The following is a 56,313-nucleotide window of genomic DNA, read 5'->3' on the forward strand; positions in this document are numbered from 1 at the left end:
GGCTGGGCTTCGATCCAAGGCGGCGATTTCAACTATCTCCCATTCATACAGAATGAGCGCATATAAGCCACCTCTCCGTAATCATAGCTTTGTCCTCCATTAGCTCTTTGATGTGCAAGGGCACGCTGCAGGACTTGCCGTCCTATACGCAATGCGATCCCGAAACGTTGAATCATGCAATCGACGCGGCAGGCCGCTTTGCCAGTGTAGTGCTCGCGTCACTGAATGCGATTGGCGATGCCCAAGGCTGCCGCCTGAGTGACAGCAACGTGCAGACACCCAAGGGATTTGCGCAGGCGTACCGTCAGTTGGTCGACGCGGGCAGGCCCTCTATGGCCGCGGATCCACGCTATGGTGAGATCGTTAGCGCGTGGATCAATGGCACGCTCGATTCGCGCTCTGGCTTCGATAGGCAAGTTCCGGCTGACCGAGCGGCAGGGCGAGGTAATCGACAAGTGCGTGCGGATTTTTGGCGGATACAGTTACTTGCTGGAATACCCATTGCGACCATGTACGCCGGCGCGCGCGTGCAACGCATCTACGGTGGCGTCAATGAAATCCGGCGGGAGCTGATGGCGCGCTGATTGTGAGGAGGCGGAAGAACGGGCGCCGGCTGGCCCGTCGGTCCGGAACAACAGGAAATGGAGGCTGAAATCATCATGCTGTCAGGTATCAGGGTTGTGGAAATCTGTGGGATCGGACCTGGTCCGTTCTGCGCAATGCATCTGGCCGATCTCGGCGCCGATGTGATCGCCGTCGAGCGGGGCGATGCCGCCAGCGGCGGTAAGCCCGCCGAAGGCTTCGTACTGAACCGCGGCAAGCGCTCAGTGGTAGCGGATCTTAAGACCGACGGGGGCCGGGAGCTGGTCTTGAAACTGGTGGAGGATGCCGATGTGCTGATCGAAGGCATGCGGCCCGGCGTGATGGAGCGCCTGCGGCTGGGTCCGGACGAACTGCTGGCACGCAACCCCCGCCTGGTCTATGGACGCATGACCGGGTGGGGCCAGTCTGGACCGATGGCCCAGTCCGCAGGCCATGACAACAACTACATTTCGCTGTCCGGCGCGCTCTACTACAATGGCTCCCCCGCCGAACCGCCGTCCTCGGCCATCACCGCGATTGGCGATATAGGTGGCGGGGCGCTTTACCTGGCGGTGGGGATCCTGGCCGGCATCCTTAAGGCCCGCGAAACCGGGCGGGGCACGGTGGTGGACGCGGCGATCGTGGACGGCTCCGCGCACCTGATGTCGCTGCTCCTGTCTACCCGCAAGGCGGGCCTGGTGGTTGGCGCGCGCGGCGAGAACGTGCACGACAGTTCGCATTTCTACGCGACTTATCGCTGCGCGGATGGCCAGTTCATCACGGTGGGCGCCATCGAACCGCAGTTTTATGCGTTGCTGCTCGAAAAGCTCGGCCTGGAAGACGTACCGCAGTTTGCTCGCCAGTGGGACCGGGAGCGCTGGCCGGAGATGCGCCGCCATTTTGCCGATATCTTCGCTGGCCGTTCGCGTGCCGAATGGTGCGGGTTGCTTGAAGGGACTGACGCCTGCTTCGGTCCGGTGCTGAGTCCCCAAGAGGCGGCTAGGCATCCGCATAACCTCGCGCGCGGCGTTTACTTCGAGCGTGACGGCGAGCTGCAGGCGTCGCCAGCGCCGCGCTTCGACGGGCAATTGTGCGAGCCAGGGCCGGTGCCCCTGAGGGGCGAGCATACCGGTTCGGTACTGGCCGCACTGCAGGCCGGACGGGTCTGGAAGCAAGCCTGAGCGGCCTGCCGGGCTGGACCGGCCCTCCGTTATTGAGCTTGGTCCGGGAATCGTCGGCGACAGTGGTGAGCGCAGCGATGCGCATCCCGTTTGAGCGATCGAGTCGAAATTGACGCTTCTCATGGCGCTGCCGTTCACTGACGCTCTTGGAGCGAGCCATGGCCATGCGCAAGCGAGAAGACGAGGTATCTCCCAACGCGGCGGGGATCGATGTCGGAGCATCAAGCCACTGGGCTCAGCGATGTGATGGGCATGACCGGGCAGGCCATCATCCGCGCCATCGTGGCCGGCGAGCGCGATCCAAAGCTACTTGCACGCCACCGTCACAGCGGGGTCATGGCCAGCACCAAGGAAATCACCCCTGGGGCGCTGACGGGTAACTGGTGCGAAGAGCAGGCGCCGGACAGACGCTTTAGCCGCGAGGGGAAAGTCGCTACGGAAGTCGCTGGCGCGAAAAAATTCGATTATCACAACCGCGGGACTGACACCGACATGATGACGAGATTGCGTACCGAACGATTTAAGGGGGCCGCCGACGTCGGCCTGTTCGCCGATGTCGGCGGTGAGGTCGGCCAGCCGCCGGTAATCCTGCTGCATGGAGGCGGCCAGACCCGCTATTCGTGGGGCAAGGCAATGCTCGACTTGGTGGAATCAGGTCACCATGTTATCTCGCTGGATTTGCGCGGGCACGGCGAAAGCGACTGGGCCGGCAACAGTGATTATTCCTTGAATGCGTTCGTGGCCGATCTCGAGGCAGTGATCGCCACGTTGGATCGTCCGCCGATGCTCGTAGGTGCATCGCTGGGCGGAGCTACCGCCTTGGTGGCTGTCGGCGAGCACCGAGGAAGGTTGGCCGAGGCCATGGTCCTGGTCGACCAACACCGCGACCCTGACCTGGACCATGCGGTGCGCCCCTTCGTCAGTCGAGCGCATCTGCCCCTTCTTGGCCACCTTCGGGTAAGCAATGGGATGGACGCCTCCACCCGACAACGGCATCAACGTGGGGCAGCGTCACCTACCACTCGAATCGGAAGGGCGGTCTATAGGTCCATGTGGCTTCTGGCGTCTAGTCCCGTGAAGTTGCTCCGACTATATTCAACGGGGAATGCTCATTGCCGCATCGAGGGCGCTATCCAAGCGCTCCCGGCCCGCGGCTCCCTCAACGGCCTCATTGACGTCGCCGGGACGGATTGATGTACCTGTCTATGCGGCAGGTGCCGCGAGCAAGACCTGAACATTGAAGCATTGAAAGGACCTGTCCATGGAACTCAAACGCGCTGGATCTCAGCCTTCCGTCAGAGGCCCTGCCGAGTGGTTCACCGGCACTGTGCGTATCGACCCGCTGAACAACCCGCCGGCACCGGCGCGCGTATCGTGCGCCAGCGTCACCTTCGAGCCGGGCGCGCGCACGGCCTGGCACACCCATCCGCTGGGCCAGACGCTGATCGTCACCGCCGGTTGCGGCTGGACGCAGTGCGAGGGCGAGCCCATCGTCGAGATCCGCGCGGGAGATGTCATCTGGTGCCCGCCCGGGCATCGGCATTGGCACGGCGCGACGTCGACGACGGCCATGACTCACATCGCGATACAGGAAGCCCTCGATGGAAAGAACGTCGAGTGGATGGAGCATGTCACCGACGCGCAGTATCTCGCAGGCCCGTCGCGCGGCGCCGACGCAAGCGGCTGAGCCCTTTCGTGTCGCGCTTCACTTCGATGAAGGGACTCTCGATGAATATTCTTTTGAGAATCGCCCTGTGCACCATTGCCATGCAAGCCGCAGTGGCCGGCGCGGCCGAGCCGCAGGCTAACACGACGACGGCTGCTGCCGCCCAGCAGATCAGACGCGCCGGCAGCCAGCCCTCGGCGACAGGCCCTGCGGACTACTTCACCGGCCGGGCGCGGTTCGATCCGGTCTGGCCCGCTGACAAGTACATCAATGCCTCCGGCGGCCTGGTGACCTTTGAGCCCGGCGCGCGCTCGGCCTGGCACACCCATCCGGCGGGGCAGCGCCTGGTAGTGGTATCGGGCGTGGGCCTCACACAGGAATGGGGCAAGCCCACCCAGGAAATCCGCCCTGGCGACGTGGTCTGGTGGCCGCCTGGCGTCAAGCACTGGCACGGCGCCGCGCCCACCACCGCGAGGACCCACCTGGCCGTCACCGGTACATTGGACGGCAAGAGCGTTACGTGGATGGAGACAGTCACCGATGAGCAATACAACGCCCATTAGACCGCACCTGAAACGCCGTCGGGCCGGTGGGCCCGCGACCACAGGTCCGCTGTTGAGTCCGATGCGCATCTGCAGGTCATAGCCGCTGCGCTGGTTGAATAGCTTGAGCGCGTCGATCATATCTAGCGCCATATGCGCAGCGCGGACTGCGTGATCGTCTGCTGGCTCAGGTAGCCCAGCGGCGGCCATGTAAGCATCACCGATGGTCTTGATCTTCTCGAGACCGCGGTCGTCTGCAATCGTATCGAATTCGGTAAAAATTTCGTTTAGGATTGCCACCAACTGCTCTGGGCTCATGCCGGCCGAAAATCGGCTGAACGCGACAATGTCCGCAAACAGAACTGTGACTTCAGGAAAGCTGTCGGCGATAATTTCCGGAATGCTGTTTGCGATCAAGTCTGGACGAATCTTCAGTCGCTCGGCGATGGGGCAGGGTAGAAGATTTAGCAGTAGCCGTTCAGACAATTTCTGCTCCGACACGATTCTGTCGTAAAGATACTGGAGCTCGTCTCGCTGGCGACGTATCAGCTCCCAGCTTGCCTGCAGTTCTTCATTCTTCCGAGCTATCGCTTCCTCGGCCCGCTTCTTTTCAGTGATATTACGGCCTTCCGGAAGCAAAAATACGACGTTGCCAGCCGAATCTTTAATGGGCAATAGTGAAAAATCAACAATGATTGTTTCCTCGCCCATTGCTTGACCGTAAACTCAAAATCGCACCGAACGAACTCCCCTTGGCTGGCACGTAGTATCAACTCACGCAGCAATCCCTGTGTCTCGGCCGATATGACCCACCACCGGGCTTCCCAGAAGGGTTTTCCGCAAATGTCATCCATTCGTATACCCACCGCATCGAGGGCAGCACGGTTGATTTCAAGCATATTGCCGTGCACATCCAGCAGGCCTACGAACTGGTACATCGCATCCACTATGATGCGCGCGAGCTTATCCCGGTTGGTCCCGAAGGCATCGCTCGCAGAAAGTGTTACATCACGCTCGCGAGGCGCTTCACCGTCGGAGGACACTCGGCGGCTGATGATAGCCATGCTTCACCTGTCAACCCGTCTGCAGAATGCGCGGGGGCGCGCGTGCGTTGCACCGCGACAGGCGCATCAATGCAGTTCAGTACTGTTATAGCCGCCGGATCCGCGCGCTGATGAAGTCGATGAAGACTCTTGCGCGTTGCGACAGGAAACGAGTTTGCGGATACACGACGTTGACTGGCTGGGGCAGAGGAAAAAATTCGCCCAAGAGCGTCACGAGTCGGCCAGACTGGATATCGTCCGAGGCCCGCCATTCAGGCACAATCGAGATCCCCATGTGGGACAGCGTAGCGTCGTAGATGGCATCAAGGTCATTCACCCGAACCGGACCAGCGACATCAACGGCGTGTCTGCCATGCTCAGACTCAAATTCCCAACGAGCGGATCGCTGGGTACCCACCAGCGTAATGCATCGGTGATTGGTCAAGTCCGTAGGTACTTCCGGTCTGCCTTGTCTCATCAGGTAATCTGGCGTTGCGACGAGCTTCTGCTGGGCCAGGCCAAGCGAACGAGTAACGAGCGTGCTTGAAGGCAGCATGCCGATGCGAATGCCCAGCTCCATTCCCTCTTCTACAAGATCGAGCACACCGTCTGCAAACACCAATTCGAGAACGAGGCGAGGGTGGAGCTGCTGAAATTCAGGCAGCAGCGGCATGATGATCTTGCGCCCGAATGAGCTCGGCATGGTGATGCGCAAGGTCCCACCGATGCCATCCGCGGGCAAGCCATGCACTTCTGATTTCATCACATCAATGGCGTCAAGCAGTTGCTGCACATACGGGTAGAGGTGCAGTGCCTCGCTCGTAGGGCTGAGCTTGCGCGTGGTACGCCTGAATAACTGCATCCCTAGCGTGGCCTCAAGACCCGCGATCTGCTTGCTTACGGCGGACTGGGAGATTCCTTGATCCCGACCGACTGCCGAAAAGCTCCCCATGTCGATGGTCCGAAGAAAGGCCTGGAGACTCTGGAGGTTGTTGTCCATGTGACGCTCTCGATTCAATCCAAACTGGAATATATCTTATACCACTTGGCGGGCTTTTCGAGTGAATCGCCTAGGCATATATTTGCTCGCAATGCAGTGCGACAAACCAAAGGAGACACAAGTGGCTGAGAAGAAGATTGGGATCATCGGCGCCGGCACGGCGGGCCTTCACCTCGGACTTTACCTTCTGCAGCACGGGGTGGAGGCCACCATCTACACGGATCGCAAACCGGAAGAATACGCAGAGATGCGGTTGCTCAATACGGTGGCGCATCATTCGGTGACCATCACGCGCGAGCAGGCCCTGAACGTGGATCACTGGCCGCAACAGGGATACTTCGGGCATTACTACTACATTGGAGGCCCTCAGCCGCTGCGCTTCTATGGCGATCTGAAGGCGCCGAGTCGTGCTGTCGACTATCGCATTTATCAACCGGCACTGATGCAGGATTTCCTGGAGCGGGGTGGCAAGATCGAATACCGCACGCTGGAAGCCGAGGATGTTCCGCGTCTTTCCGCGGAATTCGACCTGCTCGTCGTATGCACGGGCAAAGGGCCACTCGGCCAGATGTATCAGCATCAAGCAGAACACTCACCTTTTGATCGCCCGCAGCGCTTGCTCTGTGCAGGCTTGTTCAAGGGCATCGCCCCGGACGCTGTTCGGGCGGTCACGATGTCATTTGCCCCGGGTCACGGCGAAATGATCGAGATTCCAACGGTGTCTTTCGGTGGCATGGTAAGCGCGCTGGTTATCGAGAACATCCCAGGCGGAGACATGGAAATCGTCGCCAGGCAAAAGTACGACGAGGACCCCCGCGCGTTCCTCGACATGCTTCTCGGAAAGCTGCGCAAACACCATCCCAGTGTGGCGGAGCGTATTGATGAGCGCGAGTTCGATCTCGCCAACAGCCCGCTCGACATTCTGCAAGGTGGCGTTACACCCACCGTGCGGACGACGCACATGCGTCTTGATGACGGCAAGATGGCGATTGCGCTGGGTGATGTGCACGCCACAGTCGATCCTGTGCTCGGGCAGGGCGCGAACATGGCGTCGTATGCAGCGTGGATCCTGGGCGAGGAGATCGTCCGTCAGGAGGTATTCGACGAGCGGTTCTGTGAGCACGTCAATATGCGCCGGCAGGATCGCGTCCTTAGCGCAACGCGCTGGACGAATTACATGCTGACGAACCTGAGAACACTTCCGGAAGAGCTGCGAGCGTTCATTCTGCACTGCTATCAGAACCGCGCGCTGGCCGATGAATTCACCAACAACTTCAACTATCCGGAGCGCCAATGGGACTGCTTCTCGAGTCCCCAGCGAATGGCCGCATGGCGCGAGCGCATTCAGGCATCAAGCGCCACGACGGAGCTCACACCGATGGCCGCCTAGTCGGTAAGCCAGGGCAGTTCTTGTTCGAGGAAGCCTTCTTCGTCGTGAAGAAGGCGGAATATGGGGCAGCAAATGCAAACACTGGATGAGCTTGCAGTCGCAAGTACACAGGAACATCGCACCCGGTTTCGCAAAGCGGTCTCGCTTTTCGCGACGGGCATAGCCGTAGTGACGGTGCGCGGTGAAACGATCGGCAGCGTGCATGGCATGACGATCAATAGTTTCTCGTCAGTCAGCCTTGATCCACCCACCATCCTGATCTCTCTTCGGCCAGGCAGGACGCACCGCTTGATCTCCGAGCATGGGCGATTTGGCGTGAGCATACTTCACGATCAGCAAAAATCCTGTTCGGTCCAGTTCAGCGGGCGCTCTTCAGACGAGTTCGTGCCCGACTTCGCGATGTGCGGCGAGGTGCCAGTCCTGAGCTCTCACCTTGCATGCTTTGAGTGTGAAGTTGTCGAGCGTGTGGAGATTCATGATCACACGTTGTTTATTGCACGCGTCGTAAATTGTGACGCGACCAACGGAGCGCCTCTCTTGTTCTTTGCCAGTCAATACCACACCCCCCAGCACTGGAGTCAGCCTCGGCAAGGATGAGTCGGCACGCAGCCATACATAAATAGCCAAATGAAGGAGACAAACATGGATAAGTCACTGCAGCAGCGAATGGCAGGACACGGCGTGTTGATGATTTTCTGCACGCTGTTGTTCGGTCTTGGTCTGTGGATGAAATTGCTCGGAGGCTTCGAGTTGTTCCCAGGATACATGGTGAACTTCAATGTTCCTGGTACTGCCGAGGGCTGGGCACGCGCTCACATCGGCCCCGCTCTTAACGGCATGATGGTGATCGCGGTTGCATTCGTTATGCCGGGCCTACGGGTGGCGGAAAAAACCAAGGCGCTGCTTGGCTGGATCGTCGTCTGCGACGGATGGTCCAACGTTGTTTTCTATTTTTTCGCCAATCTCGCCGGCAATCGCGGTCTCTCCTTTGGCGACAACCATTTCGGGCCGACGGATATCTTTGGCGTGATCGCACTTGCGCCAGCATACCTCTTTGGCGTTCTCGCGATGGGTGCACTGCTGGTTATCGGATTGAGCGCGTTGCGTTCGACAGCTAATTGGAAGCACCTCAATGAAGCTCAGCAGATCTGAGCGGAACCCTGCTCGCGTAGCGCGTAAGCCTTAACCCGCGCGATACGGGGCCACGTGGCCCCCTTCGCGTATCCCACATATCTTGATCAGATCGCGCGCCTTCTGCGCGAGGGCGGTGCTCGTCGGTCGCACGGTCAGTGAAGAACGAATGGAGAAATGGAAATGAATGATATGGCGCACGGTAGGGTGGAAGCGGCATCGGATGTGGTGATCTACCCGATGCTCATTGATGGTGTCAAAGTCCAAGCAGAGTCGGGCCGCACGATCCCGGTTTTCGATCCGGCTACCGGGCAGCAGATCGCCGCGGTTCCCGATGCAGGCGACGGGGATGTGGATCGTGCGGTAGCGGCGGCCAGTGCGACCTTCCGTTCGAAGCCTTGGAGGAATATGAGCCCGGCAGCGCGGGAGCGAGTGCTTTTGCGCCTGGCGGACCTGATCGAGGAAAACGGAGAGGAACTTGCGCGTCTCGAGACGCTTAACAATGGGAAGCTGCTTCAGTACTCACGCATGTTCGAGGTAGGTGCGAGCGCCCAGTGGTTGCGATATATGGCGGGCTGGGCGACCAAGATCCAAGGCGCGACGCTCGACCTTTCTCTGCCATTGCCTCCAGAGCTTCGCACATCCGCATACACTCGCCGCATTCCGGTGGGCGTGGTCGGTGCCATCGTCCCTTGGAACTTCCCGCTGCTGATGGCCGTCTGGAAGATTGCGCCCGCCCTGGCGTGCGGCAACACCGTTGTCTTGAAGCCGGCGGAAGAGACGCCGCTGACTGCCATACGTCTAGGCGAGCTGGCCATTGAGGCTGGCTTGCCGGCCGGCGCGCTCAACGTCGTTACCGGACGGGGTGAAACCGCGGGGTCCGCGCTGGTATCGCATCCGTGGGTCAACAAAATTACCTTCACGGGATCAACGGAGGTTGGTCGCCTTATCGGCGAAACATGCGGTCGAAACCTCAAGCCAGCGTCGCTTGAACTGGGCGGAAAGAGCCCGGTTGTCGTCCTCAAGGATTGCGACCCGGCTGTCGCCGCGCAGGGTGCGGCGAGCGCAATCTTCTTCAATCACGGACAGGTCTGCACCGCAGGCTCTCGACTGTACGTGCACCGAAGCATTTTCGATGACGTGGTGGGACGCGTGGCGTCAATTGCCGACAACATGGTGCTTGGGTCGGGTCTCGACGAGTCGGCACAAATGGGGCCGCTGGTGTCTGCGCACCATCGCGATCGCGTGAATCGACTGATCAGTTCCGCAATCGAAGATGGCGCCGAGATTTTGTGCGGCAAAGGGGGAGTTCCTGGTGGTGGCTACTTCGTGAAGCCAACGGTCTTTGCAACCGAACAGGGTCAGTCCGTCCGAATCCTGAAGGAAGAGATCTTTGGCCCCGTGCTTGTTGCTATGCCGTTCGACGACATCAGCGACGTCGTCGGACTCGCGAACGATTCTATTTTTGGACTTGGGGCCAGTGTCTGGACTAACGATCTCGCCAGCGCCATGTCTTTGGCCGACTCCATCGAAGCTGGGACCGTCTGGGTGAACACCCACAACATGGTCGACCCGAATCTTCCTTTCGGCGGGTTCAAGCAATCGGGTTCTGGCCGTGAGCATGGTGCCGCTGCCATCGAGACGTACACCACGACGAAATCCTTCTGCATTGCGTACCCAACCTTGTGATCTCTGGGACGCTAAATCGCGTATGAAGATAAACGGAAAATTAAAATTGGAGACATTAGTGAGAATCGGCTGTTTTCAGCTTGCTCGCTGTAGCTTGCGGCATGCTTCGGTACTCGCATTGGCCGCGCTGTGTGGAGTCGCGTATGGGCAATCGTCGCAGGAGACACCTGACGATGGAAAATGGTGGATCAGGGCCGGTCCGGCATGGATTGCCTTCAACGCGAGCGCAGATCTCACGGCTGGAGGGCAGCCGGTTCCTGGCGGTAGCGCAGATGTGAAGAACAATGCCGCATTTCTCGCTGAGTTCGGCTATCGCCTGAGTCCGCATTTCTCGCTAGGGCTGACTGTGGGCGTACCACCGACGACCTCGCTATATGGGGCAGGTACGGTCGAAAGCGTCGGAAAAATCGGCGAGGTTAAGTATGCGCCTGCGGCTCTTACTTTGCAGTATCGGCTAGCGAGCTTCTCAAGCGATCGAGTGGTCCCGTATCTTGGGGCCGGGGTCACATACTTGAAGATTTTCGACACGACCGACGGTGCGGTGACGAATCTGCAAGCGCGGAACGCATGGGGAGGCGTGTTTCAGGGCGGACTTGAGTACCGCATCACCAGGCACATCGGCGTGTTTGTTGATGTAAAGAAATTTATTGTCCGAACCCGCGCTACGGGGGATCTCGGTCCGGCACCTGTGCATGCAACCGTGCGTCTGGATCCATTGGTCACCCAGGCAGGTATCTCAATCAACTTTTAGCCGTGCGTTGGCCGGCCGCTGGTTGTGCCGGCCCGTTCATTTTGACGGCAATAACGATCCGTCCGCCACTGGGCCATGTTGGAACCTACCGTCCAGCAGAGCCTACGATCATACGCGAGTCGCTTAGCTGACGAGACAATTGCTTATCAGCTTTGCTTATCAGCTCGGTGTTAGCAGTAGCCTCTCCATGACGGCCCGACGTTCCGCTTTCTGCTCGTCGTTGCCCTGGTGCGAAAGCAATGACTCGGACAATTCATAGCTGTACAGTGCAAACGCCCGCGCCCGCGCTTCGGCAATGCTGAAGCCGAGTGCGCTGAAGCACTGCGAAATATAAGACAGTCGCTTGGCGTCGACCTCATCCAGCACCTGGCGCACGCGCTCTTCGCGGCGCGCCCAAGCGCGAATAGCCAATTCCGTAGATGCCGCTTCCTGGGCCGAGATTCCTCGGAAAGGCAATGACAGCAGGTCGCGGATCAGATCGCGCGGGGTCAGGTTACGCCGCTCGAAGCGGTAAATGATCTGTTCCGTGGCCTCGTCGCGCCATGATTCGAGCATACGGCGTAGCAGATCGTCGCGATCCTTGAAATGCCAGTAGAAGCTGCCGCGCGTGACGGCAAGTTCCTTTGACAGCACTTCCACCCGGACCGCGTCCACGCTCCGGCTCACCAGCAGGTTGCGGGCAGCCTTGATCCAGTCCTCAGGCGTCAGTTGGTTGCGCGCAGGGGCTGCGGCACCTGGCGTGGCTTTCGTCATCGAGTTCTCCATATGCAATGTGCACGATTCTACTACTGCGTGAAAATGCACTAGTGTATGGTCGGCCAGCCGGTGTATTGCGCGTAAACCCTCATGCTTTTTGCCAGAATTCGTTCTTGACCTGGATCATCTCACTACATACCATACACATACGTATGTGTATGGAGAAACGCGATGGGCAAATTTGAAGGTGTGGGTTCGACCCTGGTCGCCGCTGGCCACCAGACCAATTACTTCGACCAGGGCTCGGGCAAGCCTTTGTTCTTGCTGCACGGCTCGGGTCCGGGGGTGTCCGGCTGGGGCAACTGGAAGGGCGTGATGAACGAGCTGGCGCAGTCGTTCCGCGTGATCGTGCCGGACATCGCTGGCTTCGGCTTCACCGAGTTCAAGGACGGCACCAAGTACGACATCAAGCTGTGGGTCCGCCACCTGGTCGGGATCATGGACGCGCTGGATATCGAGCGCGCCTCGTTCGTGGGCAACTCGTTCGGCGGCGCGCTGTCGCTGGGTCTGGCCGTGTTCGATCCCAAGCGCGTCGAGAAGCTCGTGCTGCTGGGCACGCCGGCCGGAGAGTTCGAACAGACCCCGGGGCTGCGCTCGGCCTGGGAATACGAGCCGTCGCTGGAGAACATGGAGAAGACCATGCGCCTGTTCCCGTATGACCAGTCGATCATCACGCCGGAGATGGTGCAGTCGCGTTATGAAGCCAGCGCCCGTCCCGGCGCCCAGGAGGCGCTGCGCAAGCTGATTCCGCAGCCGAACGCCGAGGGGCCGACCGTCGTCAAGGGCTTTCCGGAGCATGTGGTGGCCAAGATCGAGGCGCCCACGCTGGTGCTGCATGGCCGCGAAGACCGCGTGGTGCCGTCGGCCTGCGGCCAGTTGCTGGCGCGCGCGATTCCGAACGCCGACCTGCACCTGTTCGGCCGCTGCGGCCACTGGGTGCAGACCGAGCGCCGGGCCGATTTCCTGAAGCTGGTTACCGACTTCATCGCCTGACGCCATGAGCCGCAACGTACTCGAGCGGGTGCTGCACCAGTTGACCGTCGACCGGTCCGCCAAGCAGCGCTTCCGCGATGACCCGGAAGCCTTCCTGCAGCGCTTTGCGCTGACGGAAGCTGAGCGCGCGATGTTGATCGGATTTGACGTGCTCGGGCTCCAGCAGGCCGGCGTGAACCCCATGCTGACCATGGGGTTCTGGCAGGAGCTCTCGCCCGAGCGCGACATGCGCGCCTACATGAAGAAGCTGCGCCCCGTGGGCGCGTCCGAGGCGCTTCACAGCGCTGCCCTGAAGCAATAGGTAGGCAGAGATGGGACAAATCGTAGGCGGCTTCCTGGTGCCGCACGACCCGGTGATGTTCGTAGCCCCGCGGGCCCCGGCACCGGCCGTACAGGATCGTATGTGGGGGGCATTTGCCACCTGCGCACAGCGCCTGGCTGAACTGGAGCCGACCAGCGTCATCGTGGTGGGCGCTGACCATTACATGCTGTTCGGCACGGCCTGCCTGCCGAGCTACCTCATCAGCACCGGCGACGTTGACGGCCCGCTGGACGCGATGCCGGGCCTGAAGCGCGGGCACATCCCCAACAGCGAAGACCTGGCTGCCCATATCGCGGCCGATGGTCATGCGCGTGGCTTCGACTGGGCGGTTGCCCGTGCCCTGACAGTAGACCACGCCATCGCAATCCCGAACCAACTGATGATCCAGCCGATGCGCGAAGCCGGCCGCACTGTCGGCACCGTGCCGGTGTACCTGGCTGCCGGCGTGGACCCGTACATCCGGATCGCACGAGCCATCGAAGTCGGACGCCAGATCCGCGAAGCCGTGGAGTCATTCGACGCCAGTGAGCGCGTAGCCGTGATTGGCAGCGGGGGCATCAGCCACTGGGTAGGCACGGCGGAAATGGGCCGCGTCAACGCGGAATTCGACCACCAGATCCTGGATTACGCCCAGCGTGGCGACCTGGCCGCATTGGCCGCACTCAGCGACGAATACATCCTCGCGAATGGCGGCAACGGCGGCATGGAGATCCGCAACTGGGCCTGCGCCATGGGCGCCCTCGAGGGCGCGCGCGGCGAGGTCATTGCCTACGAAGCGGTCCCGGAATGGGTGACCGGCCTTGGTTTCGTGCAACTGCATCGGCAGTAAGGCACGCAGACGGATAGCAGACATGAGCAAGAAAGTATTCCTCCTGAAGCGCGAAGCGCTCGAGCCCGGCCAGGTGTGCAAGATCGAGACCGATGGCTGCCCGCTGGCGGTCTATAACGTCGACGGTGCCTTCTATGCCACCAGCGATGTGTGCACCCACGCGACCGCATCCTTGTCAGACGGCGAGATCGTCGATGGCGACCTGATCGCCTGCCCGCTGCATGACGGGCAGTTCCATATTCCCACCGGCCAGGCCATGGCATTTCCCTGCACGGTGGACCTGCGCACCTACAAGGTGATCGAGGAAGGCGACGAGATCTATGCCGACCTGGAGCAGGAGTCCGAAGCCGCTACGTCGGCAATCTGAGGAAAGTGACATGACACACGACTGCACGGGTAACTGTGAACGCCTGCGAAAGGATCCCGTCAGCGAACCGCTGAGTGGGCTCGACCGCCTGATCGACCTCGACGTCGGCCGCCTGTCGCGCCGGGTCTACTGGGACCATCGCATCTACGAGCAGGAGCTGGAGAAGATCTTCGCGCGTAGCTGGCTGTTTCTGGCGCATGAGTCCCAGATCCCCAAGTCCGGAGATTACGTAACCACCTACATGGCGGAAGACAATGTCATCGTCGTGCGCCAGAAGGACGGATCGATCAAGGCGTTCCTGAACACTTGCCCGCATCGCGGCAACAAGCTGAACTTTACCGACGCCGGCAACGCCCGGACCTTCGTCTGCAACTACCATGGCTGGGCCTTCGGTATCGATGGTGCGCTGCGCGGCATGGCGGGGCAGGAACTGTTCGAGGACAGCGGCATGGACCGGGCCGAGCACGGCCTGCACCCGGTGGCGCAGGTGGCGACCTACAAGGGCCTGGTGTTCGGCAACATGGACCCGGATGCGCCGTCGCTCGAGTCTTACCTGGGCGACTTCCGCTACTACCTCGATGTGATGCTCGATATGGACGGGCAGGGCACGGAGTTTGTCGGCGGTTGCGTGAAGTCGGTGATCAACTGCAACTGGAAGGTCCCAGTCGAGAACTTCATCGGCGACATCTACCACGCACTGTGGACGCACGACTCGGCCGCGCGCGCCATGTTAGGCGGGCCGGTTGCCGAGGTCTACAAGGATCCCGATTCCTATCACGTCAACTTCAACGGCCATGGCTGGGAGTTCAACCTGGACGTGGTGGGGAACGCCGCGACGCTGGGCGACAAGGAAATCCGCAAATACCTGTACAGCATCCAGCCGAAGGTTGCGGAACGCCTGGGCGAGTTCCGCTCCAAGATGATCGGCTCGATCTCGTCGGTCAGCGTGTTCCCGAACCTGTCGTTCCTGCCGGGGCAGAACACGTTCCGGGTCTGGCATCCGCGCGGCCCGGGACAGATCGAGCTGCATACCTGGACCATTGTTAACAAGAGTGCGCCGCAGGACATCAAGGACCGCTGGCTGAAGGGAACGATGATGACCTTCTCGCCGTCGGGCGTGTTCGAGATGGATGACGGCGAGAACTTCGAGTTCTCGACACGCACCAACGCGGGATTCGTCACACGCCAGCAGGATCTGTACATGGGCCTGGGCCGCGGCTCGCGCGTAGAGGATAGCGAACTGCCGGGCAACGTCTACCGCAACCAGGTGAACGAGGCCAACCACCGCGCGTTCTACCAGCGCTGGCTCGACCTGATGCGCTCGCGCAGTTGGTCCGAAGTGCCGGTACGCGACCAGGCTAGCCTGGAAGACAGCGCCTATACCTACCAGAGCAACGCCAAGGAGGTCGCATGAGCGCGCTGCCGAAATCCCTGCCCGAGGCGACAGGCGAGCAGCCGGTGGACCGTGAGACCGCGCACAGCATCGAGCAGTTCCTGTTCCGCGAGGCGCGCTTGCTGGATGGCGAAGCCTGGGAGGAATGGCTCGCCCTGGTGACCCCCGATATCCACTACTGGATGCCGGCGATCGAGAACCGCCGCCGCGCCGACAAGCTGGGCGCTTATGCGGCGGGCCGCGGCGCCTTCTTCGACGACAACCACCTTGACCTGGAACGGCGGGTGGCGCGCTTCAAGCAGCCTTCGGCCTGGGCCGAGGATCCGCCGACGCGTCACGTGCACGTGATCAGCAACATCGAAGCGCTGCACGGTGGGGCAGAGGACGAGTTCGTCGTGCATTCGGTCTTCGTCAACTACCGCAGCCGCGGCGAGGCCGATAACGACCTGCTGCTGGGCCGGCGCGAAGATCTGCTGCGCCTGGTGGACGGTGCCTTTCGAATCGCGCGTCGCAAGATCGTGATTACGCAGTCCCTGTTCATGTCCAAGAATCTCAACACCTTCCTGTGACCATGGGCTGGCTAAATGACGATGTGGCGCTGGTCACCGGGGCTAACTCCGGCATCGGACTGGCAGTGGTGCGGCGCTTCCTGGCCGAAGGGGCCAGGGGGATCGGCGTGCTGGTGCGCAGCGCCAGCGGTGCCGACAGCCTGCGCAAAGAGTTTCGCGAAGGTGTGGCCATCACTGTCGGCGACGTGCGCTCGCCGGAGGCCAACGCCGAAGCCGTGGCCAATACGCTTAAGGCCTTTGGCAAGCTCGATACGCTGGTCGGCAACGCGGGTGTGTGGGACTACTTTGCGCCGCTGCGCAAGTTCGTTGACGGGCAGCAGGCCGCGGAAACCTACCGGGAAGTCTTCGATATCAATGTGCTGGGCTACCTGCTGGCGGCCTATGCAGCGGCGCCTGCGCTGCGCGAAAGCCGCGGCAGCATGATCTTCACGCTTTCCAATGCGGCGTTCTATGCCGGTGGCGGCGGCCCCGCATACGTGGCGTCAAAGCACGCTTGCGTCGGGCTGATCAAGCAGCTCGCGTATGAACTGGCACCGGATGTGCGCGTCAATGGCGTTGCGCCAGGCGGCACGGTGACGCCGCTGAAGGGACCGGAGTCGCTGGGCAAGCAGGACGCAAAGCTGTCGGAGATTCCAGGCTTCAGCGATGCCGTGGCTGACGCGGTGCCGCTCGGCTTCATTGCGCAGCCGGAGGACCACACCGGGCACTACGTGCTGCTCGCCTCCCGTACCAATTCGCCGGCCACCACGGCAGCCATCCTGCAAAGCGATGGCGGCTGGGAAGTGCGTGGGCGGCCCGCGCGACGACCGCGCGACTGAAAGAAATAACGAAGATATGAACGCCCCCATTCCAAATTCCGCCTCGGCGCACGCAGCGTTGCGCGCGACCTTCTCCGCTGCGCGCCTGCCGGTGATGGCCGCACCGATGTTCCTGGTTTCTGGCCCTGAACTGGTGTGCGCCAGCCTCAGCGCGGGCATCATCGGCACCTATGCCGCGCCCAACGCTCGAAATATCGAGGCGCTAGACCAGGCGCTTGCGCAGATCTCCGCGCATGCCAAGGATAGCCCGACGGTGCCGTGGGCACTGAACATGATCGTGCACAGCAGCTACGACCGCTTCGACGCCGAGATGGCGTTGGTCGAGCGCTACCGGCCCGGCATTGTCACCACTGCGCTGGGCAGCCCACGCCGGGTGCTGGATCGGGTGCACACCTATGGCGGGCTGGTGATGGCCGATGTCATTTCGCCGGCACTGGCGCGCAAGGCCATCGAGGCTGGCGTGGATGGCCTGGTGCTGGTGAGCAGCGGTGCCGGCGGTCATACCGGCCAATACCACCCGTTCTCGTTCCTGGCCGAGGTGCGCGAGTTCTGGGACGGCCCCATCGGCCTGGCCGGTGCCATCTCCAGCGGCGCACATATCCGTGCGGCACAGTTACTCGGTGCCGATTTCGTGGTGGTCGGCACCCGGCTGATTGCAACGCCGGAAAGCATGGTGCCCCAGCAATACCGCGACCTGCTGGTGGCGAGCCGCATGGAGGATCTCGCGCTGTCCAGCGCCGTCTCCGGCGTGCCGGCCAACTGGCTCAAGCCGACGCTCGAGGCCGCCGGCTTCACGCCCGAGCAACTCAAGGTGGAAGGCAGGATCGATTTCTCTGGCGATATCGTGGCGGCACCAAAGGCCTGGAAGGACGTCTGGTCTGCCGGGCATGGCGTCGGCGCGGTGCGCACGGTGGCCACTGTCGCACAGGTGGTGGCGGAGCTGGAGACGGACTATATCGCCTGCCTGCGTGGCGAGCAGGCTGCCACGGCTGCGCTGATGCACCGTTACACCGGCAGCCCCGCGTCGGCCTGAACCGGCCTGACGTGTCCTGAAGTGCAGTAACGGGACGGACAGACGCACACGCGCGACGTCCCCAGAATCAAACGACAAGGTAGACACAGGATGACAGCCCCTCGTATCCAACAGGCAGCCGACGCGCTGCACCAGGCCCGGCAAGACCGCGCGCCGATCCCGCGTATCTCCGAGTCCTACGGCATTGCCAGCCTTGACGACGCCTATGCCGTTGCCGAGGTCAACACCCGGCGTGGCGTTGAGGCAGGCAGAGTCATCAGCGGCAAGAAGATTGGCCTGACGTCGGTTGCTGTGCAGAAGCAGCTCGGCGTCGACCAGCCCGACTTCGGCGTGCTCTTCGCCGACATGGAGTACGTCAGCGGCATGGCCGTGCCCGTCTCCACGCTGATCCAGCCCAAGGCGGAAGGGGAGGTGGCCTTCGTGATGGGCAAAGACCTCGAAGGCGACCTGACCTGGGGCCGTTTCCTGAGCGCAATCGAGTATGCGCTGCCGGCGATCGAGATCGTTGACAGCGCGATTCAGGACTGGCGCATCACGCTGGTCGACACCGTTGCGGACAATGCCTCTTGTGGTCTCTACGTGCTGGGGGCAGACCCGAAGCGCCTGACCGACGTGATCCTGCCGGAATGCGGCATGCGCTTCCTGCGCAATGGCGAGGTGAGTTCGGAGGGCAGCGGCGCTGCCTGCCTGGGTCACCCCCTGAACGCCGCTTGGTGGCTGGCTCAGACCATGCTCAAGGTGGGAGCGCCCCTGCGCGCCGGCGACGTCGTGCTTTCTGGTGCATTGGGACCCATGTTTCCGATCCGGGCGGGGGAAGACTTACTGCTTGAAGCAGGGGGGCTCGGGCGGGTGAATTGCCGCACTGAGTAAATCAATCGTCGTTCCCGCCTCCGAGAGCGGGACGCTGGAGACAATATGAAACAAGCAATCTTCAAGGCGGCAGCCATCGTGCTGGCCACCTCGGCAGCGCTTACCGTTTTTTCGGGCAAGGCGCAGGCACAGTCCGGCGAGATCACCATCGGGGTGACGCTATCCGCAACCGGCCCGGGTGCGTCCTTGGGCATTCCCGAGAAGCAGACAATTGGCATGTTGCCGAAGACGCTGGGCGGCAAGCCCGTGCGCTATGTGGTGCTCGATGACGGCACCGATCCTACCGCAGCATCGAAGAATGCCCGCCGTCTGATTGAGGAAGACAAGGTTGACGTGATCATCGGCTCGTCAACCTTGCCGGCCTCCATCGCGGTGGCCACGGTGGCGGCCGAAGGCAAAACTCCCGCGATCGCGCTGAGCCCGTTCGTGCCGAAGCCGGGCTGGCTGGCCTGGTCGTTTTCATTGCCCCAGCCGGTAGGCGTAATGTCCGCCGCGCTGCTGGATGACATGGCTGCAAGGAAGGTGCGTACGCTGGCGTTCATCGGCTACAACGACTCCTACGGCGAGGCCTGGCTGAAGGATATCCAGCCGCGAGTCGAGGCGGCCGGCATCAAACTGGTGGCAACCGAGCGCTTTGCCCGCACCGACCAGTCCGTGGCCGGACAGACGGTCAAGGTCATGGCGTCCCGGCCCGACGCCGTGCTGATCGTCGCCAGCGGCACGCCGGCGGCGTTGCCGATGTCGGCACTACGGGACCGCGGCTTCAAGGGTGCTATCTACCAGACGCACGGTGTCGCCAACAATGACTTCCTGCGCGTGGGCGGCAAGGCTGCCGACGGCGTGGTGCTGCCCGCGGGTGCCCTGCTGGTGGTCGAGCAGTTGCCGCTATCGCACCCGAGCAAAGCGGTGGCCGCTGACTTCATCACCCGTTATGAAGCCAAGTACGGCGCCGGCTCGCGTGACTTATTCGCCGGCTATGCATATGACGCGTACCTGCTGCTGGACAAGGCAGCGGGCTCGGCGGCCAGGACGGCGCAGCCAGGTACGCCGGCATTCCGGCAAGCACTGCGCGACGCCATCGAGGGCACCACCGACCTGCCGGCAACGCATGGCGTCATCAGCGTCAGCAAGACCGAGCATTCGGTCTATGACAGCGCAAGTCGGGTGTTGGTCAAGATTCAGGATGGCCGCTGGAGGATCGCGAAATGAATGCCGTCGCTTCCCGCCAGCTCGGCGACTGCCCGGCCGACGCCACCCGCCAGGCCCGCCCGGTTCCGCTGTCTGCTCCCGATATCGCTATCGACCGGCGCGAGGATGGCAGCTTCGTCCTGCGCTCCACCCAGGTGCTGCAGCCCTATGTGCGCTGCATCGGCGACTGGCTGCAGTACTGGGCGCAAGAGGATGGCAGCCGCACGTTCCTGGCAGAGCGGTGTGGGGAGGGCTGGCGCCGCGTAAGCTACAGTGAGGCACTGGCCGCCGTCCGCCGCATTGGGCAGGCCCTCCTGGACTTGCGGGTTGTCGAGGACGCCCCGGTCGTGGCGCTGTCCGAAAACAGCGTTAACCTGGCCTTGCTTTCGCTCGGCGCCATGCATGTCGGCCGGCGTATTGCGGTGGTGTCATCTGCCTACACCGTGGTTGCCAAGGACCATGGGAAGCTGCATGCCATTCTCGATCGGCTGCAGCCAGGTCTGCTCTATGCGGAAAATGCCACGCAATATGGCGCGGCGATCTTCGCGTGGAAGCCGGCGTGCCCGGTGGTCTTCACGGAAGCAGCAGAGGGCGATGCACTGCCTTTCAGCACGCTGCTAGACACCGCGCCTCGGGTTGAGGTCGATGCTGCGTTCGCCGCAGTCGGCAGCGACACGGTCGCCCGCATCCTGCTGACTTCCGGGTCGACCGGCGTGCCCAAGCTGGTGCCGAATACCCATCGCATGCTGTGCGCCAATCAGCAGATGATCGCGCAGTGCTGGCCCTTCGTCGACAAGGCGCACCCCGTTGTGCTCGACTGGCTGCCATGGAGCCATACGTTCGGCGCCAATCACAACTTCAACTTGGTGCTGCGCAATGGCGGCACACTGTACATCGATAGCGGTCGTCCGGCACCGGGGGCAATCGAGGCCACGCTGAAAGGGATTCGCGAAGTCAGGCCTACGCTGTTCTGCAATGTCCCACGCGGCTACGACGTGCTGTTGCCCTACCTGGAGGCCGACGAATCGCTGGCCCGGGCGCTGTTCGGACGCCTCGACATGCTCTTCTTCGCCGCTGCGGCACTGCCTCAGCAATGCGCGGAACGACTGCGCGCGGTTGCAGCGCGGGTTCGAGACGTGCCGCTGTTCTTTACAACCGAGTGGGGTTCGACGGAAACCTCGCCGGTCGTCACCAGCGCACACTTCCGGACCACGGAGACCCGCAATATCGGTGTGCCGGTGCCCGGCGTGGAACTGAAGTTCGCCCCCTGCCAGGACAAGTACGAACTGCGCGTGCGAGGCCCCTCGATCTTCCCCGGTTATATCGGCGACGAAGCGAAGACACGCGAGGCCTTCGACGAAGAGGGGTTCTATTGCATGGGAGACGCCGGCAAGCTTGCCGATATGGCGGACCCGAACGCCGGCGTCATCTTTGACGGACGCGTATCCGAGGACTTCAAGCTCACCACTGGCACGTGGGTGTCGGTCGGTACGTTGCGTATCGCGGCGGTGTCAGCCATGACGCCCTATGCCCAGGACGCAGTCGTTTCAGGCCATGACAGGGCGGAGGTGGGCTTGCTGATTTTCCCTACGGCGGCGCTTCGAGCGCTGGCCGGCGACGGCGGAGGCAGCCTGTGCGGCAAGTCGCTGGGACAGCATCCGGCCGTGCGGCAGGTGCTCAGCGAGATCCTGGCCGCCCTGTGCAAGGGCGCCGGCAGTTCGCAACGGCCAGCCCGCGCGGTGCTGCTCTCCACGCCGCCCTCGATTGAGCAAGGCGAGATCACCGATAAGGGCTATATCAACCAGCGCGCCGTGCTGACGCTGCGCGCCGATGACGTCGAGCGGCTTTACTCCGACTGCACGTCGGTCATCTATCCCCTCTGAAACCGGTCTGGAACAGACAGGAACAAATAAGGAAGCAGTCATGACTCGAAAACTGAAGGCCGCCATCATTGGCTCCGGCAACATCGGCACTGACCTGATGATCAAGATTCTCCGCCATGGGCGCCATATCGAGATGGGAGTCATGGTCGGTATCGACCCCGCATCGGATGGCCTCGGGCGAGCGTCGCGCATGGGCGTGGCGACGTGTGCCACTGGCGCGGCAGGCCTGAAGGAAATGCCGGAGTTCGCCGATATCGACATCGTGTTCGACGCCACTTCTGCAGGTGCGCACGTGCAGAACGACAAGCTGCTGCGCGAAGCCAAGCCCGGAATCCGCATGGTCGACCTGACGCCGGCCGCGATCGGCCCTTACTGCGTGCCAGTCGTCAACCTTGAAGCACATCTCGACGCGAATAACGTCAATATGGTGACGTGTGGCGGCCAGGCCACCATTCCCATGGTGGCTGCGATCGCTGCGGTAACCAAGGTGCACTACGCCGAGATCGTAGCCTCGATCTCCAGCAAATCGGCCGGCCCGGGTACGCGCGCCAATATCGATGAGTTCACGGAAACCACCTCGCGCGCGCTCGAAGTGGTGGGTGGCGCAACCAAGGGCAAGGCCATCATCGTCCTCAATCCCGCCGAGCCGCCACTGCTGATGCGCGACACCGTCTATACACTCTCAGAACCGACTGATACCGACAAGGTGGAGCGCGCGGTGGAGGCGATGGTGGCGGCCGTCAACCGCTATGTACCGGGCTATCGTCTGAAGCAGCGCGTGCAGTTCGAAACCTACGGTGCGGACCGGCCGCTGAACATCCCCGGCGTGGGCAAGCTGCCGGGTCTCAAGACGACGGTGTTCCTGGAGGTGGAGGGTGCCGCGCACTACCTGCCGTCCTATGCGGGGAACCTCGACATCATGACTTCCGCCGCGCTCGCCACCGCCGAAAAGCTGGCGGAGCGCCAGATCGCTGCCGCCGGCGCTGCGGCTTGAATTCCAGACAGGACACCAAGATGACTACCAAGCTCTATATCTCCGACGTGACGCTGCGCGACGGCTCGCACGCCATCCGTCACCAGTACAGTGTTCCGCAAGTTCGTGCGATCGCCAAGGCGCTGGACGATGCTCGCGTCGATTCGATCGAAGTGGCGCATGGCGATGGACTGCAGGGATCATCGTTCAACTATGGATTTGGCGCGCATACCGACCTGGAGTGGATCGCAGCCGTGGCGGAAACCGTCACGCACGCGAAAGTGGCCACGCTGCTTCTGCCGGGCATCGGCACCATCCACGACCTGCGCGCCGCCTATGACGCGGGTGCCCGCGTTGTACGCGTCGCGACCCATTGCACCGAGGCCGACATCTCGCGCCAGCATATCGAGTACGCCCGCGAGCTCGGCATGGACACGGTCGGCTTCCTGATGATGAGCCACATGACCACGCCGCAGGTGCTGGCGCAGCAGGCGAAGCTGATGGAAAGCTACGGCGCCACCTGCATCTACGTCGTTGACTCCGGCGGGGCCCTCACCATGGACGGCGTGCGCGACCGCTTCCGTGCGTTCAAGGACGTGCTCGATCCCGCCACGCACACCGGCATGCACGCCCACCACAACCTGAGCCTCGGCGTGGCCAACTCCATGGTCGCCGTGGAAGAGGGCTGCAACCGCATCGATGCCAGCCTGGCTGGCATGGGCGCGGGGGCCGGCAACGCGCCGCTTGAAGTCTTTATCGCCGCGGCGGAACGCATGGGCTGGAACCACGGAACCGACCTGTACAAGCTGATGGACGCCGCCGACGATCTGGTGCGCCCGCTCCAGGACCGGCCGGTGCGCGTGGACCGCGAGACCTTGGCGCTGGGTTACGCCGGGGTCTATTCGAGCTTCCTGCGCCATTCGGAGGTAGCCGCGGAGCGCTATGGGCTGAAGACCGTCGATATCCTGGTCGAACTTGGCCGGCGTCGCATGGTCGGTGGCCAGGAGGACATGATCGTGGACGTGGCCCTCGACCTGAAGTCGCAACAGAACACAGCCGGATAATCCCATGTCGCAGGAACAGACCCTCGAGCGGCCGGGCGTGGCGGCAGAAGCCAGGTCCCACGCGGAACACCGTATCACCTTTGCACCGGCCGGGGTCACGCTCGACTGCGCACCGGGCCAGTCCGTGCTCGAAACGGCCCTGGGCGCCGGCTTTTTCCCGAAGCACAGTTGCCGGCGCGGCGAATGCCACGCCTGCTGCGCGCCGATTAAGAGCGGGTCCGTGTCCTACCCGGAGGGTTTCGAGCCGGAAGGCGTCCCGGTAGGACACTGCCTTACCTGCATGGCAAGGCCGGAGGGGGATGTGGTCATCGAGGCGCCCGAGGTGTCGGCGGTGCCCGGACGGCGCGTCGTGCAGGCTGGCGCCCGGGTGTTGTCGGCCGACCGCGTCAGCCATGACGTGACGGTGGTGCGGCTGCAGGTGCCGCCCAACGCTGGCTTCGATTTTAAGGCGGGGCAGTACTGCGACGTGCTGCTGCGCGACGGCACCCGCCGCAGCTACTCCATGGCCAACGCGCCGGACGGCAGCGGGACGATGGAGTGGCATGTCAGGGCGCTGCCCAAAGGGCGGTTCTCGACCCATGTCTACCAGGCGCTGAAGCCCCGCGACATGCTGCGGGTGGAGGGGCCTTTCGGCGCCTTCGTCCTGTCTGAAGCCGACAAGCCCGTCATCCTGCTGGCGTCCGGCACCGGCTACGCGCCGATCGCTTCCCTGATGAAGACCCACGGCCAGGCGCTGCAGGCACGCGGCGCGGTGTTGTACTGGGGCGGCCGCAGACGCGAGGACTTGTATGCAATCGACGAGGCGCAGAAGTGGGACGCGCTCGCGGCACGCCTGCGGTTTGTTCCGGTATTGTCCGAGCCGGATGCCGACTGGCAGGGGCGCAGCGGCTTCGTGCATGAAGCGGTCGCGCATGACTTCCCGGACATGAGCGGGATGGAGGTCTATGCCTGCGGAAACCCGCTGATGGTGGACGCCGCCCGCGCAACCTTCACGCGCGAGCATGCCTTGCCGGACGGATCCTTCTTCAGCGATGCCTTCATTACCGCGGTGACCGACCCCAGGCCCGCCATATAACCCGCCGCGCGGGCACCAAGAAGTACCACCAGAAGTCCAGGCGCCCGGATGGCGCCGAAGGACTCAGCTTTCGATAGCAGCGCGCCCATGCCGGGCGCCTGACCGAGGTACGAGGAGACAACATGGATATCACAACCGCCGCCCTGCTGGCGCAGGACGGCATCACTTCAGGCGCGGTGTATGGCCTGCTCGCGCTGGCCCTGGTGCTGGTGTTTTCCGTCACGCGGGTCATCTTCCTGCCACAGGGCGAGTTCGTTGCCTATGGCGGTCTCACGCTGGCCGCGATGCAGGCGGGGCATGCACCGCAGACCAGCCTGCTGCTGGTCGGCATGGGTGTGCTGACTTTCATCTTCGATCTCGTGGCCGTGATGCGCAGCCGCGATTTGCGCCGGGCCGCGCCGCGCCGCATCGGCGTGCTGGCGGTGAAGTACCTGCTGTTCCCTGTCGCGGTTCACCTGTCGGCGCAGACCTGGGGCGGCCAGCAGGTACCGATGGCGGTGCAGGTCGCGCTGACGCTGCTGATCATCATCCCGCTCGGGCCGATGCTGTACCGGGTCGCCTACCAGCCGCTGGCCGAAGCCAGCACCCTGGTGCTGCTGATCGTCTCGGTCGGCGTCCACTTTGCGCTGGTGGGGCTGGGCCTGGTGATGTTCGGCGCGGAGGGCTCGCGCACCGCGTCATTCTCTGAGGCGTTCTTCGAACTTGGCACCATCAACGTCTCCGGCCAGAGCCTGTGGGTGGTGGGCGTGGCGGGCTTGCTGATCGCGGCGCTTTACTTCTATTTCGAACGGACCCTTCCCGGCAAGGCACTGCGTGCCACGGCGGTCAACCGGCTGGGTGCCCGGCTGGTCGGCATCGGCACCACGCAGGCCGGGCGGCTGTCGTTCACGCTCGCCGCGGCGATCGGCGCACTGTGCGGAGTCCTGATTTCACCGCTGACGACGGTGTACTACGAGTCCGGCTTCCTGATCGGCCTGAAAGGCTTTGTCGGCGCTATCGTCGGCGGACTGGTCAGCTATCCGCTGGCGGCCGCCGGCGCGCTGCTGGTCGGCCTGCTCGAATCCTATTCCTCGTTCTGGGCCAGCGCCTACAAGGAGGTCATTGTCTTCACGCTGATTATCCCGGTGCTGTTGTGGCGATCGGTCGTCAGCAAGCCGGTTGAGGAGGAATAAACCATGGAAATCGCGACGAACAAAGACCAGCGTGTCGGCGGTCTACCCGGCACGCGTTCCTACGCGATCGGCGCACGGAGCATCGTCTGCTGGTTGCTGCTGGCGATGCTCCTGCTGCTGCCGGTACTGCCCACGCCGGAATTCTGGATCACGTTAGGCAACTACGTCGGTCTGTACAGCATCGTGGCGATCGGGCTGGTGCTGCTGACCGGCGTGGGTGGCATGACCTCGTTCGGGCAGGCCGCGTTCGTGGGGCTGGGCGCGTACAGCACCGCGTACCTGACCACGCAGTTCGGGCTGTCGCCGTGGTTCGGGCTGCTGCTTGGGCTGGTGATCACGGTGGCCTCGGCCTATGTAATCGGGCTGATCACGATGCGCATGTCCGGGCACTACCTGCCGCTGGCGACGATCGCGTGGGGCCTGTCGCTGTTCTTCCTATTCGGCAACCTGGAGTTCCTGGGCAAATATGACGGGCTGAACGGTATTCCGGTGCTGTCGTTCTTCGGCATCGAGCTGCAATCGGGCCGCTCGATGTTCTACCTGATCTGGGCGGTGGTGCTGGTGTCCGTGCTGGCGATGCAGAACCTGCTGAACTCGCGTCCGGGCCGCGCTATCCGCGCACTGAAAGGCGGTGGTGTAATGGCCGAGGCGATGGGGGTCAATACCGCGTGGATGAAAGTGGCGATCTTTGTCGTCGCGGCGATCCTCGCGTGCGTATCGGGCTTTCTGTATGCGCACCTGCAGCGCGCGGTGAACCCGACGCCGTTCGGCCTCAACTACGGTATCGAATATCTCTTCATGACAGTGGTCGGCGGCGTCGGCCACGTATGGGGCGCAGTATTAGGTGCGGGCATCCTGACCATCCTGAAGGATGTGCTGCAGGGCGTGCTGCCCAAGCTGCTCGGTGCCAACGGCAACTTCGAAATCATCGTCTTCGGCGTGCTGCTGGTGCTGCTGCTGCAGTACGCGCGCGATGGCATCTGGCCGTTCCTGCGTCGCCTAGTCCCGTCGGGCCCGCCGGTGCTGGCGCCGGCGCAGGCCGAGGCACTGGCCGTGCGCCAGAAGCCCGAGGCGGGCGAGCTGATCCTCGATGTGCGCGCCGCGCGCAAGGAGTTCGGCGGGCTGGTCGCGGTCAACGATGTCAGCTTCCAGGTGCGCGCCGGCGAGATCATCGGACTGATCGGCCCCAACGGTGCCGGCAAGTCCACCACCTTCAACCTGGTGACGGGCGTGCTGCCGGTCACGCGCGGAGAAGTGCGCTACCGCGGCGAGCTGATCTCGGGCCTGCCGTCGCGCGAGATCGTCAAGCGCGGCATCGGCCGCACCTTCCAGCATGTGCATTTGCTGCCGACCATGACGGTGCTCGAGAACGTGGCCATCGGCGCGCACCTGCGCGGCGACTTCCGCGCCCAGGGTGGCGTCTCGGCGGCGATCCTGCGCATGAACAAGGCCGAGGAAGAGAAGCTGCTGTTCGAAGCGAAGCGCCAGCTTGAACGCGTGGGCCTGGCCGACTGCATGTACATGGAAGCCGGCAGCCTCGCGCTGGGCCAGCAGCGGATCCTGGAGATCGCGCGCGCACTGTGCTGCGACCCGGCGCTGCTGCTGCTCGACGAGCCCGCCGCGGGCCTGCGCTACAAGGAGAAGCAGGCGCTGGCCGAACTGCTGCGCAAACTCAAGGGCGAGGGCATGAGCGTGCTGCTGGTCGAGCACGACATGGACTTCGTGATGAACCTGACCGATCGCCTGGTGGTGATGGAATTTGGTACGCGCATCGCCGAAGGCGTGCCGGAGGAAGTGCAGAAGAACCCCGCGGTGCTGGAAGCGTACCTGGGCGGCGTGGAGTAAGGAACTGATATGAGCCTGATCCTGGAAGTGAAGGACCTCCACGTCCGCTACGGCAAAGTGGAAGCGGTGCACGGCGCCAACCTCAAGGTCGAGGCGGGCAAGATCGTCACCGTGATCGGCCCGAACGGCGCCGGCAAGTCGACCATGCTCAATGCCGTGATGGGTGCGCTGCCGGTCAGCGGCTCGGCGACGGGGACGGTGAACTACCTCGGGCATGATATGGCCGGCATTCCGGTCGAAGGCCGCGTCGCGCGCGGCATGTGCCTGGTGCCGGAGAAGCGCGAGCTGTTTGGGTCGATGACGGTGGAGGACAACCTGCAGCTTGGCGCCTTCCGCCGCAAGCACGCCGGGGAGAAGAACTACCTGGACCAGATGGACGTGGTCTACGACCTGTTCCCGCGCCTGCGCGAGCGAGCCCGGCAGGACGCCGGCACGCTCTCCGGCGGCGAGCGCCAGATGCTGGCGGTGGGCCGCGCCCTGATGGCCAAGCCGCAGCTGCTGATGCTGGACGAGCCCAGCCTTGGCCTGGCGCCGTTGATCGTGAAGGAGATCTTCCACATCATCAGCAACCTGCGCCAGACCGGCGTGGCCACGCTGCTGATCGAGCAGAACGCGCGCGCCGCGCTGCAGGTGGCGGACTATGGCTATGTGATCGAGACCGGGGACATGGCAATGGAAGGGCCGGCGGAGGAACTGGAGCGCAATCCCAAAGTGATCGAGACATATTTGGGGCTTGCCAAGAAAGCGGCCTGACAAGGCTGACCCATGGCTTGTAGACGAAAAGAATTATCACCCGCAGGAAAGAGGGGATGTCTGCAATGAAGTTGAAGCGAACGGGATTTAAGTCTCACGCTGCGCTCGTTGGAATGACTGCGATTGCGCTTGCGCCAGGCCTGGTGCAGGCGCAATCGTCGGTAACGGTGTATAGCGTGGTCGATACCGGCATTGAGTACGTGAACAACGTGGGCGTAGCCAAAGACAATGTGTTTCGTATGCCTAATGTTACCGGCACGGTCCCCTCGCGTTGGGGGCTGCGCGGGACAGAAGACCTTGGTTCTGGGCTGAAGAGTGTATTCGTCCTCGAGTCCGGCTTTGCGCCCGATTCCGGAACTTTGGGGCAAGGAGGGCGCTTGTTCGGGCGACAAGCATTGGTTGGTCTGGCTGGGTCTTGGGGGCAAGTCGCCTTCGGACGTCAGTACACGATGACCTTTTGGGGAACGCTTGATTCCGACATTCTGGGTCCGAACGTATATGGATCCGGGTCGCTCGACAGCTACTTGCCCAATGCACGCGCGGACAACGCTGTCACCTACAAGGGGACACTCGGCGGCCTGACCGTGGGAGGTAGCTACAGCTTTGGTCGCGACGCAGTCAATGCCGGGCCCAGCCCGGTCGGCACCAACTGCGCCGGGGAAAATCCAGGCGACAAGTCGGCATGCCGGGAATGGTCCGCGATGATTCAATACGCGACCAAGGTATGGGGGGTGTCAGCCGTCTATGACTCGTTGCGTGGCGGCGCGGGGGCATTTGGCGGCTTGACGAATAGCGGCTTCAAAGATGACCGACTTTCAGTCGGCGGCTATGTCCTGCTGGACGGGGCAAAGATCGGTGCTGGCTTGATCCGACGTGACAACGAAGGCAGTAGCACGCCTCGCAGCGACCTTTGGTACGGCGGCGCGTCTTATGACATCACTCCCGCGTTCACCGTATCCGGGCAGGTCTATTATTTGAAGTTCCATAACAGCGACAATAAGGCCATACTGTATGCCGCGCGCGCATCGTACACTTTCTCGAAGCGAACATCTGTCTACGCAACCGCGGGCTTTATCGATAACGGTGGTCAGCTCGCCTTGTCTGTAAGTAGCGGGGCGGCTGGCAGCGCCCCCGCGCCTGGTGGCAACCAGTTTGGCACCATGCTCGGCGTCAAGCACGTATTTTGAGCTTACAGGTAGGCCGAGAGCGCCCCTCGGCCTACTTCGCAATCACATGGGCGTATCCGGAGACAACCGTGTTTACATACCCACTTTCTACTCGCTGGGCCGTCTGACCCCTCGTGCAAACACCCCGACGCGGCTCGCTCTGGGCGCATCGCTTCTGATGGTCTTAAGCGCGCGTGGCGGCGGAGATGACCCCTGCGATGAATGTTGGCGCAACGCCGCAGACCTTCGCCAATTCGTGCGCGGCGCTGGCCGGCAAGCCGGCGCGACAGGGCAGCGTGGTCAGCGCTGTCCACTCCCCCGCCGCCAACAACCTCCCTGAACTGTGCACCGTCATGGGACGATCGAATAAGGGGTCTCTGCATAATGAAAGCTGAAGGTTTGATTGAAGGTTTCACCCGCCACCGCCTACCGGGAGATGGTGTCACGATCGATGTGTTGGTCGGTGGAGATGGTCCTCCGTTGCTGCTGCTGCATGGCTACCCGCAGTCGCGCATGGCCTGGGCAAGCGTTGCGCCGGCTCTGGCTCGCAGTTTCACTGTTGTAGTACCTGATCTTCGCGGATACGGCCGGTCGGACAAGCCGGCCGCCGTGCCTGGCTCCGGACTGTATTCGAAGCGGATGATGGCGAACGATCAGGTGGCTGTCATGCGTGGCTTGGGGTTCTCGCGCTTCATGGTCGCTGGTCATGATCGCGGAGGCCGTGTTGCATACCGCCTCGCTCTCGACCATCCTGACGTGGTAGAGCGGATCGCCGTACTTGATATCGTGCCAACGGCCAACGTAGCGGAAGCGAATGCGCTGGCGATGCGCTCGTTGTTCCACTGGACACTCTTGGCGCAACCGTCGCCAGTACCGGAGCGCCTGCTCGCTGGAAAGACCGATGTACTGCTCGACATTCTCTTGCACAACTGGGCCGCACCAGGCTTCCGCTTCCCCGAGTCCGCAATAGAAGACTATTTGGTGACATTTCGCGAGCCGGAAACATTGCATGCAACATGCGAGGATTACCGTGAAAGCTGGCTCCATGATCTGACAGCCGATGGTGCCGACCGTGCTGCAGGGCGCCGTATCCGACAACCGCTCTTGGTGCTTTGGGGTGAGCATGGGTCCGCAAGCAAGGCGAATCCGCTCAGCATATGGGAGGACTGGGCGACGGATGTCGCTGGTCACTCGGTCCCTGGGGGACACTTCCTTCCGGAAGAATCCCCGACGCAAACGACGCAAGCACTAGAGAAATTCTTTAGCGCAGGAAAGCCGTAACAACGGAACTGCCCCGCATCGTTTGCTGGCTACCGAAATGCCCGCTTGTGGCCAGTCGCCAGCTCGACGACGGCTTCTGGCTTGCCGAGCCGGTCGTGGCTTACGCCATGCTGGTCCGGCCGATGCGGCGCCGCTTCTGTGCTGCCTCATGCGTAGCCGAGAACGTGCAAAAGTCGGGGAGGCCCCGAAGAAAGCGTCGCTCGAGCATCTGGGCACCACCACGTCGCTGACCGTTCCGGTTCACACTGAGGAACCAGAGGGATTCTCCGTCAAGAAACGGAGGGCCCCAGGCCAGCCTGAACGGCGCGCTTGGCTAGCCGGATCGGCAGGGGGGCATTCAGCACGATGCGCCGCGCCAAGACCATCGCGGCATCCATCAGATCCTCAGGCTCGACGACTTGACTGACGATCTGCAAGCGAAGAGCGTCGTCCGCATCGACCACGGCACCCGTGTAAATCAGTTCGAACGCCTTTGATTGACCCACGATAGTTGGCCGGAGGTAGGTGCCACCGTAGTCGGGCATCAGCCCTCGCTTGACATGGGATTGCGAGAAGATGGCTGTGCGCGACGCTATGCGAATATCCGCCGCCAGCGCGAGATTCATGCCGGCGCCCATGGCGGGGCCATTGACAGCCGCGATGACTGGCTTGCATGCTTCATAGATTGCCAGCAGCGTTCGATCGCGAGGCGGTTCGATCTTGTCAGCCAGGGGACGGCCCTCGGTTACGCGACTATAGATCTCGCGCAGATCACCGCCGGCGCAAAAGGCCTTGCCGGCACCTGTCAGGACTATCACGCGCACCTGATCATTGTCGTTCGCCGTTGCCATGGCCGCGACGATGTCATCGCGTAATGTGCCGCCGAGCGCGTTGCTACGTTCAGTGCGGTTGAGCGTAAGGATCGCTACACTGTCTCGCTGTTCGTATAGAACGCATCCAAAGACCTGGTGCACGGGATTGTCTCCAATAGTTGCCGTTCGGTCATTGCATCGTTGTTGTTACCGAGCCTGTTCTTCGGTCGGCCGACATTTGTACATGAGCGAAATCACCATGGAGTGCACTGTCTCTGCGCGTTGGTTCTTGACGATGCGATCACAGATCACGATGCCCTGCTTGCCGCTGCTGGTCAGCGTCTTCTCCGTTGGCGTGATGAAAACCTGGATGGTGTCGCCTGCCTTGACCGGAAGGTGCATACGCCACTTGTCCAGACCGAGCATCGCGACGATCGTGCCGTCATTGATTCCGCTCAGGCACTGGAGTCCGCCTGCGATTGCAAGCACAAGGGGGCCGTGCGCAATCGGCTCTCCATAGGGTTGCGTCTTGCAGAACTCGTGATCGATATGAGGGGCGTTGTGGTCGCCTGACAGGCAAGCGAAGTTGACAATATCAGTCAGGGTGACAGTGCGGCGGGAAGTAACGATCGTCTTGCCGATCTCAAAATCCTCGAAATAGAGGCCACGTGGTTGATATTGGGCTGCGTTATCAGTCATTGCGTAATCCAGGAATTGAGGTTAGGCAAAAGAGCGTTCCATGCATCCGAAGACGCATGGACCATGCGAGGAAGGGCTTTGTTTGGTCGGGCCGGCGGTAGCTACTGCTTTTCAATGCGAGCAAGCTCCGCAATGCGTAAATAGCGGGCTGTGTCACGAGCGATCAAGGATGCGTAGGCCTCGGGTGTCGACGACTTGGCCTCGATCCCGAGCAGGGAGAACTGGCGTAGTACTTCGCCGGATTCGACCGCCTTTACAACCTCCATGTTTAGCCGCCGGACAATCTCTGGCGGCGTTCCCGCCGGTGCAAGCAGGCCAAGCCAGCCGGTGAAATCGAAGTCCTTGTAGCCGAGCTCCCGCATGGTAGGGGTATCGGGCAGTGCATTGGAGCGCTTTGCGCTCAGCATTGCAAGAGGCTTGACGCGGCCACTTCGGATATGGGGTAGGATCGGGCCAACAGAGTCAGGAGCGACAGTAAGCCTGCCGCCAACCAGATCGGTTTCAGCTTCAGCGGGGCCTTTGTACGGGATGGGGGCGATGTCCGTTCCCGCCAGTTGATTGAGGGATTCCATCGCGAGCTGATAGAGACCGGCCGAACTGCCATAGGTCACGGTGCCTGGTGCCTGTTTCGCTTGTGCGATGAGATCGGAAATGGAGTTGATCGAGGAGTCCTTGCGAGTCACCAGCAGCAACGGCGTGGCGGCTACCAGCGAGATGGGCGTGAAGTGCTTGCGGGGATCGAAGGGCGGCGCCTTGAGCAAGGCGGGCGGCACCATCGTCGAGGACGCACTCGACAGGACCAGGGTATAGCCGTCTGGAGTGCTGCGGGCGGCGGCCTGCATGCCAAGCACTCCATTCGCGCCAGGACGATTCTCGATAATGACCGGCTGTCCGAGCGGCGGTCCAATCCGCGCCGCCACGGCGCGCGCAGTGATGTCGGACGTCGATCCCGCCGTGAATGGCACGATGATCCGGATCGGCCGGCTTGGGTAGGCGGGCTCGGCAGACACGCCAGCGCATGCCATGCTCATCGCTATTGCAATACCCGCAAAAAAAGCTGTTCTCATGTCCTGCGACCTCTCTCGTTCTCGCCTGGTGGCGTGTTACAGGGATCAGTGCGTCTACGTCAGGCGCAACGGGCGCCTTGATTCGCTTGCAATGCGCAGACAAGCCAATCACTGCCAGGCTCGTCTTCGAGGGCCAGCACGCGCTTTGCATAGGCAAGCGCGCTATCGGGCGAGATGCACCAGGAGACCAGCGCCACAAACTTTTCCACCAGATCGCTCGGGCTGAGTGGGTTCGAGGGTGCCCCGCGCGGCGCATCCTGGTACATAGACTGCGACCGACCCGTGTGCCGATGCTGAATGGAGACGTGGCAGCGCTCATAGTGGTGCAGAGCCGGATCGGCGACGGCAACGATGTTCGGCATGACCGCGCGCACATCGGGCCGGTTGAGATACCCGCGATGGTCGAGACTGTGTCTGGGCAGGATGACATCGAACCCGCAAGCCGCGAGCGCCAGGCAATAGCGGATATCAAAGCGCGCCTCGTTCGCCGTGTGTGGCGCTTCGCTCTTGGCCACCGCCTCGTGCACATAGGCTGGGAGCCTGACCTCAATGTCGCACCCGGCGAGCTCACCCTGCCAGTCACGCCGCAAGGCGATAAGTGCATCGACTGCGGAATGGATATAGCCGCAGCAGGCATGAAGCTTGCGACGTGGGGCGAGCAATGCCCAGCCTTCCGACACCTCGCGCACGTTCTGACAATCGTTTGTGGATACCGTCGAGAAGTACCCAAGGTCACCGTCAAATAGACGAAGCGGTCCCGTCATGCCGTGGCTGGCATACTGGACCGCAGCGACTGCGGTGGCCGCAGGCTGCGCACCGAACAACATCGGCTTCACGGTGCCTCCCTGGCGGAAGATGACCTCCGCAGGACACCAGCCCGCCAGTGCCCCGGAAATTGCCAGCGCGTGGCGAGCCTGTTCGTTATCCAGGCCGCGCAAATGTGCTACGGCTGCTGCTGCGCCGACAGAGGATGGCAGCCCGACGGGGGTCAGACCCACTTCGCTATACGGTTTCAGCGATGGATACACGGCAGCGTAGACAGCGCTGGTCAATTCGATGGCGCGCACCACGGCTTCAATCAGCTGGCGGCCACTCGCGCCAACCGCTTCAGCCGTCGCGAGAGCCGCAGTCACGCAACCGATGCTCGCGTGGCCGCCGATCAGATCGTTTAGCTCGAGGATGTCGCCGGCATAGCCGTTGGCAATGACGGCCGCTGCGATTGGCATCTTGCTGCCATGGACAAATACGGAAGCGTGGTCATCGCCCTGGCTCGGTGCGCCGGACGACCTGGCTACCAGCCTGGATTCGTCGGCCTGCATGCCGGCGACGATGCAGCCAATGGTGTCAAGAATGCAAAGCTTTGCCTGGGTGACGACCGCATCGGGCAGCTTGTCGAAGCGGCATTGGGCGGCGCGCGCATGGAGCTTGTCGAGGAACATGGCGTCAGCAGTGATCGAAGTCATGATGGTGGTCCATGAGTTCACAAGGAGCGTAGATGCGGCAAGTCTCGTCTATGCGGGGTCGTGGGCAGCGATTGTCAGACGGCTGCCGCCAACTCCGGCACGACGGTGTTCAGGTCGCCAACGAGGCCGTAGTCCGCCACCGCGAAGATCGGGGCTTCGGCGTCCTTGTTGATCGCGACGATCACCTTGGAATCTTTCATGCCGGCCAGATGCTGGATCGCGCCGGAAATACCGACGGCGATGTACAGTTGCGGCGCGACGATCTTGCCGGTCTGGCCGACCTGGTAGTCGTTCGGCACGAAGCCGGCGTCCACGGCAGCACGCGAGGCGCCCAGGGCGGCACCCAGCTTATCGGCCAGCGGCGTCAGCACCTTGGTGTAGTTCTCGCCCGAGCCCACGCCACGGCCACCGGAGACGATGATCTTGGCGGCGGTCAGTTCCGGACGGTCGCTCTTGGCCACTTCGCGCGAAACGAATTGCGAGATGCCCTGGTCGGCCACGGCCGGCAGGTTCTCGACGGCAGCCGAGCCGCCTTCAGCGGCGGCGGCGTCGAACGCCGTGCCGCGCACGGTGATGACCTTGATCTTGTCGGCCGACTTCACCGTGGCAATGGCGTTGCCGGCGTAGATCGGACGCTCGAAGGTGTCCGGGGCGTCGACCCTGGAGATTTCCGAAATCTGGGCCACGTCCAGCTTGGCAGCCACGCGCGGCAGGATGTTCTTGCCGTACGGGGTAGCCGGAGCCAGGATGTGGCTGTAGCCGTTGGCCGCATTTGCCACCAGCGCCAGCGCCTGCTCGGCCACGTTCTCGGCCAGGCCGTCGCCGAAGTAGGCAGCGTCGGCCAGCAGGACCTTGCTCACGCCGGCGATCTTGGTGGCGGCGTCGGCCGCGGCCTTGGCGTTGGAACCGGCCACCAGCACGTGGACATCGCCGCCGCACTGGGCAGCAGCCGTCACGGTGTTCAGCGTGGCGGCCTTGATGGATTGATTGTCGTGTTCAGCAATGACGAGTGCAGTCATGTTCTATCTCCCCGCGCTCAGATAACTTTGGCTTCGTTCTTCAGCTTCTGCACCAGCGTCGCAACGTCCGGCACCATCACACCCGCGCTGCGCTTGGGCGGCTCGACCACCTTCAGGGTCGACAGGCGCGGCTTGACGTCCACGCCGAGGTCTTCCGGCTTGACGGTATCGAGTTGTTTCTTCTTGGCCTTCATGATGTTCGGCAGCGTGACGTAGCGCGGCTCGTTCAGGCGCAGGTCGGTCGTTACCACGGCCGGCAGCTTGATCGACAGCGTTTCCAGGCCGCCGTCCACTTCACGGGTCACCGATGCCTTGCCATCCGCCACCACCACCTTCGAGGCGAAGGTAGCTTGTGGCAGGCCCGCCAGTGCGGCCACCATCTGGCCGGTCTGGTTCGAATCGTCGTCGATGGCCTGCTTGCCCAGGATCACCAGCTGCGGTTGTTCCTTGTCGATCAGTGCCTTGAGCAGCTTGGCCACGGCCAGCGGCTGCAGGTCTTCATTCGACTCCACCAGGATGCCGCGGTCGGCACCGATGGCCATGGCGGTGCGCAGGGTTTCCTGACACTGGGTCACGCCGCACGAGACGGCGATGACTTCGGTGGCAACACCGGCTTCCTTCAGGCGCACGGCCTCTTCGACGGCGATTTCGTCAAAGGGGTTCATGCTCATCTTGACGTTGGCCAGATCCACGCCGGTGCCGTCCGCCTTGACGCGGACCTTGACGTTGTAATCCACCACCCGCTTGACTGCGACCAATACTTTCATGCGTTCACTCAGCTGTTGACCAAACCCGCCAGGCGCAGCGATTGGACGCATGCGGGGCTGACGATGACACCAAGACATATCGACTGAAGTCTTTTGTTTTTTTTGACTTCCGCAAACTATCATTGGTTGATCCAATGATAGTTTGCGGATAGATTGTGCGTCAATGAGTCAAATGTTGGTGCTTCCCCTTAGGAGGGCCGGAGCGAAGCCAGGGACGGCGCTACCCACGGCAGGCTCAGACGGGTCATTGGTCATATCAATGGATGTATTGGCTGCGATATACTAGAATTGTGAAGTGACGGTAACGCATTGCGAAAGCGCATTTCGCGTGAGCAGAAGAGGGTAAAGCAGTGGAAAGGCACCAGAACATGGACCAAACCGGGCAAGCTGCCGTTGCCGAAGAAGCAGCCTTTGAACCAATCTCGGTCAGCCGCGCGCTCGACGAGATCGCCAGGCAAATCCGGCAAGAAGTCATGGCAGGGCGGCTGAAGCCGGGTCAGAAGCTCCCGCCGGAGCGTGACCTTTGCGTGCGTTTCGGTGTAAGCCGCAACACTTTGCGCGAAGCCCTGCGCGCGCTGGAGATTTCCGGGCTCATCGAACTCAGGAAGGGGGCGACTGGCGGCGCGTTCATCAAAAAGGGCGACAAGGATGTCGTCATTACCGGCCTGCGGGACCTCTACTATCTCGGGTCGATCACACCGGAGCAACTGACCGAGGCGCGAGTCATGCTTGCCGACCTGGTGGTTCGCGACGTTTGCGTGAAGGCAACCGAAGCGGACCTTGAGGCACTGCAGGCTAACGTGGCAGCTGCCGAGGCCGCACAGAAGGCTGGCAACTTCGAAGAGCGTGCACGCATACATCTCGAGTTCCATAGTCTCCTCGTCAAGATCTCCGGCAACCCCATCCTGATTCTCACGATGGAGGCGATCCTGAAAGTCATGGCCGAGTTCGTTGCCCAGATCGGATATAGCGAGAACCGCTTCGTGCTCCCCTCGCGGCGCCGGCTTCTCAAATTACTGGCGGAGCGCAACGCGGACGAGGCCGCCAACGAGATGGCGGCTCATCTTCGACGCGTGCACCGTTACTACCTGTCGCAGATCAAGAGTCAGGGCTAAGAGACGCTATCAAAATGATTCTGGCGTCGTTGCGCGGCCTTGCCGTACTTACTTGTACTGTCTGCGGCCGCGCGCCTAGCCAGAACCGCTTCGCTTCATTTTGATAGCGTCTCTAAGTACCCGCTCGTCCACAAGGCTTCTTCCCACTCGTCTTCACTGCAGCCTGCGCAGATGTAGTCCGCCGGGCGACGGACAATTTCGCCGAATCACATTCGCCTTTGGGAGTCATGGAAGACCCCGGGGTGCGGCAGTCAGGGCCCTGTCCGTTCGAAGGCGGCTTCGGCACCGATACAGGAAAATAGCTACCGGCTACAGGGTGCAAGTACCTGTGTGGCCTGCTCCCTGTGACGGGCTACGACCGAGCCGTGGACGCCGCGTCCGTCACCTGGCCTTCGCAATCCAGCCCGAAAGGACCTGGTCACAGGTGAGCGGCTCTGACGCGTCGGTATAGGCGACCGACGAAGGCGTTCTCGAGAATCGCGGCGCCGGCGCCGGATGAGGCACGCCGCCGACATCGACGAACGCCTCGCGCGCGAGCAGATGCGGATGGTGCGCAGCCTCGCTCAGCGTCAGCACGGGAGCAAAACACGCATCGGTATCTCCGAGCAAGGCGGCCCATTCTGCCCGGCTGCGTTGGGAAAAGATCTGCGCCAGCTCCGCTCTCAGTGCCGGCCATCGGGTCCGGTCGTGTTGTGCGTCGCGCAGCGCCGGATCCACCCCGATGCGCTCGCACAGCAGCGCGAAGAACTGTGGTTCGATGGCGCCGATGCAGACGTATTCGCCGTCGGCAGCGCGGTACACCGCGTAGTATGGCGCGCCGCCATCGAGCATATTGTCGCCGCGGCGTTCACTGTAGAGCCCACGCAGCCTGTGTCCCTGCGCCAGGCTCATCAGCGAAAGCGCGCCGTCGCAGATGGCGGCGTCCACCACCTGCCCGCGGCCAGAGCTGCGCGCCTCAATCAGCGCAGCAAGGATGCCCATCGCCAGGTATAAGCTGCCGCCGCCATAGTCACCGACGAGATTGAGCGGCGGCACCGGGCCGCCATCTCGCTCGCCGATCGCGGCGAGGGCACCTGTGAGAGCGATGTAGTTGATATCGTGACCGGCTGTCTGCGACAGCGGCCCGTCTTGTCCCCATCCGGTCATGCGACCATAGACAAGCCTGGGATTCAGCGCCGCGACGGTCTCCGGCCCGAGGCCGAGGCGTTCCATCACCCCCGGGCGGAAGCCCTCGACCAGCGCATCTGCGTGGGTCAGCAGCGTCAGGACTTGATCGCGATCCTTGGCGCTTTTCAGATCCAGCAGCACGGTGCGCCTGCCACGTCCAATGAGATCTTGCGGGTGAACGGGCCTGGCTCCCGGCCGGTCAATACGGACAATGTCGGCGCCCATGTCCGCAAGGAGCATACAGGCGAACGGCCCAGGCCCGAGCCCCGCGAATTCAATGATCCGGACCCCCGACAAGGGGCCCTTCGTCAGTGGGGTGGTGTTTGTTTGGTCCAAGATATGGCTCCCTTCACTCGCGTCAACTGGCTTGCGTTGCGCGAACCGGCGCAGCACCCAACGCACCTGAACGCTCAAGTTCCGAGATCCGCGTCTGATCGTAGTGCAAGACCTCGCGTAGCACTTCGGCCGTGTGTTCGCCCACTGCCGGCGCAGGACGTGGGACCACGGCAGGCGTTTCGGATAGCCTCATCGGTGATTCAATGTTGGGAATCCAGCCTTTCACGGGATGGGGAATACGGGTGGTCAGACCGCGTGACTGCGCCTCGCCAGAGCGCAACGCCTCGCCAAGTGTACGGACTTCGCCGTGTGGCACGGAGGCTGCGCGCAACTTAGCCTGCCAGTGGCTCCAAGGCTGCGCTGCAAAAGCCTCGTTGAGGATTCCAAACAGTTCCTCGCGATGATTGAGCCGATCGAAGCTTCTCATCAGATCGGGACGAGCCGCGATATCCGGGCGTCCCAAGACATCGCCGAACAGGCGCGCAAAGATTTTGTCGTTCCCGCAATGCAGGTAAAAGGGGCGGTCCGCCGCGTGAAACACCCCCGAAGGGCACGTATCCGGAGTGGCGTTGCCGTGGCGCTGGGGGTCCTTTCCAGTCAGCAAGTTCTGCATGCCGGCAAATCCCGTCATCATTACTGCGGTATCAAATAGCGATACCTCGACAAACTGTCCCTTTCCGGTGCGCTCGCGTGCCAATAGGGCAAGCAGCAGTGCATTGCTCGCCATCAGGGCCGTCCCCATATCCATGACCACCGGCCCGCTGCGCACGCCGGGACGGTCAGGGTAGCCATTCATGGACATGTAACCGCTCTCAGCCTGCACGACAGGGTCGAAGCCAAGTCGATCCGCATATGGCCCCGTACGCCCGTACGCGGAAATGGAACAATAGATGAGGCGTGGATTGAGCTGCTTGCAGCGCTCGTAGCCCAATCCAAGGCGCTCCATGACACCGCTCGAAAAGTTTTCGACCACGACGTCCGCAGTGGCGATCAGCTCGAGCGCAACCTTCACGCCCTCCTCGGTCTTGATGTCGAGCGCGAGACTGCGCTTGTTCCGATTGCTCCAGAGGTACGGCCCGCCCTGCGCAGGCAAGGCCGGATCCAGTGGCGGGTAGTAGCGGAAATCCTCCCCGCGCCCAGGTCGCTCAATCTTGATCACATCGGCGCCGAAGTCCCCCAGGATCATTGTCGCCAACGGCCCTGCGATGAAGTGCGAAAAATCAACCACTTTCAGTCCGCTCACGGCACTCTCACGTGGCTGAGCTGGCGCCTCACGCACTGGCAGCTCTTCGATATAGGTCTGGCTAAACATGGTCTCCTGCTCCAATTTGTGTCAATGGCTCAACCAATGTAATGTATGGCCATAGGGCAGTCAACCGTCTTGGCTGCAGGTCCGGTGCATACGAGTGTCTTAAGGGGCTCATTGCCAATCTCTGACGCTTGCGGGTAAACCTCTCATTTGACAGCGTCTCTCGTTGGTTCTACCATTGGACTAAATGAGTTCCGGCTCGAATCGTCGGTTTGATGCCGGCGCAAGCGGAGACAATGCAATGAGCAAGCCCAAACGCGTCGCGATCATCGGCGCGAGTGCCATCCCAGTTGGACGCCACCAGACAGCTGATGCGGAGCAGCTCCACACGCTGGAGCACGAGGTCCTGTTGCGGCTGGTACTGGAGGCAACGCGCGACGCCGGCGTGGATAAGCGTGACATTGAGAGCCTGGTCTTCACGCTGCCGCGTCCGTACACGCGGCAGAAGTACCTGCACACGTTCATGATCGGCAAGCTCAAGCTGGCATGCCGGGGCACCGTGCACGAGGTGATGGGGAATGGCATGACGGCCGCCCTGGCGCTGGACCAGGCATGCAACGAAATCCTGCTAGGCAGGGCCAAGGTCGCACTGGCACTCGGCATCAATATGGAAACGGCGGTTTCCGCAGCCGAGCATGCCATGAGCAGCATGCGGACGACCGGCGATGTCGACTTCCATGTCCCGGCAGGCTTCACGCCGATCTCGTGGTACGCGATGGATGCCGCGCGCTACATGCACGAGCATGGCGCCACGCAGGAGCAGCTGGCCGCCGTGGCGGTGAAGAACCGCTTTCACGCGTCGTTGAACCCGCTGGCACAGTACCGCAAGCCGCTCACGGCGCAGGAGGTGCTGGCACAGCGCCCGATCGTCGAGCCCCTGGGACTGTATGACGTGCCGCCACGCGGCGACGGCGCGGCCTGCCTGGTGCTCGCAAGCGAGGATGTTGCACTGGCTACCGGCCGCCCCTATGTGTTGATTCAGGGCAGGGGTTTCCAACATGACGGCTCACACCAGATCAGCGACGTACCCAACGACATGATCGGCTTCGAGGCGGCGCGTGCGGCTTCGGCGCAGGCATACGCCGAAGCGGGCATCACGGCTTCGGACCTTGACCTGGCGGAGCTCTATGCCCCGTGCACGATTGTCGAGATCCTGGTCAGCGAGGCGCTCGGTCTGGTGCCGCGTGGCCGGGGATCGATTGCTGCACTTGACGGAGAAACCACGCTTGGCGGACGGATTCCTATCTCCACGTCTGGTGGTCTGCTTTCGCGCGGTCATCCATCCTATGTCACGTCGCTCTACAACTACGTGGAGATCGCGGAACAGTTGCGGGGCCGCGCAGGTGAGCGCCAGGTGAAGGGAGCCCATTGGGGTGTTGCAACCGGGGAACTGGGCAACTACAACGCAGCGCTGGTTCACGTGTTCGAAGGAGTTCAATGATGCTCGAGAGAGTCGACATCGCCGCCGCGCGTGCTTATCCGCCGCGCATATCGAAGGCGACTGAGCCGTTCTGGAGCGCGCTTGCGCAAGGCCGCTGGATTACCACTGGATGCTGCGACTGTGGCAAGCAGAGCTTTCCGCCGCAAATCATCTGCCCGCATTGCTGGTCCGAATCGCTCGAATGGACCGATCTCAGCCCGCGCGGGGTCATCTATTCCTGGACCCGCGTGCACGCCGCGCCCACCGTCTTCGCGGACGAAGCTCCGTACAGCGTCTGCATCGTTGATCTCGATTGCGGCATACGCATTGCCTGCAAGCTGCTGGAAGCCGAAGCTGGGGCGCCGAGTATCGGCATGGCCGTGGAGATGGTAAGGCTGCACTACCAGGATGGCGACCTGTTTGCCGCCCGCGCCCTCCAGCGCTGATGACCGGACTGGCGACGGCAGCGCTGCAACGTCGTCACTGCCACAACGTTTCTTGTTCTTGTTGTTCTACATTGTCTCAGGAGTTACGCCATGCGCGACACCCCTTCGTCCATGGACACGGTCGACTGCGATTTGCTGGTGATCGGTTCCGGTGCCGGCGGCCTTTCCACGGCTGTCACCGCCCGCAAGCACGGCCTTGATGTCTTGGTCGTGGAGAAAGACAGCGTGTTTGGCGGCACCACCGCCTTTTCAGGCGGTGTGCTGTGGATTCCCGGTAACCCGGTCTCCCGCCGTGCAAACCAGAAGGACACTCGCGAAGCTGCGCGCGCCTATCTTGCGGCAGAAACGGGATCAGCCCTCGATGCCGCCGCCGTCGATGCGTTCCTGGACAACGGCCCGAAGATGGTCGATTGGTTCGAGCGCGAGACGAGCGTGAAGTTCGTGCCGACGCTGTACCCTGATTACCACCCCACGCAGCTCGGTGGCGTTGACGTCGGCCGCTCCATCCTTGCGGCGCCGTTTGATATTCGCGAACTGGGCAAGGACGTGTCGCGCTTGCGCCCGCCGCTATCGACCATCACGTTCATCGGCATGATGTTCAATTCGTCGAATGCCGACCTGAAGCACTTCTTCAACGTGACGAAGTCGGTGAAGTCGTTCTTCTATGTTGCCAGGCGGCTCGCAAGCCACCTCAAGGAACTGGTGCTCTATCGGCGCGGCGTGAACGTCACCAGCGGCAACGCGCTGGCGGCGCGCCTGGCGAAATCGGCGCTGGACCTCGGCGTTCCCATCTGGACCGCGTCGCCCGCGCTCCGGTTGGTGACCAAGGACGGCGCAGTGACGGGCGCGATCGTCAAGCGTAACGGCGGTGAGGTAGAGGTCCGGGCCCGCCACGGTGTCGTGCTTGCCAGTGGCGGCTTTTCCCACGACATCCAGCGTCTGCGCAAGGCCTACCCGCATGTCGCGCGCGGCGGCGAGCACTTTTCGCCGGTGCCGGCCACCAACACCGGCGACGGCGCACGCCTGGCGGAAGAGGCGGGCGGCACGGTGCCGCTGCGCTACTGCGACGCCGCGGCGTGGATGCCGGTATCGAAGGTGCCGATGGGCGGCGGGCGCTACGTCGCGTTTCCGCATCTGCTGGATCGCTACAAGCCAGGCGTAATTGGCGTCTTGCGCAACGGTCAGCGGTTTACCAATGAATCGAACTCATACCACGACGTGGGCGCGGCCCTGATCCGTGCATGTGCAGGCCAGCAGGAAACCGCAATGTGGCTGATCTGCGACCAGGCCACCATTTCGAAGTACGGTCTGGGCTACGCCAAGCCGGCGCCGCTGCCCCTCGGCCCATTGCTGCGCAAAGGCTATCTCAAGCGGGGCGGATCGCTGGCCGCGCTCGCGCAGGCATGCGGAATCGATGCCGCGGCGCTGGAGCAGACTGTGCGTGAGTACAACGCGGGTGCGCAGCATGGTGAGGATCGCCAGTTCGGACGGGGCACCACGTCGTTCAACCGATACCTCGGGGACGCGGACCACAAGCCGAATCCCTGCGTCGCGCCGATCGCACAGGGCCCTTACTACGCCCTGAAGGTAGTGATGGGGGATCTCGGCACCTTTGACGGGATCGCCACCAATGTGGAGGGAGCCGTGCTGCGCGAAGACGGCAGCACCATTGCCGGTCTCTACGCCGTGGGCAACGACCGCGCCAGCATCATGGGCGGCAACTATCCGGGTGCGGGGATTACGCTCGGTCCCATCATGACATTCGGCTACATCACCGGACGGCACATCGCCAGCGTTGCGAATGCTCAGGCGGGCAGCCGGGCACCGCAAGCCGTGCGCAGGGAGAAGGCACATGCAGCCTGACAACGCACTCACCCTCGTCGACCACCGCATCTACACGATCCGTCTGCGCAAGTTGAACGAGTTCCTGGATGTGTTCAGCAAGATGGCAATGCCCATCTTGCTGGAAACACTGGGCAATCCGCTCGGCGCATACGTCAGCCATGTCGGGCCGCAGAACCAGTTCGTGCACCTGTGGGGCTACCGGGACCACGCCGACTACGAGCGCCGTTCGCGCGCACGTGATGCCCACCCCAGGTTCGCTGAGTACCTGGCGGCATCGGAACACCTCATTGTCGCGCAGGAGACGCGCTTAATCCGCTCGGTCGCTCTGCCAGGCGTCACGATTCCGACGAGCTTTCGATAACGGCTGGCAAACGGCAAGACCAGCCTGACAAACATACTGGAGACATAGATGAAGTTCCTCCCCCGCATCCCACGGATCTCGCGCGGTGTTGCCGCCGGCTTCGCCTGCGCGCTCGCTTGCATGGGTGCTTCGGTACCCGTCACCGCTGCGGACGCCTATCCGGCCAAGCCAATCACGATTGTGGTGCCGTACTCGGCTGGCGGAGCCAGCGATATCCAGGTACGCGCCATTTCCCAAAAACTGTCGGCGGTACTCGGGCAGCCCATCATCGTCGACAACCGGGCAGGAGCATCCGGCGCGATCGGCGCGGCCTTTGTGGCACGTGCCGTGCCGGACGGATATACCTTGCTGTACCCGAACAACGGACTGCTGATTGCGGCACTGCTCAATAAAGCCGCTGGCTACGATCCGCTCAAGGACCTCGCGCCCATCTCGACGGTGACCACCATGCCAATGGTGCTGGTCGTGAACAAGGATATGCCGGCCAACAACCTGCGCGAGTTCTTCGCCTATGCCAAGGGCCATCCCAACACGCTCAACTACGCCACCGCTGGGCCGGCTTCGTACGGCAACCTTGCCACCCACCTGCTTTCGCAGGCAGCCGGCCTGAGCATGACTCAAGTGCCGTACCGGGGGGAGGCGAACACCACGATGTCAGTGCGTTCAGGCGAAGCGCAGGTGCTGTTTACCAGCCCGTCGGCAACGATGCTGGGCCAGGTCAAGGCGGGCGCTCTGAAGCTGCTGGGCGTGGCAAGCGCCGGGCGTTCCGAAGTGGCACCCGACGCGCAGCCGATCAGCGAGGTTCTGCCGGGCTTCAAATCGGAGATCTGGTTTGGCCTGATGGCGCCGGCAAAGACGCCGCAGCCTGTTATTGACAAGCTCAACCAGGCCGTCCAGCAGGTGCTGAAGGACCCCGGCATTCGCGCCAAGCTCCTGGCCAACGCAGCGGTAGCCCAGCCTTCCACCCCGCAGGCGTTCGACAAGCTGCTCCGCGCGGAGCACGCCCAGTTCGCGGAAGTGATCCGCAAGCACAACATCACGGCGGACTGAGCCGCCGGCCCGAATGCAGCCTGCATGACGTTGTCGTGCAGGCGGTACTGATGATGACCATGGCTTGAACCTGCGCCGGTCCTCCGGTTCGGGCGAAGCCACCAGACCTAACTTCAATCTTCTGGAGTAAGCAATGACGTTGATGAATATCGCCGGATTGACCGACGAGCAGCGCATGATGCGCGAAGGCGTGCTGGACCTGCTGTCGCGGCACCTGCCCTGGGACCAGGTCCGCAAGATGGATGAGGCGCGCGAGTTCCCGCACGAGGCCTTCAATGCACTGGCTGAAGCGGGTTACCTAGGTATCTTCTATCCCGAATCGCTCGGGGGCATGGGCGGCAGCTTCAAGGACATTGCTGTTTTCCTGGAGACGCTCGGCTACTACTACACCGGCATCGCGCAGGCCGTGACCACCACGGCTATCTATGCCGGCATGCATATCGCGAAATTCGGCTCGCCGGAACTTCAGCAGACTATCGTGCCGGGCATTATCGCCGGCAAGACCAAGCTGGCGCTGGCCATGTCCGAGCCGGGAACAGGCTCCGACGTGGCCGGCATTAAGACCAGCGCCCGCCGCGAAGGCGACGAGTTTGTCCTCAACGGCAACAAGGTCTGGATTACCTGCGCTCACGTCGCGGACTACCTTGTCGTGATCACCAAGACCGATACCGGGGCAGCACGCCACCAGGGCATCAGCACCTTGCTCGTCGACGCCAAGGCGCCGGGCGTGACCATCAAGCCCTTGTCGATGCTTGGTCGCCGGACTTCGCACGCCAACGAGGTGTTTTTCGACAATGTGCGCGTGCCCGTCAGCAACCTGATCGGCGAAGAAGGCATGGCATGGAAGAACATCATGAAGTGCCTCGCCCTCGAACGCCTGGGACTGGCGGCAATTTCGTCTGGTCATTGCTTCAAGATCACGGAGTACGCGCGCGACTACGCCAAGGATCGCATCCAGTTTGGCCAGCCGATCTCAAAGTTCCAGGTCATCCAGCACAAGCTCGCCGACATGCTGATTTTGTCCGAGACTGCACGCCAGGCAGTGTACCGAGTGGCGGAACTGCTCGACGGCGGCCACCCCGCGCTGCAAGAAACCTCGATCGCCAAGATCGTTGCCACCGATAACAACTTCAAGTGCGCTGACATCGGCCTGCAGGTCCTTGGCGGTGCAGGTTATTCGATGGAGTACGACATGCAGATGTTCTTCCGTGACTCGCGCGTCGGCCCGATCGGCGGCGGCAGCAACGAGATCCAGCGGAATGTGCTGGCCAAGCTGATGGATCTGTAAGGCAAGGCCGTGGCGGGACCGGCCGTATGCGGCCGGTCCCGCCACGGGCATTTGGGAGCAAGCGAGATGAAGACACAAGTTGCGATTATCGGCGCTGGGCCATCGGGCCTGTTGCTTGGGCAGCTGCTGAGCCGCGCAGGGATCGACAACGTCATCCTGGAACGCCAGACACCCGAGTACGTGCTTGGCCGCATCCGCGCCGGAGTGCTGGAGCAAGGTACCGTCGACCTGATGCGCGAGGCTGGCGTGAGCGAGCGCATGGACGCAGAGGGGCTCGTGCATGAAGGCATCGAGCTGGTGTATGGGGGACAACGCGATCGCCTGGACCTCAAGACGCTGACGGGTGGCAGCACGGTGCTGGTGTATGGCCAGACCGAAGTGACGCGAGACCTGATGGAGGCCCGCAGGGCGGCCGGTGCGACCACGATCTATCAGGTTTCGGATGTCCAGCTCCATGGACTGAAGGACGGGCAGCCCCATGTCACGTTCGGTTGCGACGGCGAAACCGTACGCCTGGACTGCGACTACATTGCCGGCTGCGACGGTTTCCACGGCGTTTCGCGGCAGACCATTCCGGCTGAGGTGCAGAAGCACTACGAGCGGATCTATCCGTTCGGCTGGCTTGGATTGCTGTCCGACACACCGCCGGTCAGCCACGAGCTGATCTATGCGCATCATGAGCGAGGTTTCGTGCTGTGCAGCCAGCGCTCGCATACACGCAGCCGCTACTATCTGCAGGTGCCGCTGACCGAGCGCGTCGAGGACTGGTCCGATGATCGCTTCTGGGAAGAGCTGAAGCGGCGCCTGCCGCAAGATGTGGCCGAGAAGCTGGTGACCGGTCCCTCGCTCGAGAAGAGCATCGCGCCGCTGCGCAGCTATGTCGTCGAGCCGATGCAATACGGCAAGCTCTTCCTGGTCGGCGATGCCGCGCACATTGTTCCGCCGACCGGTGCAAAGGGCCTGAACCTTGCGGCAAGCGATGTCAGCACGCTTTACCGGATCTTGCGGCAGGTCTACCAGAAGGGTCGCACGGACCTGCTTGAGAAGTACTCGGATATCGCCTTGCGGCGAGTCTGGAAGGCAGAGCGCTTCTCTTGGTTCATGACCAACTTGCTGCATGAATTCCCGGAGAAAGAGCCGTTCGACAAGCGCATGCAGCGGACCGACTACGACTACTTCACAAGCTCGCCGGCCGGGCTGAAGAGTATTGCGGAAAACTACGTCGGGCTGCCCTACGAGCCTGTTGAGTAAGGCGCCACGCTTGCCGGCGTGTACCGCTTCGCTGCGGTACGCCGGTGGGCGGTATGGATGGCACTCATCGCGTACGGCGTATTTGCCGCCCCAGCCGGGGAGCGACGGACAAGGCCAGGCTGCGGGCCCTCCTTTGCACGCACCTTCGCCTGCTTATCAGCGCATGTTGATTAGAACAAGGAAGGTTCGCTCGATCAGCTTGGACGCACAATCGAATGTGCCAGGGGCGATCACAGGGGAGTTTCGCAGCAGCAGCTATTCGTCCACCCAACTGGCGACGTCTGGCAACTCTGCTCGTGCCGTTCGGAAGCCATTGGCCGCGTGTGCGTGATCTGCAAAGCCAAATGAGATCCCGCAGACAATCAACCGTTCCGGCGACAGACCAAAGTGACGACGGACCAAAGCCGGTCGGGATGCCAGCGCAGCCTGCGCCACGCAGGCGACACCAAGGCTATGTGCGGCAAGCATGAAGTTGTTGACGAAGCCGCCGCAGTCAATTGCGCCGTACACGCCGAGCGCCTCATCCGTCGTGACAATGGCGACGTGTGGAGCGCCGAACAGCCGGAAGTTCTCCGCTGCCTGCCTGGAGGATGCTTCCCTATCCCCCTTTGCGATCCCCACGCTGGCGTACAAGGCCAGACCGCATTCGCGCCTGCGCGCCTGGTATATCCCCTGGTACTCGCGCGGCCACAGAAAATCCGGAGCGGCAGGCTCTCGCGTGACTCCCTCAAGCATCGCCTCACGGAACCGGTCCGCCGCAACGCCACTCGCAATGACCAGTTTCCAAGGCTGAGAATTGCACCACGATGCCGTGCGTTGGGCCAGTTGAAGGATTCGCTCGATGGTTTCGCGAGGCACTTGATGAGGCAAGAATGCCCGGCAGCTGAAGCGGCCTGCGTGCAGGCGCTCGAGCGAGCTGAAATCTTTTTCCGGAATGGTGTTCTCCGGATGTGAGTCCGATGACATCGGCGTCCTCCTGGTTGTGGTTTGGCCGCGCGGCCAAGCGTCCAAAAAAACATGGCACTGCGTGCAGAACAGTGCCATGAACCCTTGCACCATGAAGGAAGATCAACTGTCACAGGCGCCCAGGACAAGCGCCGCGCTTGAGACTATCCGACATCCTCGCCGATCCCTGCGAGGACTTATGACGCTCAGAACTTGTGACGCACGCCGATCGTCGTGCCGAACTGGTTCATGCCCGGATCGGTATTCCCAAAGCCTGAGGCGCCGTTGCCCAGGCCCAGTGCCGACGTACCTCGGTTCTTCGTGTAGCCGACCGAAAGATACACATCGGTACGCTTGGAGAAGGCATAGTTGGCAAATCCAACAAACAGCCACGGATCCGCGTTCGTATTCTTGAAATCCTGATAGTAGGCGGCACCTGCCAAGGAAATCGCCGGCGTTGCTTGCCATCTGAGGCCCAACCACCAAAGATTGGAACCCTGGTTCGCGGCGCCGGCTATCGCGCCGGGAAGCAACGCACCATCATATGCCTTCGCCCACCGGTAGCCAGCGTAAGCCTGGACCCCATTAGTGGCGTAGGTTGCCGCAAATGTCGCCCGTCTGGTTTTTGCATTGGGATTGACGGTCAAGGTGCCGGTATTGATCTCGTCATAGACACCACCAAAGCTGAGCGGGCCCGTCGTGTAATCCAAGCGGACGCCGTATTCCCGTCCCAGCTTGGGGTTGCCGGGAACTTCGCTGCCCCCAGTGGTCCCGCTCTCCGCACCAAAGCTATACATCGCCGCGGCGTTCAATCCGCCGAAGGTACCCACGTACTTCACCGTATTGTCCGCGCGCCCGACGAACCCGAGATCCTGGGTGAAGATGGAGTACCTTGGGGCCAAGACCATGGGGTCGAAATTGGCAATGAAGTCGAACAGCAGGTTTTGCTGCCGGCCTAGCAAAATGCTGCCCCAGCCTCCTTGCAAGCCGACATACGCCATCCGGCCGAACAGCCGGTTGCCTTGGCCCGACTTACCGGTATCCGGATCAAAGCCGCTTTCCAGAACAAACACGCTTTTGAGGCCAGCGCCGAGATCTTCTGTGCCGCGCAAACCCCACCGTGAACCGGAGATATTGCCTGCCGTTTCGCGAATGACGTCGTGTCCGCCACCCGCCTGGTGATTGGCATATTCCACGCCAACGTCGACGACGCCGTATAGCGTCACGTTCGATTGCGCGTTGGCAGCCATCGATAACAACCCACCAACGGCTGCAATGCACACTTTGGACTTCATTACATCTCCTCCAATTCGGAATACTGGATTCGTTTCGTTATTTGTGTGTCCCATGGGCCACCCTGGCGGCGACAGGGGCGATGGCAGCCAACATGAGCTACATTGTTCAATCTTGAAAATGTGTCGTTGGTTGAACCAATGCATGGAGAATTTACATGATGGTGGCTTCTGTCGTCAATGCGCGCCGCGGATGTTGCTCACAGCTAGGGTTTCCCCCGGGTAGACGCAAATGCAAGTCAACGGCTAAATGTAGTCAATGGTACGGCCATTGGTTAGTCGACTAACGTGACGGATGTGTAGAAAGAGAGCCGCAGGGAAAGGGCCGCATGAGCAGTTCGTTGGTTAGTCTTAATCTGCTCTTGAAAAAAATAAAATTATTTATGTGAATGGAGATGAAACGGAAATGTGTAAGTGCAACTGTGGTGTGCGATGGTTTTGGTCGGGATATTTCGCGAACTGTCTAATGGGCGCGACAGGAGGCGAAAGGTGAGAAAGGCGATCGAAAGCGGGCGCACAGTCGACGTTCAAGAATTTATCGACAATCAGCGCCTTTCAGCGTTTCACTGGGTGTTGTTCGTTCTGTGTTTTCTGATTGTCGGGCTTGACGGATTCGACACGGGTGCAATGGGATTTATTGCGCCGTCGCTAGTTCAGGATTGGAAGATTCCACGCGAATCGCTTGGTCCGGTGCTGAGTGCGGCCCTCGTGGGCGTTGGCATCGGTGCGCTGGTAGTTGGTCCGATTGCTGACAGAGTTGGACGCAAGGCGGTGCTGGTTGCGTCGGTATTCTTCTTTGGTGCAGTAAGTTGTGCGACCGCCTTTGCCACTTCAATGGAGGGACTCACCGCTCTGCGGTTGATTACGGGGTTAGGGCTGGGGGCTGCTGTCCCGAACGCCGTGACCTTGATGTCGGAATATGTGCCCGCGCGTGTCCGAGGCTTCATGGTTAACGCAATGTTTACCGGGTTCGCGGCCGGGATCGCGCTGGGCGGCGTGTTGTCAGCCTGGCTGATCCCTGCGTTCGGCTGGCGAAGTGTATTGCTGGCAGGTGGCATTGCTCCACTGGTCCTTGCCTGCGTGCTGATCCTGTTACTGCCTGAGTCCGTCAAGTTCATGGTCGCGAACGGACGGTCTTCCAAACGCGTCGCTCGAATCTTGCAACGGTTGAATCGAAGTTATCCTGTTGATGGAAGCGTGTTCATTTGCGAAGCGGCAGATTCGGCTGATAACGTGAAAAGGTCCCCTATATCGCAGCTTTTGTCGAGGCACTATCTGTTAGGCACGATAATGCTATGGCTGAGCTACTTCATGTGCCTGACCGTCTTCTATCTCCTGACCAACTGGCTACCGACGCTCTTTAAAGCGTCGGGCTTCACGCTCCACGAATCCGCGATGACGTCGTCCCTGTTCCATGTGGGCGGGTGCATCGGAATTATTCTCGCGGGATGGCTCATGGACCGCTGCAGTGCCATTCGCGTAGTCGCGTTCTTCTACGTGCTGACGGCGGCAATCGTCCTGGTGATTGGTCTCAACGTTGCGCATGACGCTTGGCTGACCGCGCTGATTGTTCTTACAGGCGTGGGACTCTCTGGCGCGGCTGGATCTATGGCGCCGCTTGCGGCTGAGTTCTATCCTACGATGAGCCGCGCGACGGGCGTCTCGTGGATGCTGGCCGTCGGGCGAGTCGGCGCGGTGGCGGGGGCATTCGGCGGCGCGATCCTGATGGGGTTGGGCTGGCCGTTTGCGTCTATCTTCAGTCTGCTGGCTGTGCCAGCGCTGATTGCTGCGTTCGCGCTGATCGTACTGGGGCGAGGCAGTGTACGAAGAGAGCCCGGGTCGGCAGGGGGAGTGCCTGCAGCGGTGACGAAATCTTGACGGCTGTGTCGCAGTGCATCTCATCGCAAAGGGGGTAGTGCAGATGCGCTGCATCTAGGCTGGGGCGTGAATCTGATCCGGTCCAGTGGATTGTATTCGTTCGTAGATAAATAGCTTGCATACTAATTATTTCAACACTATGATTTTCCCATGACTTCACTAGACGCGCTACGCTTTGCCTTTACCGGCCAGTTGATGCGGGCCGGCAGGCAGTGGCGCCAGATTTCCCACGCTGTCGTCACTGCTTACGGCATCTCCGCCGCGGCCGCTGGCCCGCTCATGTTTATCCTCCGTCTGGGCGGCGGTGTGCGTCAGGTGACGCTGGCCGACCATGCCGGTCTGGAAGGCGCCTCGCTGGTCAGGCTGCTCGACCAGCTCAGCGCCGCAGGCCTGGTCCGCCGTGAGGTGGACGCCAGTGACCGCCGCGCCAACTCGCTGTGGCTGACAGAAGCGGGAGAGGCGCTGGCCGCCAAAATCGAGGCAGACCTCAAGCGCCTACGGGCCAATGTCTTCGCGGACGTCGCGCCGGAGGACTTCGAGGGTGCGCTGCGCCTGCTGGGCGCCCTGGCGCGCGCCGCGGAATCGACCCCTAACCCCTAGGGTTCCACGAGAGGTAGGGAGCGTAAAGCGATGGGTGGTTGGCCTTCCGCAAGGGACTGGATCTTTTCTGCCAAGGCCTTCGTGGCTTCCATGTTGGCGCTGTTCATCGCGCTCTACGTCGGCCTGCCACGCCCGTACTGGGCCATGGCGACGGTCTATGTGGTGGCGCATCCTCTGACTGGCGCGACCCGGTCCAAATCGGCGTATCGCATGCTCGGCACGCTGCTTGGCGCTGCCGCTTCGGTGTTGCTAGTGCCTACGCTGGTCAATGCTCCGCCGCTGCTGATGGCGGGCGTCGCCGTCTGGGTTGCGGTGCTGCTCTACGTGGCGCTGCTGGACCGCACGCCGCGCAGCTACCTGTTCATGCTAGCCGCCTATACGCTGCCCATGATCGCGCTGCCGGCGGTTGACCATCCGCAAGGCGTCTTCGACCTGGCCGTGGCCCGCGCGGAGGAAATCTGCCTGGGCATCCTCTGCGCGAGCGTAGTCGGGGCCGTGGTGTTCCCGGCGAAGGTCTCCGATGTGCTGCACGACCGCCTGGCCACGTGGATGGGCGATGCAGCCCAATGGGTCGGCGACATGCTGTCGCCAGACAACTCCGGCGCGGACGTGTTGCGCCACCAAAGCCGGCACCGGCTTGCCGCCGACATCCTGGCGCTCGATCAGCTAATCAGCCAGCTTTCCTACGATACCGAGACGGCTGCGCGCATTCGCGATGCCAAGGAGCTGCGCGGGCGGATGACCATGCTGCTGCCGGTCATGTCCTCCCTCGCCAGCCTGGTCGAGACCATGCAGCGCGATGAGGCGGGCGTGCCGCCCGAGCTGGCTGCGCGCATGGCGGCCGTGTCGGACTGGATCCGCGGCAACTCTGGCGGTTCGGCGCCGATGCCCGACGATGGCGCGGTGTCCTCGTCCTCGTCCTCGTTCGACACGGCGCTGGCCGCGACCGTCCACGACCGACTGCGCGAGCTGACCGCGCTGTGGCAGGACTGCGTAACGCTGCAGTACCGCCTCGGCGACGCCGAGTCTGGCGGCGAGTGGGAACCCGCGTTCCGCCGCTGGCGCGTGCGCGAGGCGCGCCATTATGACCACGGCATGCTGCTGTTTTCGACGGCCACCACCGCCCTGGCCATCTTCTGCATGGGCATGATCTGGATCTGGACGGGCTGGGCCGACGGCGCCGGCGCGGTGACGCTGGGCGCGGTCTCGTGCTGTTTCTTTGCCGCGCTCGACGAACCCGCGCCGATGATCCGTTCCTTCTTCACATGGAACGTGGTCTGCGTGGTGCTGGCGATGGTCTACCTGTTCATGATTCTGCCGCGCGCGCACGACTTTGAGATGCTGGTGGCGATGTTCGCCATCCCCTTTCTATTGTTCGGCGTGATGATCGTCCAGCCGAGACTTAACCTGGTCGCGATGCTCTTAACCACTGTGATGGCCAGCGATATCGGCCTGCAGGCCAGCTACAAGGCCGATTTCCACAGCTTCTTCAACGGCAATGTGGCCGGCGTCGCGGGCATCCTGTTCGCGCTGATCTGGACGCTGCTGGTGCGGCCCTTTGGCAGCGCGGCGGCGGTGCGCCGGCTGGTGCGTGCCAGCTGGGGCGATATCGCGCGCCACGCGACCGGCCGCGAACCACGCGAGCACGACCGCCTGCGGGCCCGCATGCTGGACCGGCTGGCGCAGCTGGTGCCGCGGCTGGCCGCCAGCGAGGGCGAACAGTCATCCGATGGCTTCACCGAGGTACGGGTGGAGTTGAGCACGCTGGCGCTGCAGCGCGAACTGCCCGCCTTGCCCGCCGAGCGGCGGCATGCGGTGCGTCGCGTGCTGCGCAGCGTCGCCGGCTACTACCGCGACAAGCTGGAGGCCAGGGTGCAAGTACCGCCGCCCGCCCTGCAGCTGCGCCTGGCACGCGCGATGAAGGGTGTGGCCGACAGGTCCGACCAGGCGTCGCGCACGGTGCTGGCCGCGCTGGTGGAAATGGAAGTGGCATTGTTTTCAACCTCTCCCGTGAGCGGGACGCAAAGATGAGCGGTGAAGTCAACCTCTATGGTGTCTACGTACCCAGCCTGCTGGTCTGGATGCTGGTGGCATTCGTGATCATGGCGGGCCTGCGCTCGGTGATGTCGCGCGTGGGCTTCTACCGGCTGGTCTGGCACCGCTCTCTGTTCAACCTGTCGCTGTACGCGATCATCCTGGGCGGGATGGTGTTGCTGGCAGCGCATCTGCAATCATGAAACTCAGATTGAAATCCATCGGGCCGGTCGTGCTCACGCTGGCGCTGACCGCCGGAGCGGCGGTTGTTGCCAAGCATTTGTGGGACTACTACACGATCGCGCCGTGGACGCGCGACGGTCACGTGCGGGCCGACGTGGTGCAGATTGCCCCGGACGTCTCCGGCCTAGTCACTCACGTGCTGGTCAAGGACAACCAGCGCGTGAAGCGCGGCGACGTGCTGTTCGAAATTGACCGTGATCGCTTTGCGCTGGCGCTGCAGCAGGCCGAAGCAAACGCCGCCGCAATCCGCGCCACACTTGCCCAGTCGCGGCGTGAGGCGGCCCGCAGCCAGCAACTGTCGGAGATCGTCGCGAAGGAAGTGATCGAAGAAGGGCTGGCCAAGGTCCAGCAAGGCGACGCTGCGCTGGCGCAAGCCGAGAGCGCGGTCAACCTGGCCAAGCTGAACCTGGAGCGCACGCGTGTAGTCAGCCCGGTCGACGGCTATGTCAACGACCGGCTGCCGCGCCTGGGCGACTACGTCAACACAGGCCGGGCGGTGATGTCGATGGTCGATGAGAAGTCGTTCCACGTGGAAGGCTATTTCGAGGAAACCAAGCTGGCGGGCATCCATCTCGGTAGTGCGGTCGAGATCCGTATCATGG

Annotated in this window: 54 protein-coding genes and 2 pseudogenes (1 of these 56 cut by a window edge); 43 read left to right on the forward strand and 13 right to left on the reverse strand. The window is 62.4% G+C overall.

Annotated features, from left to right (window positions below):
- The first annotated feature begins 89 nt into the window (after positions 1-89).
- The 6 genes and pseudogenes from AC3WL8_RS00500 (at position 90) to AC3WL8_RS00525 (ending at position 3,992) form a co-directional block, all read left to right on the forward strand.
- Positions 90-584: a hypothetical protein gene (locus tag AC3WL8_RS00500; RefSeq protein ID WP_492377716.1), complete on the forward strand. Its 495-nt coding sequence runs from the start codon at positions 90-92 to the stop codon at positions 582-584.
- A 75-nt stretch (positions 585-659) separates the two neighbouring features.
- Entirely contained in the window at positions 660-1,763 is a 1,104-nt protein-coding gene (locus tag AC3WL8_RS00505; RefSeq protein ID WP_492377790.1) for a CaiB/BaiF CoA transferase family protein, read from the forward strand.
- 234 nt (positions 1,764-1,997) lie between these two features.
- A pseudogene (locus AC3WL8_RS00510) lies at positions 1,998-2,156 on the forward strand (IS110 family transposase); the annotation flags it as partial.
- Positions 2,157-2,258: 102 nt separating this feature from the next.
- Positions 2,259-2,957, forward strand: a complete 699-nt coding sequence (locus tag AC3WL8_RS00515) for an alpha/beta fold hydrolase (protein ID WP_492377791.1) — start codon at positions 2,259-2,261, stop codon at positions 2,955-2,957.
- 67 nt (positions 2,958-3,024) lie between these two features.
- Positions 3,025-3,450, forward strand: a complete 426-nt coding sequence (locus tag AC3WL8_RS00520) for a (R)-mandelonitrile lyase (protein WP_492377717.1) — start codon at positions 3,025-3,027, stop codon at positions 3,448-3,450.
- Positions 3,451-3,530: 80 nt separating this feature from the next.
- Positions 3,531-3,992, forward strand: coding sequence for a (R)-mandelonitrile lyase (locus tag AC3WL8_RS00525; protein ID WP_492377792.1), 462 nt, complete (start codon positions 3,531-3,533; stop codon positions 3,990-3,992).
- Here AC3WL8_RS00525 and AC3WL8_RS00530 read toward each other — a convergent pair.
- Positions 3,984-5,035 (reverse strand): annotated as a pseudogene (locus AC3WL8_RS00530) (adenylate/guanylate cyclase domain-containing protein); the annotation flags it as partial. The gene AC3WL8_RS00525 and the pseudogene AC3WL8_RS00530 sit on opposite strands and share 9 nt — an antisense overlap.
- An 85-nt stretch (positions 5,036-5,120) precedes the next feature.
- Entirely contained in the window at positions 5,121-6,014 is an 894-nt protein-coding gene (locus tag AC3WL8_RS00535; RefSeq protein WP_492377718.1) for a LysR family transcriptional regulator, read from the reverse strand.
- A 121-nt stretch (positions 6,015-6,135) separates the two neighbouring features.
- On the opposite strand from AC3WL8_RS00535, the gene styA reads away from it, so the two are divergent.
- From styA to AC3WL8_RS00560, 5 genes are all read left to right on the forward strand, one after another.
- Entirely contained in the window at positions 6,136-7,404 is a 1,269-nt protein-coding gene (gene styA / locus AC3WL8_RS00540; RefSeq protein ID WP_492377719.1) for a styrene monooxygenase subunit StyA, read from the forward strand.
- A 72-nt stretch (positions 7,405-7,476) separates the two neighbouring features.
- Positions 7,477-8,001: a styrene monooxygenase NADH-dependent flavin reductase subunit StyB gene (gene styB, locus AC3WL8_RS00545; RefSeq protein WP_492377720.1), complete on the forward strand. Its 525-nt coding sequence runs from the start codon at positions 7,477-7,479 to the stop codon at positions 7,999-8,001.
- 45 nt (positions 8,002-8,046) lie between these two features.
- Positions 8,047-8,556, forward strand: a complete 510-nt coding sequence (gene styC / locus AC3WL8_RS00550) for a styrene-oxide isomerase StyC (RefSeq protein WP_492377721.1) — start codon at positions 8,047-8,049, stop codon at positions 8,554-8,556.
- A 156-nt stretch (positions 8,557-8,712) separates the two neighbouring features.
- On the forward strand, positions 8,713-10,224 hold the full coding sequence (gene styD / locus AC3WL8_RS00555) for a phenylacetaldehyde dehydrogenase StyD (RefSeq protein ID WP_492377722.1): 1,512 nt from the start codon (positions 8,713-8,715) through the stop codon (positions 10,222-10,224).
- Between the two features lie 22 nt (positions 10,225-10,246).
- Positions 10,247-10,975 (forward strand): OmpW/AlkL family protein, encoded by a 729-nt coding sequence (locus tag AC3WL8_RS00560; RefSeq protein ID WP_492377723.1) that lies wholly within the window; start codon positions 10,247-10,249, stop codon positions 10,973-10,975.
- 159 nt (positions 10,976-11,134) lie between these two features.
- Here the strand turns inward: AC3WL8_RS00560 and AC3WL8_RS00565 are convergent, their stop codons facing one another.
- Positions 11,135-11,728, reverse strand: a complete 594-nt coding sequence (locus AC3WL8_RS00565; protein WP_492377724.1) for a TetR/AcrR family transcriptional regulator — start codon at positions 11,726-11,728, stop codon at positions 11,135-11,137.
- A gap of 174 nt (positions 11,729-11,902) precedes the next feature.
- Here AC3WL8_RS00565 and AC3WL8_RS00570 point away from each other — a divergent pair, with 174 nt between their 5' ends.
- The 19 genes from AC3WL8_RS00570 to AC3WL8_RS00660 all read left to right on the forward strand — a co-directional run bounded on the left by AC3WL8_RS00570 (position 11,903) and on the right by AC3WL8_RS00660 (position 31,325).
- Positions 11,903-12,724 carry an alpha/beta fold hydrolase gene (locus AC3WL8_RS00570; RefSeq protein WP_492377725.1) on the forward strand — a complete coding sequence of 274 codons (822 nt, stop codon included), beginning with the start codon at positions 11,903-11,905 and terminating at the stop codon, positions 12,722-12,724.
- Positions 12,725-12,728: 4 nt separating this feature from the next.
- Positions 12,729-13,025: a hypothetical protein gene (locus tag AC3WL8_RS00575; RefSeq protein WP_492377726.1), complete on the forward strand. Its 297-nt coding sequence runs from the start codon at positions 12,729-12,731 to the stop codon at positions 13,023-13,025.
- 10 nt (positions 13,026-13,035) lie between these two features.
- Positions 13,036-13,875, forward strand: a complete 840-nt coding sequence (locus tag AC3WL8_RS00580) for a DODA-type extradiol aromatic ring-opening family dioxygenase (RefSeq protein WP_492377727.1) — start codon at positions 13,036-13,038, stop codon at positions 13,873-13,875.
- 22 nt (positions 13,876-13,897) lie between these two features.
- Positions 13,898-14,242, forward strand: coding sequence for a non-heme iron oxygenase ferredoxin subunit (locus AC3WL8_RS00585; protein ID WP_492377728.1), 345 nt, complete (start codon positions 13,898-13,900; stop codon positions 14,240-14,242).
- Between the two features lie 10 nt (positions 14,243-14,252).
- Positions 14,253-15,656, forward strand: a complete 1,404-nt coding sequence (locus AC3WL8_RS00590) for an aromatic ring-hydroxylating dioxygenase subunit alpha (RefSeq protein ID WP_492377729.1) — start codon at positions 14,253-14,255, stop codon at positions 15,654-15,656.
- Complete coding sequence (locus AC3WL8_RS00595; RefSeq protein WP_492377730.1) at positions 15,653-16,204, forward strand: 3-phenylpropionate/cinnamic acid dioxygenase subunit beta; 552 nt, start codon at positions 15,653-15,655, stop codon at positions 16,202-16,204. Before AC3WL8_RS00590 ends, AC3WL8_RS00595 begins: the two co-directional genes overlap by 4 nt.
- Before the next feature lie 2 nt (positions 16,205-16,206).
- Complete coding sequence (gene hcaB / locus AC3WL8_RS00600; protein ID WP_492377731.1) at positions 16,207-17,022, forward strand: 3-(cis-5,6-dihydroxycyclohexa-1,3-dien-1-yl)propanoate dehydrogenase; 816 nt, start codon at positions 16,207-16,209, stop codon at positions 17,020-17,022.
- A 16-nt stretch (positions 17,023-17,038) separates the two neighbouring features.
- On the forward strand, positions 17,039-18,055 hold the full coding sequence (locus AC3WL8_RS00605) for an NAD(P)H-dependent flavin oxidoreductase (protein WP_492377732.1): 1,017 nt from the start codon (positions 17,039-17,041) through the stop codon (positions 18,053-18,055).
- 90 nt (positions 18,056-18,145) lie between these two features.
- Positions 18,146-18,925, forward strand: a complete 780-nt coding sequence (locus AC3WL8_RS00610; RefSeq protein ID WP_492377733.1) for a 2-keto-4-pentenoate hydratase — start codon at positions 18,146-18,148, stop codon at positions 18,923-18,925.
- Between the two features lie 45 nt (positions 18,926-18,970).
- Positions 18,971-20,134, forward strand: coding sequence for an ABC transporter substrate-binding protein (locus AC3WL8_RS00615; protein ID WP_492377734.1), 1,164 nt, complete (start codon positions 18,971-18,973; stop codon positions 20,132-20,134).
- The gene (locus tag AC3WL8_RS00620) at positions 20,131-21,996 is read left to right on the forward strand and encodes a feruloyl-CoA synthase (protein ID WP_492377735.1); all 1,866 of its coding nucleotides are present in this window, start codon (positions 20,131-20,133) and stop codon (positions 21,994-21,996) included. The genes AC3WL8_RS00615 and AC3WL8_RS00620 overlap by 4 nt, the downstream gene beginning before the upstream one ends.
- A 40-nt stretch (positions 21,997-22,036) precedes the next feature.
- Positions 22,037-22,990, forward strand: coding sequence for an acetaldehyde dehydrogenase (acetylating) (locus tag AC3WL8_RS00625; RefSeq protein ID WP_492377736.1), 954 nt, complete (start codon positions 22,037-22,039; stop codon positions 22,988-22,990).
- Between the two features lie 20 nt (positions 22,991-23,010).
- Positions 23,011-24,033: a 4-hydroxy-2-oxovalerate aldolase gene (gene dmpG, locus AC3WL8_RS00630; RefSeq protein ID WP_492377737.1), complete on the forward strand. Its 1,023-nt coding sequence runs from the start codon at positions 23,011-23,013 to the stop codon at positions 24,031-24,033.
- A 4-nt stretch (positions 24,034-24,037) separates the two neighbouring features.
- Positions 24,038-25,108 (forward strand): FAD-binding oxidoreductase, encoded by a 1,071-nt coding sequence (locus AC3WL8_RS00635; protein WP_492377738.1) that lies wholly within the window; start codon positions 24,038-24,040, stop codon positions 25,106-25,108.
- Between the two features lie 122 nt (positions 25,109-25,230).
- A complete protein-coding gene (locus AC3WL8_RS00640; protein WP_492377739.1) occupies positions 25,231-26,280 on the forward strand; it encodes a branched-chain amino acid ABC transporter permease in 1,050 nt (349 codons plus the stop codon).
- 105 nt (positions 26,281-26,385) lie between these two features.
- Positions 26,386-28,125, forward strand: a complete 1,740-nt coding sequence (locus AC3WL8_RS00645; protein WP_492377793.1) for a branched-chain amino acid ABC transporter ATP-binding protein/permease — start codon at positions 26,386-26,388, stop codon at positions 28,123-28,125.
- Positions 28,126-28,134: 9 nt separating this feature from the next.
- Positions 28,135-28,878: an ABC transporter ATP-binding protein gene (locus AC3WL8_RS00650; protein ID WP_492377740.1), complete on the forward strand. Its 744-nt coding sequence runs from the start codon at positions 28,135-28,137 to the stop codon at positions 28,876-28,878.
- Positions 28,879-28,943: 65 nt separating this feature from the next.
- Positions 28,944-30,065: a porin gene (locus AC3WL8_RS00655; protein ID WP_492377794.1), complete on the forward strand. Its 1,122-nt coding sequence runs from the start codon at positions 28,944-28,946 to the stop codon at positions 30,063-30,065.
- Between the two features lie 363 nt (positions 30,066-30,428).
- On the forward strand, positions 30,429-31,325 hold the full coding sequence (locus AC3WL8_RS00660) for an alpha/beta fold hydrolase (protein ID WP_492377741.1): 897 nt from the start codon (positions 30,429-30,431) through the stop codon (positions 31,323-31,325).
- A gap of 269 nt (positions 31,326-31,594) precedes the next feature.
- Here AC3WL8_RS00660 and AC3WL8_RS00665 read toward each other — a convergent pair whose 3' ends face one another.
- From AC3WL8_RS00665 to AC3WL8_RS00690, 6 genes are all read right to left on the reverse strand, one after another.
- Positions 31,595-32,278: an enoyl-CoA hydratase/isomerase family protein gene (locus tag AC3WL8_RS00665; protein ID WP_492377742.1), complete on the reverse strand. Its 684-nt coding sequence runs from the start codon at positions 32,276-32,278 to the stop codon at positions 31,595-31,597.
- Between the two features lie 45 nt (positions 32,279-32,323).
- Positions 32,324-32,815, reverse strand: a complete 492-nt coding sequence (locus AC3WL8_RS00670; protein WP_492377743.1) for a MaoC/PaaZ C-terminal domain-containing protein — start codon at positions 32,813-32,815, stop codon at positions 32,324-32,326.
- A gap of 101 nt (positions 32,816-32,916) precedes the next feature.
- Positions 32,917-33,882: a Bug family tripartite tricarboxylate transporter substrate binding protein gene (locus tag AC3WL8_RS00675; protein WP_492377744.1), complete on the reverse strand. Its 966-nt coding sequence runs from the start codon at positions 33,880-33,882 to the stop codon at positions 32,917-32,919.
- Between the two features lie 59 nt (positions 33,883-33,941).
- On the reverse strand, positions 33,942-35,345 hold the full coding sequence (locus tag AC3WL8_RS00680; protein ID WP_492377745.1) for an MmgE/PrpD family protein: 1,404 nt from the start codon (positions 35,343-35,345) through the stop codon (positions 33,942-33,944).
- Between the two features lie 74 nt (positions 35,346-35,419).
- Entirely contained in the window at positions 35,420-36,364 is a 945-nt protein-coding gene (locus AC3WL8_RS00685) for an electron transfer flavoprotein subunit alpha/FixB family protein (protein ID WP_492377746.1), read from the reverse strand.
- Between the two features lie 17 nt (positions 36,365-36,381).
- Positions 36,382-37,131: an electron transfer flavoprotein subunit beta/FixA family protein gene (locus tag AC3WL8_RS00690; RefSeq protein ID WP_492377747.1), complete on the reverse strand. Its 750-nt coding sequence runs from the start codon at positions 37,129-37,131 to the stop codon at positions 36,382-36,384.
- A 368-nt stretch (positions 37,132-37,499) separates the two neighbouring features.
- Between AC3WL8_RS00690 and AC3WL8_RS00695 the strand changes: the two genes are divergently transcribed.
- Complete coding sequence (locus AC3WL8_RS00695; RefSeq protein ID WP_492377748.1) at positions 37,500-38,246, forward strand: FadR/GntR family transcriptional regulator; 747 nt, start codon at positions 37,500-37,502, stop codon at positions 38,244-38,246.
- Between the two features lie 381 nt (positions 38,247-38,627).
- Here AC3WL8_RS00695 and AC3WL8_RS00700 read toward each other — a convergent pair whose 3' ends face one another.
- Positions 38,628-39,749, reverse strand: coding sequence for a CaiB/BaiF CoA transferase family protein (locus AC3WL8_RS00700; protein WP_492377749.1), 1,122 nt, complete (start codon positions 39,747-39,749; stop codon positions 38,628-38,630).
- Positions 39,750-39,771: 22 nt separating this feature from the next.
- Positions 39,772-41,061, reverse strand: a complete 1,290-nt coding sequence (locus AC3WL8_RS00705; RefSeq protein ID WP_492377750.1) for a CaiB/BaiF CoA transferase family protein — start codon at positions 41,059-41,061, stop codon at positions 39,772-39,774.
- Between the two features lie 184 nt (positions 41,062-41,245).
- Here AC3WL8_RS00705 and AC3WL8_RS00710 point away from each other — a divergent pair, with 184 nt between their 5' ends.
- From AC3WL8_RS00710 to pobA, 7 genes are all read left to right on the forward strand, one after another.
- On the forward strand, positions 41,246-42,499 hold the full coding sequence (locus AC3WL8_RS00710; RefSeq protein ID WP_492377751.1) for a thiolase family protein: 1,254 nt from the start codon (positions 41,246-41,248) through the stop codon (positions 42,497-42,499).
- Positions 42,496-42,924: a Zn-ribbon domain-containing OB-fold protein gene (locus tag AC3WL8_RS00715; protein ID WP_492377752.1), complete on the forward strand. Its 429-nt coding sequence runs from the start codon at positions 42,496-42,498 to the stop codon at positions 42,922-42,924. Before AC3WL8_RS00710 ends, AC3WL8_RS00715 begins: the two co-directional genes overlap by 4 nt.
- A gap of 90 nt (positions 42,925-43,014) precedes the next feature.
- On the forward strand, positions 43,015-44,787 hold the full coding sequence (locus AC3WL8_RS00720) for an FAD-dependent oxidoreductase (protein ID WP_492377753.1): 1,773 nt from the start codon (positions 43,015-43,017) through the stop codon (positions 44,785-44,787).
- Positions 44,777-45,130 carry an NIPSNAP family protein gene (locus tag AC3WL8_RS00725; protein WP_492377754.1) on the forward strand — a complete coding sequence of 118 codons (354 nt, stop codon included), beginning with the start codon at positions 44,777-44,779 and terminating at the stop codon, positions 45,128-45,130. The genes AC3WL8_RS00720 and AC3WL8_RS00725 overlap by 11 nt, the downstream gene beginning before the upstream one ends.
- 48 nt (positions 45,131-45,178) lie before the next feature.
- The gene (locus tag AC3WL8_RS00730; RefSeq protein WP_492377755.1) at positions 45,179-46,180 is read left to right on the forward strand and encodes a Bug family tripartite tricarboxylate transporter substrate binding protein; all 1,002 of its coding nucleotides are present in this window, start codon (positions 45,179-45,181) and stop codon (positions 46,178-46,180) included.
- A gap of 133 nt (positions 46,181-46,313) precedes the next feature.
- On the forward strand, positions 46,314-47,468 hold the full coding sequence (locus AC3WL8_RS00735) for an acyl-CoA dehydrogenase family protein (RefSeq protein WP_492377756.1): 1,155 nt from the start codon (positions 46,314-46,316) through the stop codon (positions 47,466-47,468).
- 66 nt (positions 47,469-47,534) lie between these two features.
- Entirely contained in the window at positions 47,535-48,719 is a 1,185-nt protein-coding gene (gene pobA / locus AC3WL8_RS00740) for a 4-hydroxybenzoate 3-monooxygenase (protein ID WP_492377757.1), read from the forward strand.
- A 255-nt stretch (positions 48,720-48,974) separates the two neighbouring features.
- On the opposite strand, the gene AC3WL8_RS00745 is transcribed toward pobA, so the two are convergent.
- On the reverse strand, positions 48,975-49,685 hold the full coding sequence (locus AC3WL8_RS00745; protein ID WP_492377758.1) for a nitroreductase: 711 nt from the start codon (positions 49,683-49,685) through the stop codon (positions 48,975-48,977).
- A gap of 185 nt (positions 49,686-49,870) precedes the next feature.
- Positions 49,871-50,959, reverse strand: coding sequence for a porin (locus AC3WL8_RS00750; protein ID WP_492377759.1), 1,089 nt, complete (start codon positions 50,957-50,959; stop codon positions 49,871-49,873).
- Positions 50,960-51,445: 486 nt separating this feature from the next.
- Here AC3WL8_RS00750 and AC3WL8_RS00755 point away from each other — a divergent pair, with 486 nt between their 5' ends.
- The 5 genes from AC3WL8_RS00755 to AC3WL8_RS00775 all read left to right on the forward strand — a co-directional run.
- Positions 51,446-52,834, forward strand: a complete 1,389-nt coding sequence (locus AC3WL8_RS00755) for an MFS transporter (RefSeq protein ID WP_492377760.1) — start codon at positions 51,446-51,448, stop codon at positions 52,832-52,834.
- Positions 52,835-52,984: 150 nt separating this feature from the next.
- The gene (locus tag AC3WL8_RS00760) at positions 52,985-53,434 is read left to right on the forward strand and encodes a MarR family winged helix-turn-helix transcriptional regulator (protein WP_492377761.1); all 450 of its coding nucleotides are present in this window, start codon (positions 52,985-52,987) and stop codon (positions 53,432-53,434) included.
- A gap of 30 nt (positions 53,435-53,464) precedes the next feature.
- On the forward strand, positions 53,465-55,465 hold the full coding sequence (locus AC3WL8_RS00765) for an FUSC family protein (protein WP_492377762.1): 2,001 nt from the start codon (positions 53,465-53,467) through the stop codon (positions 55,463-55,465).
- Positions 55,462-55,671, forward strand: a complete 210-nt coding sequence (locus AC3WL8_RS00770) for a DUF1656 domain-containing protein (RefSeq protein WP_492377763.1) — start codon at positions 55,462-55,464, stop codon at positions 55,669-55,671. Before AC3WL8_RS00765 ends, AC3WL8_RS00770 begins: the two co-directional genes overlap by 4 nt.
- Positions 55,668-56,313 carry the 5' portion of an efflux RND transporter periplasmic adaptor subunit gene (locus tag AC3WL8_RS00775; protein WP_492377764.1) on the forward strand. The gene runs 323 nt beyond the window's last position, so 646 of the gene's 969 nt are visible here — the first part of the coding sequence; its start codon is at positions 55,668-55,670; the stop codon falls past the right edge of the window. Before AC3WL8_RS00770 ends, AC3WL8_RS00775 begins: the two co-directional genes overlap by 4 nt.

The organism is Cupriavidus sp. FW305-F7, from assembly GCF_058782875.1.

What these genes read in the sequence shown, in the direction of transcription:
- AC3WL8_RS00635 (WP_492377738.1), top strand. Translation starts at nt 24,038, where the DNA reads ATGTCGCAGGAACAGACCCTCGAGCGGCCGGGCGTGGCGGCAGAAGCC.
- AC3WL8_RS00625 (WP_492377736.1), top strand. Translation starts at nt 22,037, where the DNA reads ATGACTCGAAAACTGAAGGCCGCCATCATTGGCTCCGGCAACATCGGC.
- AC3WL8_RS00725 (WP_492377754.1), top strand. Translation starts at nt 44,777, where the DNA reads ATGCAGCCTGACAACGCACTCACCCTCGTCGACCACCGCATCTACACG.
- hcaB (WP_492377731.1), top strand. Translation starts at nt 16,207, where the DNA reads ATGGGCTGGCTAAATGACGATGTGGCGCTGGTCACCGGGGCTAACTCC.
- AC3WL8_RS00610 (WP_492377733.1), top strand. Translation starts at nt 18,146, where the DNA reads ATGACAGCCCCTCGTATCCAACAGGCAGCCGACGCGCTGCACCAGGCC.
- AC3WL8_RS00580 (WP_492377727.1), top strand. Translation starts at nt 13,036, where the DNA reads ATGGGACAAATCGTAGGCGGCTTCCTGGTGCCGCACGACCCGGTGATG.
- AC3WL8_RS00770 (WP_492377763.1), top strand. Translation starts at nt 55,462, where the DNA reads ATGAGCGGTGAAGTCAACCTCTATGGTGTCTACGTACCCAGCCTGCTG.
- dmpG (WP_492377737.1), top strand. Translation starts at nt 23,011, where the DNA reads ATGACTACCAAGCTCTATATCTCCGACGTGACGCTGCGCGACGGCTCG.
- AC3WL8_RS00595 (WP_492377730.1), top strand. Translation starts at nt 15,653, where the DNA reads ATGAGCGCGCTGCCGAAATCCCTGCCCGAGGCGACAGGCGAGCAGCCG.
- AC3WL8_RS00735 (WP_492377756.1), top strand. Translation starts at nt 46,314, where the DNA reads ATGACGTTGATGAATATCGCCGGATTGACCGACGAGCAGCGCATGATG.
- AC3WL8_RS00760 (WP_492377761.1), top strand. Translation starts at nt 52,985, where the DNA reads ATGACTTCACTAGACGCGCTACGCTTTGCCTTTACCGGCCAGTTGATG.
- AC3WL8_RS00695 (WP_492377748.1), top strand. Translation starts at nt 37,500, where the DNA reads ATGGACCAAACCGGGCAAGCTGCCGTTGCCGAAGAAGCAGCCTTTGAA.
- AC3WL8_RS00690 (WP_492377747.1), bottom strand. Translation starts at nt 37,131, where the DNA reads ATGAAAGTATTGGTCGCAGTCAAGCGGGTGGTGGATTACAACGTCAAG.
- AC3WL8_RS00575 (WP_492377726.1), top strand. Translation starts at nt 12,729, where the DNA reads ATGAGCCGCAACGTACTCGAGCGGGTGCTGCACCAGTTGACCGTCGAC.
- AC3WL8_RS00645 (WP_492377793.1), top strand. Translation starts at nt 26,386, where the DNA reads ATGCTCCTGCTGCTGCCGGTACTGCCCACGCCGGAATTCTGGATCACG.
- AC3WL8_RS00590 (WP_492377729.1), top strand. Translation starts at nt 14,253, where the DNA reads ATGACACACGACTGCACGGGTAACTGTGAACGCCTGCGAAAGGATCCC.
- AC3WL8_RS00745 (WP_492377758.1), bottom strand. Translation starts at nt 49,685, where the DNA reads ATGTCATCGGACTCACATCCGGAGAACACCATTCCGGAAAAAGATTTC.
- AC3WL8_RS00525 (WP_492377792.1), top strand. Translation starts at nt 3,531, where the DNA reads ATGCAAGCCGCAGTGGCCGGCGCGGCCGAGCCGCAGGCTAACACGACG.
- AC3WL8_RS00685 (WP_492377746.1), bottom strand. Translation starts at nt 36,364, where the DNA reads ATGACTGCACTCGTCATTGCTGAACACGACAATCAATCCATCAAGGCC.
- AC3WL8_RS00505 (WP_492377790.1), top strand. Translation starts at nt 660, where the DNA reads ATGCTGTCAGGTATCAGGGTTGTGGAAATCTGTGGGATCGGACCTGGT.
- AC3WL8_RS00560 (WP_492377723.1), top strand. Translation starts at nt 10,247, where the DNA reads ATGAAGATAAACGGAAAATTAAAATTGGAGACATTAGTGAGAATCGGC.
- AC3WL8_RS00720 (WP_492377753.1), top strand. Translation starts at nt 43,015, where the DNA reads ATGCGCGACACCCCTTCGTCCATGGACACGGTCGACTGCGATTTGCTG.
- AC3WL8_RS00570 (WP_492377725.1), top strand. Translation starts at nt 11,903, where the DNA reads ATGGGCAAATTTGAAGGTGTGGGTTCGACCCTGGTCGCCGCTGGCCAC.
- AC3WL8_RS00515 (WP_492377791.1), top strand. Translation starts at nt 2,259, where the DNA reads ATGACGAGATTGCGTACCGAACGATTTAAGGGGGCCGCCGACGTCGGC.
- styD (WP_492377722.1), top strand. Translation starts at nt 8,713, where the DNA reads ATGGAAATGAATGATATGGCGCACGGTAGGGTGGAAGCGGCATCGGAT.
- AC3WL8_RS00765 (WP_492377762.1), top strand. Translation starts at nt 53,465, where the DNA reads ATGGGTGGTTGGCCTTCCGCAAGGGACTGGATCTTTTCTGCCAAGGCC.
- AC3WL8_RS00650 (WP_492377740.1), top strand. Translation starts at nt 28,135, where the DNA reads ATGAGCCTGATCCTGGAAGTGAAGGACCTCCACGTCCGCTACGGCAAA.
- AC3WL8_RS00715 (WP_492377752.1), top strand. Translation starts at nt 42,496, where the DNA reads ATGATGCTCGAGAGAGTCGACATCGCCGCCGCGCGTGCTTATCCGCCG.
- styC (WP_492377721.1), top strand. Translation starts at nt 8,047, where the DNA reads ATGGATAAGTCACTGCAGCAGCGAATGGCAGGACACGGCGTGTTGATG.
- styB (WP_492377720.1), top strand. Translation starts at nt 7,477, where the DNA reads ATGCAAACACTGGATGAGCTTGCAGTCGCAAGTACACAGGAACATCGC.
- AC3WL8_RS00660 (WP_492377741.1), top strand. Translation starts at nt 30,429, where the DNA reads ATGAAAGCTGAAGGTTTGATTGAAGGTTTCACCCGCCACCGCCTACCG.
- AC3WL8_RS00620 (WP_492377735.1), top strand. Translation starts at nt 20,131, where the DNA reads ATGAATGCCGTCGCTTCCCGCCAGCTCGGCGACTGCCCGGCCGACGCC.
- AC3WL8_RS00730 (WP_492377755.1), top strand. Translation starts at nt 45,179, where the DNA reads ATGAAGTTCCTCCCCCGCATCCCACGGATCTCGCGCGGTGTTGCCGCC.
- AC3WL8_RS00750 (WP_492377759.1), bottom strand. Translation starts at nt 50,959, where the DNA reads ATGAAGTCCAAAGTGTGCATTGCAGCCGTTGGTGGGTTGTTATCGATG.
- AC3WL8_RS00675 (WP_492377744.1), bottom strand. Translation starts at nt 33,882, where the DNA reads ATGAGAACAGCTTTTTTTGCGGGTATTGCAATAGCGATGAGCATGGCA.
- AC3WL8_RS00535 (WP_492377718.1), bottom strand. Translation starts at nt 6,014, where the DNA reads ATGGACAACAACCTCCAGAGTCTCCAGGCCTTTCTTCGGACCATCGAC.
- AC3WL8_RS00680 (WP_492377745.1), bottom strand. Translation starts at nt 35,345, where the DNA reads ATGACTTCGATCACTGCTGACGCCATGTTCCTCGACAAGCTCCATGCG.
- AC3WL8_RS00585 (WP_492377728.1), top strand. Translation starts at nt 13,898, where the DNA reads ATGAGCAAGAAAGTATTCCTCCTGAAGCGCGAAGCGCTCGAGCCCGGC.
- AC3WL8_RS00520 (WP_492377717.1), top strand. Translation starts at nt 3,025, where the DNA reads ATGGAACTCAAACGCGCTGGATCTCAGCCTTCCGTCAGAGGCCCTGCC.
- pobA (WP_492377757.1), top strand. Translation starts at nt 47,535, where the DNA reads ATGAAGACACAAGTTGCGATTATCGGCGCTGGGCCATCGGGCCTGTTG.
- AC3WL8_RS00640 (WP_492377739.1), top strand. Translation starts at nt 25,231, where the DNA reads ATGGATATCACAACCGCCGCCCTGCTGGCGCAGGACGGCATCACTTCA.
- AC3WL8_RS00705 (WP_492377750.1), bottom strand. Translation starts at nt 41,061, where the DNA reads ATGTTTAGCCAGACCTATATCGAAGAGCTGCCAGTGCGTGAGGCGCCA.
- AC3WL8_RS00605 (WP_492377732.1), top strand. Translation starts at nt 17,039, where the DNA reads ATGAACGCCCCCATTCCAAATTCCGCCTCGGCGCACGCAGCGTTGCGC.
- AC3WL8_RS00565 (WP_492377724.1), bottom strand. Translation starts at nt 11,728, where the DNA reads ATGACGAAAGCCACGCCAGGTGCCGCAGCCCCTGCGCGCAACCAACTG.
- AC3WL8_RS00670 (WP_492377743.1), bottom strand. Translation starts at nt 32,815, where the DNA reads ATGACTGATAACGCAGCCCAATATCAACCACGTGGCCTCTATTTCGAG.
- AC3WL8_RS00710 (WP_492377751.1), top strand. Translation starts at nt 41,246, where the DNA reads ATGAGTTCCGGCTCGAATCGTCGGTTTGATGCCGGCGCAAGCGGAGAC.
- AC3WL8_RS00615 (WP_492377734.1), top strand. Translation starts at nt 18,971, where the DNA reads ATGAAACAAGCAATCTTCAAGGCGGCAGCCATCGTGCTGGCCACCTCG.
- AC3WL8_RS00655 (WP_492377794.1), top strand. Translation starts at nt 28,944, where the DNA reads ATGAAGTTGAAGCGAACGGGATTTAAGTCTCACGCTGCGCTCGTTGGA.